This window comes from Streptomyces sp. NPDC058291, from assembly GCF_042880855.1.
In the GTDB taxonomy this organism is placed as follows: domain Bacteria; phylum Actinomycetota; class Actinomycetes; order Streptomycetales; family Streptomycetaceae; genus Streptomyces.
The window spans coordinates 1-56,149 of record NZ_JBHVYK010000030.1 but is presented as its reverse complement, the minus strand read 5'-3'; the positions used below and the strand labels follow the sequence as shown (position 1 = coordinate 56,149).

Annotated in this window: 50 protein-coding genes, 1 tRNA gene and 2 pseudogenes (1 of these 53 cut by a window edge); 24 read left to right on the top strand and 29 right to left on the bottom strand. The window is 72.4% G+C overall.

All coding sequences use genetic code 11. The features are described 5' to 3' along the window. Positions 1–57 carry the beginning of a peptidoglycan recognition protein gene (locus ACFVYK_RS17655; RefSeq protein WP_389774508.1) on the bottom strand. Its footprint begins 1,497 nt before the window's first position, so 57 of the gene's 1,554 nt are visible here — the first part of the coding sequence; the start codon lies at positions 55–57; its stop codon lies off the left edge, out of view. 140 nt (positions 58–197) lie between these two features. Between ACFVYK_RS17655 and ACFVYK_RS17650 the strand changes: the two genes are divergently transcribed. From ACFVYK_RS17650 to ACFVYK_RS17635, 4 genes are all read left to right on the top strand, one after another. Then, positions 198–956, top strand: coding sequence for a TIGR03089 family protein (locus ACFVYK_RS17650; RefSeq protein WP_389774505.1), 759 nt, complete (start codon positions 198–200; stop codon positions 954–956). A gap of 459 nt (positions 957–1,415) precedes the next feature. After that, on the top strand, positions 1,416–2,648 hold the full coding sequence (locus ACFVYK_RS17645) for an LCP family protein (protein ID WP_389774503.1): 1,233 nt from the start codon (positions 1,416–1,418) through the stop codon (positions 2,646–2,648). 240 nt (positions 2,649–2,888) lie between these two features. Continuing rightward, the gene (locus tag ACFVYK_RS17640) at positions 2,889–4,673 is read left to right on the top strand and encodes an LCP family protein (protein WP_389774501.1); all 1,785 of its coding nucleotides are present in this window, start codon (positions 2,889–2,891) and stop codon (positions 4,671–4,673) included. 80 nt (positions 4,674–4,753) lie between these two features. Further along, positions 4,754–6,403: an LCP family protein gene (locus ACFVYK_RS17635; protein ID WP_389774498.1), complete on the top strand. Its 1,650-nt coding sequence runs from the start codon at positions 4,754–4,756 to the stop codon at positions 6,401–6,403. A gap of 26 nt (positions 6,404–6,429) precedes the next feature. Here ACFVYK_RS17635 and ACFVYK_RS17630 read toward each other — a convergent pair whose 3' ends face one another. Continuing rightward, positions 6,430–7,461: a glycosyltransferase family 2 protein gene (locus tag ACFVYK_RS17630; RefSeq protein WP_389774495.1), complete on the bottom strand. Its 1,032-nt coding sequence runs from the start codon at positions 7,459–7,461 to the stop codon at positions 6,430–6,432. Positions 7,462–7,593: 132 nt separating this feature from the next. Between ACFVYK_RS17630 and ACFVYK_RS17625 the strand changes: the two genes are divergently transcribed. Both ACFVYK_RS17625 and ACFVYK_RS17620 read left to right on the top strand, forming a co-directional pair. Next, positions 7,594–9,066 (top strand): LCP family protein, encoded by a 1,473-nt coding sequence (locus ACFVYK_RS17625; protein WP_389774493.1) that lies wholly within the window; start codon positions 7,594–7,596, stop codon positions 9,064–9,066. Positions 9,067–9,193: 127 nt separating this feature from the next. Further along, positions 9,194–9,556, top strand: coding sequence for a four-helix bundle copper-binding protein (locus tag ACFVYK_RS17620; protein WP_389774491.1), 363 nt, complete (start codon positions 9,194–9,196; stop codon positions 9,554–9,556). A 65-nt stretch (positions 9,557–9,621) separates the two neighbouring features. Here ACFVYK_RS17620 and ACFVYK_RS17615 read toward each other — a convergent pair whose 3' ends face one another. Next, positions 9,622–10,902 (bottom strand): LCP family protein, encoded by a 1,281-nt coding sequence (locus ACFVYK_RS17615; protein WP_389774488.1) that lies wholly within the window; start codon positions 10,900–10,902, stop codon positions 9,622–9,624. Between the two features lie 120 nt (positions 10,903–11,022). Here ACFVYK_RS17615 and ACFVYK_RS17610 point away from each other — a divergent pair, with 120 nt between their 5' ends. Continuing rightward, on the top strand, positions 11,023–11,583 hold the full coding sequence (locus tag ACFVYK_RS17610) for an acyl-CoA thioesterase (RefSeq protein ID WP_389774485.1): 561 nt from the start codon (positions 11,023–11,025) through the stop codon (positions 11,581–11,583). Positions 11,584–11,761: 178 nt separating this feature from the next. Here ACFVYK_RS17610 and ACFVYK_RS17605 read toward each other — a convergent pair whose 3' ends face one another. Next, positions 11,762–12,919, bottom strand: coding sequence for an acyl-CoA dehydrogenase (locus tag ACFVYK_RS17605; RefSeq protein WP_389774483.1), 1,158 nt, complete (start codon positions 12,917–12,919; stop codon positions 11,762–11,764). Between the two features lie 201 nt (positions 12,920–13,120). Between ACFVYK_RS17605 and ACFVYK_RS17600 the strand changes: the two genes are divergently transcribed. Beyond that, complete coding sequence (locus tag ACFVYK_RS17600; protein WP_389774480.1) at positions 13,121–14,464, top strand: UDP-glucose dehydrogenase family protein; 1,344 nt, start codon at positions 13,121–13,123, stop codon at positions 14,462–14,464. A gap of 268 nt (positions 14,465–14,732) precedes the next feature. Here ACFVYK_RS17600 and ACFVYK_RS17595 read toward each other — a convergent pair. Next, positions 14,733–14,853 (bottom strand): annotated as a pseudogene (locus tag ACFVYK_RS17595) (CGNR zinc finger domain-containing protein); the annotation flags it as partial. Between the two features lie 129 nt (positions 14,854–14,982). On the opposite strand from ACFVYK_RS17595, the gene ACFVYK_RS17590 reads away from it, so the two are divergent. Next, positions 14,983–15,387 carry a VOC family protein gene (locus ACFVYK_RS17590; RefSeq protein WP_389774478.1) on the top strand — a complete coding sequence of 135 codons (405 nt, stop codon included), beginning with the start codon at positions 14,983–14,985 and terminating at the stop codon, positions 15,385–15,387. Positions 15,388–15,460: 73 nt separating this feature from the next. Here ACFVYK_RS17590 and ACFVYK_RS17585 read toward each other — a convergent pair whose 3' ends face one another. The 4 genes from ACFVYK_RS17585 to ACFVYK_RS17570 form a co-directional block, all read right to left on the bottom strand. Continuing rightward, positions 15,461–16,648: a dipeptidase gene (locus tag ACFVYK_RS17585; protein WP_389774476.1), complete on the bottom strand. Its 1,188-nt coding sequence runs from the start codon at positions 16,646–16,648 to the stop codon at positions 15,461–15,463. Between the two features lie 140 nt (positions 16,649–16,788). Next, a complete protein-coding gene (locus ACFVYK_RS17580; protein ID WP_389774474.1) occupies positions 16,789–17,976 on the bottom strand; it encodes a dipeptidase in 1,188 nt (395 codons plus the stop codon). Between the two features lie 7 nt (positions 17,977–17,983). Then, positions 17,984–18,481: a 5-(carboxyamino)imidazole ribonucleotide mutase gene (gene purE, locus ACFVYK_RS17575; RefSeq protein ID WP_389774558.1), complete on the bottom strand. Its 498-nt coding sequence runs from the start codon at positions 18,479–18,481 to the stop codon at positions 17,984–17,986. Positions 18,482–18,501: 20 nt separating this feature from the next. Then, positions 18,502–19,641 (bottom strand): 5-(carboxyamino)imidazole ribonucleotide synthase, encoded by a 1,140-nt coding sequence (locus tag ACFVYK_RS17570; RefSeq protein WP_389774472.1) that lies wholly within the window; start codon positions 19,639–19,641, stop codon positions 18,502–18,504. Between the two features lie 201 nt (positions 19,642–19,842). On the opposite strand from ACFVYK_RS17570, the gene ACFVYK_RS17565 reads away from it, so the two are divergent. Beyond that, complete coding sequence (locus tag ACFVYK_RS17565) at positions 19,843–20,358, top strand: GtrA family protein (protein ID WP_389774471.1); 516 nt, start codon at positions 19,843–19,845, stop codon at positions 20,356–20,358. Positions 20,359–20,415: 57 nt separating this feature from the next. Here ACFVYK_RS17565 and ACFVYK_RS17560 read toward each other — a convergent pair whose 3' ends face one another. Further along, a complete protein-coding gene (locus ACFVYK_RS17560) occupies positions 20,416–21,690 on the bottom strand; it encodes an ATP-binding protein (protein WP_389774469.1) in 1,275 nt (424 codons plus the stop codon). 135 nt (positions 21,691–21,825) lie between these two features. After that, on the bottom strand, positions 21,826–22,503 hold the full coding sequence (locus ACFVYK_RS17555; RefSeq protein WP_069768534.1) for a response regulator transcription factor: 678 nt from the start codon (positions 22,501–22,503) through the stop codon (positions 21,826–21,828). 522 nt (positions 22,504–23,025) lie between these two features. Here ACFVYK_RS17555 and ACFVYK_RS17550 point away from each other — a divergent pair. Beyond that, positions 23,026–24,522: an oligopeptide:H+ symporter gene (locus ACFVYK_RS17550; protein ID WP_389774467.1), complete on the top strand. Its 1,497-nt coding sequence runs from the start codon at positions 23,026–23,028 to the stop codon at positions 24,520–24,522. A 103-nt stretch (positions 24,523–24,625) separates the two neighbouring features. Here ACFVYK_RS17550 and ACFVYK_RS17545 read toward each other — a convergent pair whose 3' ends face one another. The 6 genes from ACFVYK_RS17545 to ACFVYK_RS17520 all read right to left on the bottom strand — a co-directional run bounded on the left by ACFVYK_RS17545 (position 24,626) and on the right by ACFVYK_RS17520 (position 30,711). Then, positions 24,626–25,894, bottom strand: a complete 1,269-nt coding sequence (locus ACFVYK_RS17545) for a hypothetical protein (RefSeq protein WP_389774556.1) — start codon at positions 25,892–25,894, stop codon at positions 24,626–24,628. 64 nt (positions 25,895–25,958) lie between these two features. Beyond that, positions 25,959–27,137 carry a hypothetical protein gene (locus ACFVYK_RS17540; RefSeq protein WP_389774464.1) on the bottom strand — a complete coding sequence of 393 codons (1,179 nt, stop codon included), beginning with the start codon at positions 27,135–27,137 and terminating at the stop codon, positions 25,959–25,961. Then, the gene (locus ACFVYK_RS17535) at positions 27,134–27,961 is read right to left on the bottom strand and encodes a hypothetical protein (protein ID WP_389774462.1); all 828 of its coding nucleotides are present in this window, start codon (positions 27,959–27,961) and stop codon (positions 27,134–27,136) included. The genes ACFVYK_RS17540 and ACFVYK_RS17535 overlap by 4 nt, the downstream gene beginning before the upstream one ends. 29 nt (positions 27,962–27,990) lie before the next feature. Next, complete coding sequence (locus ACFVYK_RS17530; protein ID WP_389774461.1) at positions 27,991–28,731, bottom strand: LPXTG cell wall anchor domain-containing protein; 741 nt, start codon at positions 28,729–28,731, stop codon at positions 27,991–27,993. Between the two features lie 817 nt (positions 28,732–29,548). Then, on the bottom strand, positions 29,549–30,112 hold the full coding sequence (locus tag ACFVYK_RS17525; RefSeq protein WP_389774458.1) for an ATP-binding protein: 564 nt from the start codon (positions 30,110–30,112) through the stop codon (positions 29,549–29,551). 203 nt (positions 30,113–30,315) lie between these two features. Continuing rightward, the gene (locus ACFVYK_RS17520; RefSeq protein ID WP_069768540.1) at positions 30,316–30,711 is read right to left on the bottom strand and encodes an STAS domain-containing protein; all 396 of its coding nucleotides are present in this window, start codon (positions 30,709–30,711) and stop codon (positions 30,316–30,318) included. A gap of 240 nt (positions 30,712–30,951) precedes the next feature. Here ACFVYK_RS17520 and ACFVYK_RS17515 point away from each other — a divergent pair, with 240 nt between their 5' ends. Beyond that, positions 30,952–31,887, top strand: a complete 936-nt coding sequence (locus tag ACFVYK_RS17515) for an RNA polymerase sigma factor SigF (protein WP_389774456.1) — start codon at positions 30,952–30,954, stop codon at positions 31,885–31,887. A gap of 129 nt (positions 31,888–32,016) precedes the next feature. Next, positions 32,017–32,364 (top strand): ricin-type beta-trefoil lectin domain protein, encoded by a 348-nt coding sequence (locus tag ACFVYK_RS17510; protein WP_389774454.1) that lies wholly within the window; start codon positions 32,017–32,019, stop codon positions 32,362–32,364. A 196-nt stretch (positions 32,365–32,560) separates the two neighbouring features. Here the strand turns inward: ACFVYK_RS17510 and hutI are convergent, their stop codons facing one another. From hutI to hutU, 4 genes are read right to left on the bottom strand one after another with little or no spacing between them, the layout of a single operon-like run. Beyond that, positions 32,561–33,766, bottom strand: a complete 1,206-nt coding sequence (hutI, locus tag ACFVYK_RS17505; RefSeq protein WP_389774451.1) for an imidazolonepropionase — start codon at positions 33,764–33,766, stop codon at positions 32,561–32,563. Between the two features lie 35 nt (positions 33,767–33,801). After that, the gene (locus ACFVYK_RS17500) at positions 33,802–35,148 is read right to left on the bottom strand and encodes a formimidoylglutamate deiminase (RefSeq protein WP_389774448.1); all 1,347 of its coding nucleotides are present in this window, start codon (positions 35,146–35,148) and stop codon (positions 33,802–33,804) included. Next, a complete protein-coding gene (locus tag ACFVYK_RS17495; protein ID WP_389774553.1) occupies positions 35,145–36,392 on the bottom strand; it encodes an allantoate amidohydrolase in 1,248 nt (415 codons plus the stop codon). Before ACFVYK_RS17495 ends, ACFVYK_RS17500 begins: the two co-directional genes overlap by 4 nt. 47 nt (positions 36,393–36,439) lie before the next feature. After that, positions 36,440–38,104 (bottom strand): urocanate hydratase, encoded by a 1,665-nt coding sequence (gene hutU, locus ACFVYK_RS17490; RefSeq protein WP_389774446.1) that lies wholly within the window; start codon positions 38,102–38,104, stop codon positions 36,440–36,442. Positions 38,105–38,518: 414 nt separating this feature from the next. Between hutU and ACFVYK_RS17485 the strand changes: the two genes are divergently transcribed. Genes ACFVYK_RS17485 through ACFVYK_RS17470 form a run of 4 tightly spaced genes read left to right on the top strand, consistent with a single transcriptional unit; the run spans position 38,519 to position 40,818 of the window. Next, positions 38,519–38,953 (top strand): hypothetical protein, encoded by a 435-nt coding sequence (locus ACFVYK_RS17485; protein WP_389774444.1) that lies wholly within the window; start codon positions 38,519–38,521, stop codon positions 38,951–38,953. Continuing rightward, on the top strand, positions 38,950–39,861 hold the full coding sequence (locus tag ACFVYK_RS17480; protein ID WP_389774442.1) for a transcriptional regulator: 912 nt from the start codon (positions 38,950–38,952) through the stop codon (positions 39,859–39,861). The genes ACFVYK_RS17485 and ACFVYK_RS17480 overlap by 4 nt, the downstream gene beginning before the upstream one ends. Before the next feature lie 34 nt (positions 39,862–39,895). Beyond that, complete coding sequence (locus ACFVYK_RS17475; RefSeq protein WP_389774439.1) at positions 39,896–40,423, top strand: roadblock/LC7 domain-containing protein; 528 nt, start codon at positions 39,896–39,898, stop codon at positions 40,421–40,423. Between the two features lie 20 nt (positions 40,424–40,443). Further along, positions 40,444–40,818: a hypothetical protein gene (locus ACFVYK_RS17470; RefSeq protein ID WP_385274487.1), complete on the top strand. Its 375-nt coding sequence runs from the start codon at positions 40,444–40,446 to the stop codon at positions 40,816–40,818. Positions 40,819–40,891: 73 nt separating this feature from the next. Here the strand turns inward: ACFVYK_RS17470 and ACFVYK_RS17465 are convergent, their stop codons facing one another. Together ACFVYK_RS17465 and ACFVYK_RS17460 are read right to left on the bottom strand one after the other, a co-directional pair. After that, positions 40,892–41,476: a hypothetical protein gene (locus ACFVYK_RS17465; RefSeq protein ID WP_389774438.1), complete on the bottom strand. Its 585-nt coding sequence runs from the start codon at positions 41,474–41,476 to the stop codon at positions 40,892–40,894. A gap of 136 nt (positions 41,477–41,612) precedes the next feature. Further along, on the bottom strand, positions 41,613–42,494 hold the full coding sequence (locus tag ACFVYK_RS17460) for a MurR/RpiR family transcriptional regulator (RefSeq protein WP_389774435.1): 882 nt from the start codon (positions 42,492–42,494) through the stop codon (positions 41,613–41,615). A 220-nt stretch (positions 42,495–42,714) separates the two neighbouring features. On the opposite strand from ACFVYK_RS17460, the gene ACFVYK_RS17455 reads away from it, so the two are divergent. Beyond that, complete coding sequence (locus ACFVYK_RS17455) at positions 42,715–43,146, top strand: hypothetical protein (protein WP_389774551.1); 432 nt, start codon at positions 42,715–42,717, stop codon at positions 43,144–43,146. Positions 43,147–43,161: 15 nt separating this feature from the next. Here the strand turns inward: ACFVYK_RS17455 and ACFVYK_RS17450 are convergent. Continuing rightward, positions 43,162–43,299, bottom strand: a pseudogene (locus ACFVYK_RS17450) (short-chain dehydrogenase); the annotation flags it as partial. Positions 43,300–43,744: 445 nt separating this feature from the next. Then, positions 43,745–45,133: a cystathionine beta-synthase gene (locus ACFVYK_RS17445; protein ID WP_389774432.1), complete on the bottom strand. Its 1,389-nt coding sequence runs from the start codon at positions 45,131–45,133 to the stop codon at positions 43,745–43,747. Between the two features lie 183 nt (positions 45,134–45,316). Between ACFVYK_RS17445 and ACFVYK_RS17440 the strand changes: the two genes are divergently transcribed. The 3 genes from ACFVYK_RS17440 (at position 45,317) to ACFVYK_RS17430 (ending at position 48,827) form a co-directional block, all read left to right on the top strand. Continuing rightward, complete coding sequence (locus tag ACFVYK_RS17440) at positions 45,317–46,348, top strand: SGNH/GDSL hydrolase family protein (RefSeq protein ID WP_389774549.1); 1,032 nt, start codon at positions 45,317–45,319, stop codon at positions 46,346–46,348. 155 nt (positions 46,349–46,503) lie between these two features. Then, complete coding sequence (locus tag ACFVYK_RS17435) at positions 46,504–47,724, top strand: acetyl-CoA C-acetyltransferase (protein WP_389774431.1); 1,221 nt, start codon at positions 46,504–46,506, stop codon at positions 47,722–47,724. Positions 47,725–48,026: 302 nt separating this feature from the next. Continuing rightward, a complete protein-coding gene (locus tag ACFVYK_RS17430; RefSeq protein WP_389774428.1) occupies positions 48,027–48,827 on the top strand; it encodes a hypothetical protein in 801 nt (266 codons plus the stop codon). A gap of 3 nt (positions 48,828–48,830) precedes the next feature. Here ACFVYK_RS17430 and ACFVYK_RS17425 read toward each other — a convergent pair whose 3' ends face one another. Continuing rightward, positions 48,831–49,142 carry a hypothetical protein gene (locus tag ACFVYK_RS17425; protein WP_389774425.1) on the bottom strand — a complete coding sequence of 104 codons (312 nt, stop codon included), beginning with the start codon at positions 49,140–49,142 and terminating at the stop codon, positions 48,831–48,833. 104 nt (positions 49,143–49,246) lie between these two features. Here ACFVYK_RS17425 and ACFVYK_RS17420 point away from each other — a divergent pair, with 104 nt between their 5' ends. Then, on the top strand, positions 49,247–49,474 hold the full coding sequence (locus ACFVYK_RS17420) for a DUF4287 domain-containing protein (RefSeq protein ID WP_389774423.1): 228 nt from the start codon (positions 49,247–49,249) through the stop codon (positions 49,472–49,474). A gap of 113 nt (positions 49,475–49,587) precedes the next feature. On the opposite strand, the gene ACFVYK_RS17415 is transcribed toward ACFVYK_RS17420, so the two are convergent. From ACFVYK_RS17415 to ACFVYK_RS17405, 3 genes are all read right to left on the bottom strand, one after another. Further along, a complete protein-coding gene (locus ACFVYK_RS17415) occupies positions 49,588–50,481 on the bottom strand; it encodes a Bax inhibitor-1/YccA family protein (RefSeq protein WP_389774420.1) in 894 nt (297 codons plus the stop codon). 211 nt (positions 50,482–50,692) lie between these two features. Continuing rightward, complete coding sequence (locus ACFVYK_RS17410; protein WP_389774418.1) at positions 50,693–51,868, bottom strand: 4-hydroxybenzoate 3-monooxygenase; 1,176 nt, start codon at positions 51,866–51,868, stop codon at positions 50,693–50,695. A 387-nt stretch (positions 51,869–52,255) separates the two neighbouring features. Then, positions 52,256–52,339: transfer RNA gene (locus tag ACFVYK_RS17405), tRNA-Leu, on the bottom strand. A 419-nt stretch (positions 52,340–52,758) separates the two neighbouring features. Here ACFVYK_RS17405 and ACFVYK_RS17400 point away from each other — a divergent pair. Both ACFVYK_RS17400 and ACFVYK_RS17395 read left to right on the top strand, forming a co-directional pair. Then, on the top strand, positions 52,759–53,529 hold the full coding sequence (locus tag ACFVYK_RS17400; protein WP_389774415.1) for an ABC transporter ATP-binding protein: 771 nt from the start codon (positions 52,759–52,761) through the stop codon (positions 53,527–53,529). Positions 53,530–53,584: 55 nt separating this feature from the next. Further along, positions 53,585–56,113, top strand: coding sequence for an ABC transporter permease (locus ACFVYK_RS17395; protein WP_389774412.1), 2,529 nt, complete (start codon positions 53,585–53,587; stop codon positions 56,111–56,113). Positions 56,114–56,149 lie beyond the last annotated feature (36 nt).

Sequence of the window (56,149 nt, the reverse complement as noted above, 5' to 3'; positions counted from 1 at the left end):
GAGGGCGAGAGCCGCCGCGCAGGTGACGCCGATCGAGGAAGCAAGCAATCCACGCATGCCAACGATCGTGGACATAGTCATACATATCTGTCCATCGGGGAATTGACGGGGCGTCGGCGTGCATTCCGCCGAACCGGTGGCTTCGCGAAGGCCCGGCGGCCGGTGCGACGGCCGGTGCGGCGCGTACGCTTCTGCGGGTGACTGCCACCGATCGCACCCCTGCCGACCTGCTGCGTTCCGCACTGTCCGCGGATCCCGCGCGCCCCCTGGTGACGTTCTACGACGACGCCACGGGCGAGCGGGTCGAATTGTCCGTGGCCACCTTCGCCAACTGGGTGGCCAAGACCGCGAACCTCCTCCAGGACGGGTTGTCCGCACAGCCGGGCGACCGGGTCGCGCTGCTGCTGCCCGCGCACTGGCAGACGGCGGTGTGGCTGCTGGCGTGTTCGTCGACGGGGGTCGTGGCGGACGTGGCCGGAGATCCGTCGCGGGCCGACTTCGTCGTGGCCGGGCCCGGGCGGTTCGAGGCGGGGCTGGCCTGCCGGGGCGAGCGGTACGCGCTGTCGCTGGCCCCGCTCGGGCGGCGGTTCGTGCCGGGCCCTCCGCAGGGGTACGACGACTACGCGGTGGACGTCCCGAGCTTCGGGGACCGGTTCGCGCCGTACGCCCCGGTGGATCCGGAGGAGCCCGCGCTGATCGTCGCCGGGGCCGAGTACACCGGCGCCGAGATCGTGGAGCGGGCGCGGGCCGAGGCCTCGGCACTGGGGCTGACCGGGCCCGACTCCCGGCTGTTGTCGGGGCTGCCGTACGACACCTGGGAGGGGCTGAGCGCCGGACTGTACGCGCCGCTGGCGAGCGGCGGCTCCGTGGTGCTGTGCCGGAACCTGGCGCAGGCCGACGAGGAGACCGTGGCTCGCCGGGTGGAGAGCGAACGGGTGACGGCGACGGCCCGGTAGCCGCCCGGGGGCTGATCGTGCGGGCGGTGACGCCACCCGGGGGGGTCCGTGCGGGCGGTGACGCCACCCGGGGGGGGCCGTGCGGGCGGGTGACGCCACCCGGGGGTCCGTGCGGGCGGTGACGCCGGGGGCCGCCCGGTTCGGCGGGCTGCTGCCGAGTCTCGCAGGGGCGGAATCCTCCCTCTGGCTCACCCTCGTCGGCTTCGTGCCCCTGGCAGCCCGGGGCGTCCCGGCGGGTCCTCTGCGCTCCCCCGTCTGACCTTCGGCGCGCACCCGGGAGACGCCGCCCCCGGTCCTGCCCGCCCCTCACCGACGGTCGTCGTCTCGAAGGCCTCACCCGTCCGGCCCTTCCCAGGCGTCTGCGCCGCCCCGCTCGCGCCATCGTCGTAGGAGCGGCTCGACGCGCTCGTGCGCCGAGGCGGGAGCGGGCCGGGCACGGCAGCGGGAGGGGGATCGGGCGTGACGCACAGCGCGGGGCGGGACGGCGGGCCCCTCGGGCCGGGGACGGGGGCGTCCGCCGACGGGCGGGGCCTCGCGCGACGGCGCCGGCGGCGGTGGGCGCGGTACGGGGCGGGGGCGGTGGCGGTGATCGTCCTGGGGGCCGGGGTGGCCGGGTGGGCGGTCTACGTGAAGCTCGACGGGAACATCACGCCCGACGAGGCGGCCGCGGCGGAGCTCGCGCGGTACGCGAAGGAGCGGCCGACGTCGTTGGTGAAGGGCGCGCAGAACGTCCTGCTGATCGGGTCGGACTCGCGGTCGGGGGACGGCAACGACGAGTACGGGCGCGACTCCGGGACCGAGCGGTCGGACACGACGATCCTGCTGCATCTGGCGGCCGGGCGGCGCAGCGCCACCGCCGTGTCCCTGCCGCGCGACCTGATGGTGGACGTGCCGGGGTGCCGGCGGCCGGACGGGACGCGCACCGAGCCGACGTTCGTGATGTTCAACTACGCCTTCCAGGCCGGGGGTTCGGCCTGCACGATCCGCACGGTGGAGAAGCTCACCGGGGTGCGGATCGACCATCACGTCGTCGTCGACTTCAGCGGGTTCAAGGACATGGTCGACGCCGTGGACGGGGTGCAGGTCTGCCTGTCGGAGCCGATCAGCGACAAGGCCGCCCGGCTGCGGCTGCCGGCCGGGAAGGTCACGCTCGACGGGGAACAGGCCCTCGGGTACGTGCGCGCCCGCAAGTCGCTCGGCAACGGCAGCGACACCGGCCGGATGGACCGCCAGCAGCGGTTCCTGGGGGCGCTCGTCAACAAGGTGCAGAGCAATGACGTCCTGCTGAACCCGGTGAAGCTGTATCCGGTGCTGGACGCGGCCACGTCGTCCCTGACCACCGACCCGGATCTCGCGAGTCTGCGCGGACTGTATGAACTTGTGCGCGACCTAGGGGACATTCCCACCGAACATGTGCAATTCCTGACCGTTCCACGGGAGTCGTACGTCTACAACGCCAATCGCGACCAGCTCGTGGAGCCCGAGGCGGAGAAACTGTTCGAGCGGCTGCGGACGGACACGCCGGTGGCGGTTTCTCAGGAAGTTCCCACGAAATCCCCCGCCGCGCGGCCGGGCGACTACGGGCCGTACCGGGCCCGCTCGGCGAACGACAAGGCTTTCCGGGCGGTTTCGCCCAGTCCGCCCGCTCCCACCTTCCGCGGCAACACCGCGGCCGGAGACGACTGCGGGTAAAGCGCTTGCCAAGCACAGCCCTACCGACGAACAGGAGTTCCAAGAAATAGGGCGAATTGCCCGGTTGTAGGGGCGTGGAATTTGTCACGGCCGTCGCTCGACGCTGAACTGGGCGGATAGTGTGAGCGATCCGGTGCACCCGGCCGCGAGGTCCTTCCTGGGGTCGCGCACCGTGTGACCGAGACCCGAGCGCCTTGGGGGAGAGGCGCCGCGTGGCCCCGACGGAGGATTCGGACAACCGTGGACGCGCAAAGCCGTGGGCGGGCGGAGAACATCGACCCCGCAGACCAGTGGGTACTCAACCCGAGCACCGGCGAATACGAACTGCGACTGAGTCCTTCCGCAGCGCAGTCGCCGGTGCCCGGACCCCGTAGATCCGGCTCCGGCAGGACCGGTGGCGGAGAGCGGGAGCCGGCGCGCGCACGCGCCGCGGATCCGGAGCGGCGCTCGCCGTCCTCGCCCACGAAGGCGACGGTGACGGCGGGCGCCGACGTGCCCGGTCCGCGCCGGCGACGCGGCGCGCCGCCGGAGGAACCGGCGAGCCGGCGCGGCCGGCGGCCGGTGCAGAAGAAGTCGCGGGCGAAGAAGATCCTGGTGTGGACCGGCGGGATCATGGCCTTCGTGGTCGTGGGCACGGCCGGCGCCGCCTACCTGTATCTGGAGCACCTCAACGACAACATCACGTCCGTCTCCGACGACGGCGCGAGCACCGGCGGGTTCAGCAAGGACAAGGCCATCAACCTGCTGGTGATCGGCACCGACAAGCGCACCGGCTCCGGCAACGAGGGCTACGGCGACTCCGGCAGCGTCGGCCACGCGGACACCACGATCCTGCTGCACGTCAGCAAGGACCGGACGAACGCCACCGCGCTCAGCATCCCGCGCGACCTGATCGTGGACGTCCCGGACTGCCAGACCGCGCAGGCGGACGGCACCACCAAGGTCATCAAGGGCACGGACGGCGTCCGCTTCAACACCAGCCTCGGACAGGACGACCGCACGCCGTCCTGCACCGTGCGCACGGTCACCGAGCTGACCGGGATCCAGGCGGACAACTTCATGGTCGCCGACTTCAACGCGGTGAAGACGCTGACCACCGCGGTGGGCGGGGTAGAGGTGTGCCTGGCCAAGGACATCGACGACGCCGACTCCCACCTGAAGCTGTCCAAGGGCACCCACCTGATCCAGGGCGAGCAGGCGCTGGCCTTCGTGCGCACCCGGCACTCGGTCGGCTTCGGCGGCGACCTGAGCCGGATCCAGATCCAGCAGCAGTTCCTCAGCGCCCTGATGCGCAAGCTGAAGTCGAACGACACGCTCTCCAGCCCCACCAAGATGATCAAGCTGGCGGAGGCGGGCACGAAGGCGTTGACCGTCGACTCCCAGCTCGACAGCATCAACAAGCTGAAGGACCTGGGGCTGGAACTGGGCAAGCTCGACATCAAGAACCTGACCTTCACCACCGTGCCGGTCGTCGACAACCCGGCCGAGAAGGTCAAGGCCACGGTCGTCCTCGACAACTCGGCGGCGCCCACCGTCTTCCAGATGATCAGGGACGACGTCTCGTTCACCGCGGTCAAGCAGCAGGCCGCGGCCTCGAAGAACGCGGCGGCCAAGGCGGCCGCGGCCCGCCTGAAGGGCGCTCAGTCCGCCGCCTCCGAGGTGCGGGTGCAGGTCATGAACGGCGGAGCGCCCCCCGGCAGCGCACAGGAGACTCTCAGCTGGTTGCAGAATGATGAGGGCGTGACGAAGTCCGAGAACGCCGGCAACGCGCCCGCGCCGCTGGCGAAGACGACCCTCGAGTACGCGCCCGACCAGGCCGCCCAGGCACGCAAGCTGGCCGCGGTCATGGGGCTGCCCGGGACCGCCCTCAAGCCGGGCAGGAGCGTGGAGAACGCGCAGGGTCTGCCGACCATGACCCTGACGCTGGGCAAGGACTTCAAGGGCGCCGGCGTTTCGCTCACGGCGGCGAAGGTGCCCGACACGGTACAGAAGTCCACAGCCGACAAGGTCCAGTGCGCCAAGTAGGTAACCCTTCGGGCCCGTCGTGCGTCTGACTGGACGCGGGACGGGCCCGTGTCAGGCGCACGGCGGGGAGGGGCAGGGCAATGACGGGGAGCAGCGGGGTGCGGGGGGAGGTTCCCACGGCCGAGGACACGACGTCATCGACCGAGCGGGAACAACGCGATCAGACCGCGGCCGAGGAGGGCGGCAGACGCGGCCGCGGACGCCGAAGCGGCCGGGCGGTCGGCCGGGAGACGGATCGCAGACGCAGACGTCGACGCGCGTTGCGCTGGTCGGCGACCGTGCTGGCGGTGGTGATACTCGGCGGCGCGGGGGCCGGATACCTCTACTACGAACACCTCAACGCGAACATCAGGCACGACGACCTGAACATCGGCGACGCCAAGGACCGGGCGGCCGGCACCCACGCCAACTCGGCCGGCCAGACGGCGCTGAACATCCTGCTGATCGGCTCGGACGCCCGTGACACCGCGGCCAACCAGAAGCTGGGCGGCGCCAAGTACGACTTCGGCGGTCCCCCGCTGGCGGACGTCCAGATGCTGCTGCACGTCTCGGCGGACCGCAGCAACATGTCGGTGGTGAGCATGCCGCGCGACACCCTGCTGGACATCCCCAAGTGCACCGACCCCGACGACGCGAAGACCTACCCGGCGGTGCGCGGCGAGATGACCAACGCCTCGCTCAGCCGTGGCGGCCCGGGCTGCACGGTGGCCACCTGGGAGAAGCTCACCGACATCCACATCGACCACTTCATGATGATCGACTTCTCCGGCGTCGTCTCGATGGCGGACGCGATCGGCGGCGTCCCGGTCTGCGTGGACGCCAACGTCCACTCGCACACCAGCGCCGGCAAGGGCTCCGGCCTGAAGCTGGAGAAGGGCACGCACTCCGTCAAGGGCGAGCAGGCCCTGCAGTGGCTGCGCACCCGCTACGGCTTCGAGGACGACACCGACCTCGCCCGCGCCAAGGCGCAGCACATGTACATGAACTCGATGGTCCGCGAGCTGCGCGCCAGCGCGAAGCTGACCAACCCCAACAAGCTGCGCAAACTCGCCGAGGCGGCCACGAAGGCCATCACCGTCGACGACGGCCTGGACACCATCGGCAAGATGTACGACCTGGCGGGCGAGCTGCAGAAGGTGCCCACCGACCGCATCACGATGACGACGATGCCCAACCGCTACCAGGGCGAACGGGTGGTGCCCACCGAGGACGCCGGGCAGCTGTTCCGTCTGGTGCGCGAGGACATCGCCCTGGACGGCAAGGACGCCGCCAAGGCCACCGCCTCCCCCGCGCCGACGGCGGTCGCCGACCCGGCGGCCGCGAACGACAGAATCGCGGTGCAGATCCACAACGGCACCTCCACGGACACCCGGGCCGCGGTCCGCGGCCGCGCGACGACGGTGGCGCAGGCGCTGGCCGGCAAGGGCTTCACCCAGGCCGTCGCGGACACCTCCGCGGCCACGGCCGTGGCGAAGACCGTGGTCAGCTACCCGAGCGACGACCTGCAGGGCGACGCCCTGGCGGTCGCCAAGGCTCTCGGCGTCCCGGCGGGCCAGGTGAAGAAGTCCACCGGCGTCTCCGGCGTCACGCTCGTCGTGGGCGCGGACTGGCGGTCGGGGACGACGTACAAGGCGCCGGTGAAGAACGACAGGACGCCCGACACGGCCGGCGCGATCAACGCCTCCGACACCAGCCAGTGCATGCACGTGGACCCGGACTACGTCTGGTAGTCCGGGTCCGGGGGGCCTCTCGGTGCTCAGTGCGCGTCGCTGAGCACCGCGGGCCGACGTGACGCGATGACCTTCCTGGCCAGCGCCTTCGGGCTGGTCAGGAAGCCGAACCCCCACGACATGTGCATGGTGGCGAGGGCCACGGGGATCTGCAGCCGTGCCTTCGCCGGGAGCCCCTTGCCGGCCGGCAGCGAGCCGGCGACGATCGCGGCGAGGTAGCCGGCCGGGATCAGGAAGCCGAGCGGGGTGAGCACGGCGCCCACCACGATGCCGGCGGCTATCGCGCACACCGCGGTGGGCGGGGCGAGGTAGCGCAGGTTGATGGAGCCCTCGTGGTAGCGGGCGACGACGTGCCGCCAACGGCCGTAGTCCTTGTACTGCTTGGCGAGCGCCCTGACGCTGGGGCGCGGCCGGTAGGACACCTTCAGCTCGGGCGAGAACCAGATCAGCCCGCCGGCCTCCCTGATCCGGAAGTTCAGCTCCCAGTCCTGGGCCCGGATGAACTCCTCGTTGTAGCCGCCCTGTTGCTCCAGCGCCGCCCGCCGGAAGACGCCGAGGTACACGGTTTCGGCCGGGCCGGCCTGTCCTCCCGTGTGGAAGGCGGCGTTGCCGACCCCGATCTTCGAGGTCATGGCCGCGGCGACCGCGTGCTCCCAGTCGTTCTCGCCCTCGGCGTGCATGATGCCGCCGACGTTCTGCGCGCCGGTCTCCTCCAGGAGCCGCACGGCGGTGGCGATGTAGTTCGGCGAGAGCATGCCGTGCCCGTCGACGCGGACGACGACCGGATGGCGTGAGGCCTTGATCGCGGCGTTGAGCGCGGCGGGCGTGCGCCCGGTGGGATTGGGGACCGTGTGCACGCGCGGGTCTTCGGCTACGAGCTGGGCCGCGATCTCGTCCGTGCGGTCCGTGGACGGACCGATGGCGATCACGACCTCCATCTCGCCGGCGTACTCCTGCGCGAGGATCGCTTGGACGGCTCCGCGCAGATGCCGCTCCTCGTTGAGGACGGGCATGATGACGGACACTGCGGGGAGCCGCACGTCGGGCTTGGCGTTCATAGGGGGCTCACGTTACCGCGAACGGGGGACACGGCCCGCCCCGCCGGGTGCGCTGCACCGGTCGGCAGATCGTATGGGCCTACCGTTCCAACGGCTGCCACGCCCTACGGCCGCCGCCCGGAGGTGCCCCGTATGCCCGTCACGCCGTCCCGGTTCCCGCGCCGCCCCCACCGGCGGCGCCGTCCGCCGCGTCCCCCCGCCCGACGCGCACGCCCCCGCTGGGCCGTGCGGGCGGCGAGCACGCTGTCCGTGGTGCTCCTGGCCGCCGCCGGCATCGGTCACTCGGTGATCAGCAGCCTCGACGCGGACATCGCCCGGGTCGACCCCTTCAAGGACATGAAGAACCGGCCGAGGGCCGGCCACGGCATGAACGTCCTGCTGGTCGGCACCGACGGCCGCGACCGGATCACGCCGCAGGAACGCCGCCGGTACCGCCTGGGCGGAGCTCCCTGCCACTGCACCGACACGATCATGATCGTGCACATCTCGGAGGACCGGGAGCGGGCCAGCGTGGTCAGCCTCCCGCGCGACTCGTACGCGCTGACGCCCCCGCACACCGACCAGGTGACCGGCAAGGAGCACGGCGGCCACCCGATCAGGCTCAACGCGGCGTACGCGGAGGGCGGTCCGCAGCTCACGGTCCGCACGGTGGAGAACATGACGCACGTGAAGATCGACCACTATCTGGAGGTCGACTTCACCAGTTTCATGAAGACGGTGGACGTCCTCGGCGGGGTGCCGATCTGCACGGCGCTGCCCCTGAAGGACGCGTACACGGGCCTGGACCTGGCGCCGGGCCGGCACACCCTCCAGGGCGGCGAGGCGCTGCAGTACGTGCGCTCCCGGCACGCGGACGCCTCCTCCGACCTGGGCAGGATGAAGCGCCAGCAGCGCTTCCTGGCGGCCCTGGTGGACCGGGCGACCTCCTCCGGGGTCCTGCTGAACCCGCTGCGGTTCCGGGACGTGACCCGAGCGGTGCTCGGCTCGGTGCGGGCCGACCGCGGCTTCGGCGCCGACGAACTGCTCGACCTCGGGCGGGCCATGCGCTCCTTCTCGCCCGCCTCCTCCGAGTTCGCGACCGTGCCCATCGGCCGGATGGGATTCCTGGTGAGGGGCATCGGCTCGACGCTGCAGTGGGACCCGGCGAAGTCCGCGCGCCTGTTCGCGTCCCTGCGCGACGACGAGCCCCTCGCGGTGACGGCCCGGGCGATCAGCCGCCGGGTCGTACGGGTGCCGGTGGCCCCGCAGCAGATCCGGGTGCAGGTCGAGAACGGCACCCGCACGCCGGGGCTCGGCCGGCGGGTGGACGCGGCGCTGGCGGCGGTGGGCTTTCGCACGACCCGGCAGCCGGTCGCCGCGACCGGTCCTGTCGCCCGGCGCACGGTCGTCGCCTACGACCCCCGCTGGGACCGTTCCGCGAAATCCCTCGCGGCCGCCCTGCCGGGCAGCGAACTGCGCGCCGTCAAGGGGCTCGGGCCGACCCTGAAGGTGACCGCGGGCGCGGACTTCCGGCAGGTGCGCACGGTGCGGGCGGCGGAGGCGGAACAGGGCGAGTTCGGGGTCGTCCGGGGCGACGAGGTGGGGTGCGCCCAGGAGAGCCCGTGAGGGGCGCTCGGTGCGGGAGACCGCTCTGATGGCGCGCGGCGCCCGGAGGGCGTAGGACAGGAGAGCGGGCGCTGCCGGGAGCAGCCCGGCTGCCTCCCCCGCACTCCCAGGATCCTCAGGAGGAGCCATGACCCAGCCCGGAACGATGACCCCGATGAGCCGGCAGATGCAGGACTGCGTCGAGGCGTGCATGTCCTGCCACAGCCTGTGCGAGGAGACCATGAGCTCCTGCCTGCAGATGGGCGGCCAGGCCCAGATGCAGATCATGCGCGCGCTCATGGACTGCTCCGAGACGACCCGCATGTGCGCCGACATGATGATGCGGCGCTCGCCCATGTCGGCCGAGATGTGCGCCCTGTGCGCCCAGGCCTGCGACATGTGCGCCGAGGCGTGTACGGCCATGCCGGACGATCCCCAGATGATGCGCTGCGCCGAGTCCTGTCGCCGCTGCGCCGAGATGTGCCGCACGATGGCGGGCGCCACCATGTGACCGTCGCCGACAACGCGTTCAGGGGCGCCCCCCGAGGACGCCCCTGGACTGTGCCCGCGCCGGCCTCAGCCGCCGGAGACGGTGACCTTCTCGTCGTTGTTCAGCTCGTTCACCAGCTGCTTCACCTTCGCCTTGTCCCAGACGAGGTTGCCGCCGCTGGAGCCCGAGATCGGCATGTTCAGCGAGGTGCCGTCACCGCCGTTGACGCCCTTCATCGCGAAGAACATGGACCCCAGGTCGTACAGGCCCATGTCCTTGTCGACGATCAGCGTGTCCAGTCCGGCGCTCAGCGTCGGGTACAGCTTGAAGGGGTTCAGGACCGTGCCGGGAGTCGCCACCTCGTGGGCGAGGGCGGCGAGGAACTTCTGCTGGTTCTTGGTCCGCTGCAGGTCGGACGCGGCGAACGCGTGCCGGGTGCGGACGAAGGCCAGCGCCTCCTCGCCGTTCAGCTTCTGCTTGCCCGCCTGGAAGTCGGCGCCCGAGTACTTGTCCTTGAAGGCCTTGTCGATGGTGATCTCGACGCCGCCCACCGCGTCCACGATGCTCGCGAAGCCGGCGAAACCGATCTCCACGTAGTGGTCGATGCGCAGGCCGGTGTTGAACTCGATGGTGCGCACGAGCAGCTCCGGGCCGTCCGTCGCGTACGCGGCGTTCAGCTTCACGTGCCGTCCGGTGCCCTTGAAGGTCTTGCCGGACTCGGAGCCGACGAACGTCGGGAGCTCCACGTCCGAGTCGCGCGGCAGCGAGACCAGCGTGTCTCCGTTGGAACCGACGTGCAGGATCATCATCGAGTCCGTGCGCTTGCCCTCGGCGGAGCCGGTGTGCAGCTTCTTCTTCTCCTCGGCGGACATGCCCTCGCGGCTGTCCGAGCCGACGATCAGGTAGTTCGTCCCGTCGCCGCCCTCGGGCCGGTCGATGACCTTCGACAGGTCGACCTCGCGCTTGAGCTTGCCGTCGGCCCAGAAGTACGTGCCGACGGTCGTGACGACCAGCACCGTGACGAGCGAGATCGCCGTCCACTTGATGCGGCGGCGCCAGTTCGGCGCGGGACGCGGGGCGCGGGCGTCGAAGTCGCCGGGCCCGCCGGAGTCGCCGCCGCCCCCGTAGACCTGGCCCGAGCTGTAACCGCTGTCGTAACCGGTCTGCTGGGCGTTGGTGTAGTCGCCGGACCCCTGGCCGTTGACGTACGACGGCTGCGGCGGGACGCCGGCTCCCTGCGGCGGGGCCGTCGGGCCACGGCGGACCTGCCGCATGACGCGCGCGCTCTCGGGCTCTGCGCCGGCGCTGCCGCTGCCGTACCGGTTGCCGCGGTCCCTGTCGGACCATCCCTCGGGCCAATCGTTCATGCGGACCAGTGTGCAGGGCAGGGCAGTGTGCCGTACAAGGGTCGTCGGAGAATCAGGGCCGCGCTGTTGCCAAGCTGACACAAAGTCCCGGGTTGTCCCCCTCGGCATAAGGTGGAGGACATGACAGACCAGGTCACCGCGGCGGACTCGGGCAGCAGCTCGGACATCCCGGGCAAGCCCACGTCCGCGTCCCGCACCACCCTCAGCCACATCATGACCCACGCCGACACCAACCTGCTGGGGACGGTGCACGGCGGGGTGATCATGAAACTCGTCGACGACGCGGCGGGCGCGGTGGCCGGCCGGCACTCCGGCGGGCCCGCGGTCACCGCGTCCATGGACGAGATGGCGTTCCTGGAACCGGTCCGCGTCGGTGACCTCGTCCATGTGAAGGCCCAGGTCAACTGGACCGGCCGGACCTCGATGGAGGTCGGGGTGCGGGTGCTGGCCGAACGCTGGAACGAGTCCGCCCCGGCGACCCAGGTCGGCTCGGCCTACCTGGTCTTCGCCGCCGTCGACGCCGACGGCAAGCCCCGCGCGGTCCCGCCGGTCCTCCCGGAGACCGAACGCGACGAACGCCGCTACCAGGAGGCCCAGATCCGCCGCACCCACCGCCTGGCCCGACGCCGGGCGATCATGGAGCTGCGCGAGCGCCGGGTGGCCGAGGGCTTCGAGGACTGAGCCGGACATCTTGGCGGGGCGGACGTCATGGCGGGGCGGACGTCGTAGCGGGGCGGAGCGCCTCGGTCGTCCGCGACGGCGAAGGCCCCCGGCAGCTCGCCGGGGGCCGGGCCGGCCGGGTCGGTCGGCGGCCGCGCGCTCGATCTGCGCGACCGCGTCCGACCTGCGCGAAGGACCGCTAGGGAAGGTTCCTGGCCATCACGATCCGCTGGACTTGGTTCGTGCCCTCATAAATCTGGGTGATCTTGGCGTCGCGCATCATCCGCTCGACCGGGTAGTCGCGGGTGTAGCCGTAGCCGCCGAGGAGCTGGACGGCGTCCGTGGTGACCTCCATCGCCACGTCCGAGGCGAAGCACTTGGCGGCCGCGCCCTGGAAGGTGAGGTCGGAGTCCAGGCGCTCGGACTTGGCCGCCGCCGCGTACGTGAGCTGGCGGGCCGCCTCGATCTTCATGGCCATGTCGGCGAGCATGAACTGGATGCCCTGGAAGTCGGCGATCGGCTTGCCGAACTGCTTGCGCTCCTGGACGTAGCCCTTGGCGTAGTCGAAGGCGCCCTGGGCGACCCCGAGAGCCTGCGCGGCGATCGTGATGCGGGTGTGGTCCAGGGTCTTCATGGCGGTCGCGAAGCCCGTGCCCTCCTCGCCGATCATGCGGTCGGCCGGGATGCGCACGTTGTCGAAGTAGACCTCGCGGGTCGGGGAGCCCTTGATGCCGAGCTTCTTCTCCGGGGCGCCGAAGGAGACGCCCGGGTCGGACTTCTCGACGACGAAGGCGGAGATGCCCTTGCTGCGCTTCGTCGGGTCCGTCACGGCCATGACCGTGTAGTACTCGCTGACGCCGGCGTTGGTGATCCAGCGCTTCACACCGTTGAGTATCCAGTGGTCGCCGTCGCGGACCGCCTTCGTCTTCATGCCGGCCGCGTCGGAGCCCGCGTCCGGCTCGGAGAGGGCGTAGGAGAACATCGCGTCGCCCTTGGCCAGCGGCGAGAGGTACTTCTTCTTCAGGTCGTCGGAGCCGGAGAGGATCACCGGGAGCGAGCCCAGCTTGTTCACCGCGGGGATCAGGGAGGAGGACACGCAGACGCGGGCCACCTCCTCGATCACGATGACCGTCGCGAGGGCGTCGGCGCCCGCGCCGCCGTACTCCTCGGGGACGTGCACGGCGTGCAGGTCGCTCGCCACCAGCGCGTCCAGCGCCTCCTGCGGGAAGCGTGAGTCCTCGTCCACCGCCGCGGCGAACGGCGCGATCTTCGCCTCGGACAGTGAGCGGATGGCGTCGCGGAGCATGTCGTGCTCCTCGGACGGGCGGTACAGGTCGAAGTCAGCCGATCCGGCCAAGATGTCCACACTCCAAAGACGCTGCGTTTACCGACGCTAATTACCGTTAAGTAACTCGAATTTTAAGGGTCTGCCGATGCCCGTAGTACGTGAGCTTGGCGACAAGGGATCTCCACCGGGGTGATCTGCCCGGTGAGGGGCGTCGGCACGCCCCGACTATGCTCGGGCGCGCAGCGACGGCAACCCCCACCAGGAGCATCCATGGCCCTCAAGATCACCGTGATCGGCACCGGCTATCTCGGCGCCACGCACGCCGCGGCCATGGCCGAACTGGGCTTCGAGGTGCTCGCGCTCGACGTCGTGCGCGAGAAGATCGAGATGCTCGAACGCGGTGAGACCCCCATGTACGAGCCGGGGCTGGAGGAGCTGCTGCGCCGCCACGTGGCCGGGTTCGAGGGATCCAGCGGGCGGTTGCGGTTCACCCAGGACTGGGCCGAGGTGGGAGCCTTCGGCGACGTCCACTTCGTCTGCGTCAACACGCCCCAGAAGCACGGCGAGTACGCCTGCGACATGTCGTACGTCGAGTCCGCCGTCGCCTCCCTCGCCCCGCACCTGACGCGGCCCGCCCTCGTGGTCGGCAAGTCGACCGTGCCGGTGGGCTCGGCCGACCGGCTGGCCCGCACGATCGCCGGCCTCGCGCCCGCGGGCGAGGACGCCGAGCTGGCCTGGAACCCGGAGTTCCTGCGGGAGGGCTTCGCGGTGCAGGACACGCTGCACCCGGACCGGATCGTCGTCGGGGTGCGCAGCGAGCGGGCCGAGGCGCTGCTGCGGCAGGTGTACGAGACGCCCGTCGGGGAGGGCACCCCGTTCGTCGTCACGGACTTCCCCACGGCCGAGCTGGTGAAGACGTCCGCCAACTCCTTCCTCGCCACCAAGATCTCCTTCATCAACGCCATGGCGGAGGTCTGCGAGGCCGCCGACGGCGACGTCGCCAAACTGGCCGAGGCCATCGGCTACGACGACCGGATCGGAAGGAAGTTCCTGCGGGCGGGGATCGGGTTCGGCGGCGGCTGTCTGCCCAAGGACATCCGCGCGTTCATGGCCCGGGCCGGCGAGCTGGGGGCCGACCAGGCGCTGACCTTCCTGCGCGAGATCGACTCGATCAACATGCGCCAGCGCGGGCGGATGGTCGAGCTGGCGCGGCAGGAGCTGGGAGGCGGTTCCTTCCTGGGCCAGCGGATCGCCGTGCTGGGCGCCACCTTCAAGCCCGACTCGGACGACGTCCGCGACTCGCCCGCGCTCAACGTCGCCGGGCAGATCCATCTGCAGGGCGGCCAGGTCACCGTGTACGACCCGAAGGGCATGGAGAACGCCCGCCGGCTCTTCCCGACCCTGGGTTACGCCGACTCGGCGCTCGACGCCGTGCGGGGCGCGGACGCCGTGCTGCATCTCACCGAGTGGCGCGAGTTCCGCGATCTCGACCCGGCGGCGCTCGGCGAGGTCGCGACGACCCGGCTGATCCTGGACGGACGCAACGCGCTGGACCCGGAGCTGTGGCGCAAGGCGGGGTGGACCTACCGGGCCATGGGCCGGCCGACCGCGTAGCGGCCGCGGACGACACGACCGCGCACGACGCCGGACGGGACGACGCGGGACTGGACGACGCGGGGCTGGACGACGCCGGACGGGACGACACCTTCGAACGACGCCGGACGGCACGACGCCGGACGGGACGACACGGCTTCGAACGACGCGGGACGGGACGACGCCGGACGGCCGGACGGGACGACGCCGGTTCGGCCGAGGCTCAGTCGGCCGAACCGGCGTCTTGCTGCATTCTGCACCACCGAGCTGTGCCCCGGCCGGTGAACTCCTTCGCCCGGTACCGACGCATCTCGGCGCGCGCCCCGCACACCTGCGTAGAGCACCGGCGGCCCCGGCCGACCGGGGCCGCCGCCGTAGTAGGCCCACTGGCAGGTCACGGCCTCGCAGGCCGACGCGGAGGACCGTTCACGGGGTCGGCGTGTGTACGCCGACCCTGCTGGGCACCCGTTCTGCCTGTGCCGCCGCCGAGACCCACGCGGCGGCCGACGCCCGCTTCACGTCCTGCTCAGGAGGGTTCCATGCCGCCCGTCGCCCGCTTCCGCTCCGTCGTGCTCGACTGTCCCGATCCGCGCGCGCTCGCCGCGTTCTACGCGGCGGTCCTGGGCGGCACGCCCGAGGCCGAGGACGGGGCGGACGACTGGTACGTGCTGCACGTGCCCGGCGGTCCCCGCATCGCCTTCCAGCAGGTGGAGGACTACACCCCGCCGGAGTGGCCGCGCGCGGACCGCAACCCGCAGCAGTTCCACCTCGACCTCGACGCCGGCGCCACCTGGGAGGAGCTGGACGAGGCCCACGAGCGGGTGCTGAAGCTCGGCGCACGTCCGCTGGACCTGGAAGACCGCGAGACGAAGGACTTCCAGGTGTACGCCGACCCGGCGGGCCACCCGTTCTGCCTGTGCCGCGTCGAGCAGCCCCTGTCCTGAGCGCGAGGTCCGGCGGGCCGGTCCCGGCCGCGGATCGCCCCGGCCCGCCGGCCCCGCGCGCGCCCAGCGGGTTCTAGTCGGCCGTCGCGTCCAGGTCGGTGATGCGTGCCGTCGACGGCTTGCGGCGTTCTCGTGCCGCGCGCGCCGCGAAGTCGGCCGAGCGCAGGACGCGCTGCACGTTGCCCCAGGTCAGCAGGGCGACGTCGGTCTCCGGCCAGCCGCGGGTGAGCAGCTCGGCGACCAGGTGCGGGTAACCGGGCGCGGCGCCGGGGACGTACGCGTCGCCGGCGCGGCTGCCCGGGTCCTGGGCGCCGGGGTCGTGGGCGCCGGACAGGCCGACGCATTCGGGGCCGGCCAGCGCGCGGACGTGGTCGAGGTGGTCGGCGACGTCCTGCACGGTCGGCCCGGTCCGCTCGGCCGACAACGGCACCAGGCACAGCCCCTTGGCGGCCCCCAGCTCGGCCAGCAGGGCGTCGGACAGGTTGTCGCGGTGGGCGCGCAGGGCGCGGGCACCGGAGCGGGTGCACAGGACCGGCGTCTTGGAGAGCGCGAGGGCGCGGCCGATCGTGGCGTCGGAGGCGCCGGAGAGATCGGCGAGCACGCCGATCCGGTTCATCTCCCGCACGACCTCCTCGCCGAACCGGGTCAGCCCCGCCTCGCCCGCCCACGAGGCACCGGCCAGGGTGAGGACGCGCAGCCCGAGGGAGTGCAGCACGCGCAGGATGCCCAGCGAGTCGTCGAGCGCGGCGGCGTCGGCCGGGCCCAGGACGACGGCGACCCGGCCGCAGTTGCGGGCGTCGATGACGTGCCCGGCGCTGCGGGCCAGCCGCAGGCCCTCGGGATGCTCGGCGATCACCGAACGGACGAGGTCCAGCTGTTCCAGGGTGGCGCCGACGGCCCGGTCGCCCGCGAGCGCCTCGGGCAGGTGCAGCGACCACAGCAGCGCGGCCACATGGTCCTCGCGCAGCCGGAGCACGTCGGTCTCGACGCCGCTCTCACCGAGCCGCAGGTCGTACCAGGGCAGGTCCCGCAGCGCCCAGGGCAGGCCGCTGTGGCCGTCGACGACGGGGTGCGCGGCGAGGAGCGCCCGGGCGCGCTCCAGCGGGCCGCTCTCCGGCTCGCTCCGCTGCCCGCCGTGCGGCCCGCGCGGGCTCCTGTCGGCCCTCGGAGGCGGTTGCGGGGCGAAGGGGGCTGTCTGCGCCCGGTCCTGGAGCTCGCCGGCCTCGGGGAGGGCGTTCAGTTCGTCCTGGAGGTCGGCCATGACGGTCTCCGTACGTCGGTCAGCAGTACGGTCACCGTCGCACGGCGGGCGACGCGCTTCCTGGTGGACGGGGCGTTCGGGGGTATGCGGACGGGCGGACCGGTCGCACCGGCCCGCCCGTCCGCCCCGGTCGGCGGGGGTCAGCCGTCCAGCGACTCGATCGTCGCGTGGGAGGCCGCGCGCGTCGCCTGCAGGTCGCGGGCCACGCCCTCGGCCGCGCCCAGCACCCGCACGGCGTTCTTCCAGGTCAGCTTGGCGAGATCGGTCCTCGACCAACCGCGGTCCAGCAGCTCCGCGATCAGGTGGGGGTAGCCGGAGACGTCGTCCAGGCCCGCGGGGGTGAAGGCCGTGCCGTCGTAGTCGCCGCCGATGCCGAGGCAGTCGACGCCGGCGACCTCGCGCATGTGGTCGAGGTGGTCGGCGACCGTGGCGACGGTGGCGACCGGGCGGGGGCGGGTCTCCTCGAAGGCCCGGTGCACCTTCATCGCCTCGGGGGTGGTGTCGAGGTGGTGGAAGCCGTGGGCGCGCATGTTGTCGTCGGCCGCGGCCGTCCAGTCGACCGCGGCCTGGAGGACGAACTTCGGCACGAACGTCACCATCGCCATGCCGCCGTTGGCGGGCAGGCGCTCCAGGACGTCGTCGGGGATGTTGCGGGGGTGGTCGCACACCGCGCGGGCGGAGGAGTGGGAGAAGATCACCGGCGCGCTCGTGGCGTCGAGCGCGTCACGCATGGTGGTCGCCGCCACGTGCGAGAGGTCGACCAGCATGCCCTCGCGGTTCATCTCCCGCACGACCGCGCGGCCGAACGCGGTCAGCCCGCCGGCCCTCGGCTCGTCGGTGGCGGAGTCCGCCCAGTCGACGTTGTCGTTGTGGGTGAGCGTCATGTACCGCACGCCGAGCGCGTACAGGCCGCGCAGGACGCCGAGGGAGTTGGCGATGGAGTGGCCGCCCTCCGCGCCCATGAGCGAGGCGATACGGCCCTGCGCGCGGGCCGCCTCCATGTCGGCGGCCGTCAGCGCCGCGCGCAGATCGCCCGGGTGGCGGTCGATGAGCCGCCGTACGCAGTCGATCTGCTCCAGCGTCGCCGGGACCGGGTCGGGCAGGTCGGCGCGCACGTACACGGACCAGTACTGCGCGCCGACGCCGCCCGCCCGCAGCCGGGGGATGTCGGTGTGCAGGTGGGCGTGCTGGTCGGCGGCCACGTCACGGGCGTCGAGGTCGTAGCGGACCTGCTCGCGCAGCGCCCAGGGCAGGTCGTTGTGGCCGTCGACGACCGGGAACTCGCGCAGGAGTTCGCGGGCCGCGTCCAGCGAGGTCGGCTCCGTCACTTCGCCGTCACTTCCCGAAGCCGAAGCCGTTCGAGCCCTCGGCCTTGGCCCGCAGGCGCTTGCCCTTCTCGGTGGCCTGGTCGTTCAGCTCCTGCTGGAACTCGCGCATCCGGGCGAGCAGGTCCTCGTCGTGGGCGGCGAGGATGCGGGCGGCCAGCAGGCCGGCGTTGCGCGCGCCGCCGACCGAGACCGTGGCGACGGGGACGCCGGCCGGCATCTGCACGATGGACAGCAGGCTGTCCAGGCCGTCCAGGTGCTTCAGCGGGACGGGCACGCCGATCACCGGCAGCGGGGTCACGGAGGCGAGCATGCCGGGCAGGTGGGCCGCGCCGCCGGCGCCCGCGATGATCGCCTTGAGCCCGCGTTCGGCCGCCTGCTCGCCGTACGCGATCATCTCGCGCGGCATGCGGTGCGCCGAGACGACGTCGACCTCGTACGCGATCTCGAACTCGTCGAGGGCCTGGGCGGCGGCCTCCATGACGGGCCAGTCGGAGTCCGACCCCATGACGATGCCTACGACTGGGCTCATTCGGTGATCGTGCCTCTCAGGTATCCGGCTGCGTGACGTGCGCGTTCGAGGACGTCGTTCAGGTCGTCGCCGTAGGTGTTGACGTGACCGACCTTGCGGCCGGGCTTCACGTCCTTGCCGTACATGTGGATCTTCAGCTGGGGGTCGCGGGCCATGCAGTGCAGGTACGCCGAGTACATGTCCGGGAAGTCGCCGCCGAGGACGTTGACCATGACCGTCCAGGGGGCGCGCGGGCGCGGGTCGCCGAGCGGGAGGTCCAGGACGGCGCGGACGTGGTTGGCGAACTGCGAGGTGATCGCGCCGTCCATCGACCAGTGGCCCGAGTTGTGCGGGCGCATGGCCAGCTCGTTGACGAGGACGCGGCCGTCGCGGGTCTGGAACAGCTCGACGGCGAGGTGGCCGACGACGTCGAGTTCCTTGGCGATGGTCAGGGCCAGCTGCTCGGCCCGGAGCGCCAGGGTCTCGTCGAGGCCGGGGGCGGGGGCGATCACCGTGTCGCAGACGCCGCCGACCTGCCGGGACTCGACGACCGGGTAGGCGACCGCCTGGCCGTGCGGGGAGCGCACGACGTTGGCGGCGAGCTCGCGGACGTAGTCGACCTTCTCCTCGGCGAGGACGGGGACGCCCGCGCGGAAGGGGTCCTCGGCCTCCTCCGCGGAGTCGACGACCCAGACGCCCTTGCCGTCGTAGCCGCCGCGGACGGTCTTCAGGACGACCGGGAAGCCGTCGCCCTCCGCGGCGAACGCGGCGACGTCCGCCGGATCGCTGACGATCCGGTGCCGTGGGCACGGCACGCCGAGCGCGTCGAGGCGGGCCCGCATCACGCCCTTGTCCTGGGCGTGCACGAGCGCGTCCGGGCCGGGGCGCACGGGGATGCCGTCCGCCTCCAGCGCCCGGAGGTGCTCGGTGGGCACGTGTTCGTGATCGAAGGTGATCACATCGCACCCGCGCGCGAACTCGCGCAGCGTGTCGAGGTCGCGGTAGTCGCCGATGACGACATCGCTCACGACCTGCGCCGCGGAATCCTGTGGGGTGTCACTGAGGAGCTTGAACCTGATGCCGAGCGGGATGCCCGCCTCGTGTGTCATACGAGCGAGCTGCCCCCCGCCGACCATGCCGACTACCGGGAACGTCACGCCCCCAGGGTATCGGCCACGCCGCCCCGGCCGAATCCCGCGCCCGTCACCGGTCGTTTTCCGGGGCCGTACCCGCTGTTTTCCCCGCCTCGGTCCCTCCTTGGCGCCGACCCGTGAGCCGGACCGCAGGAAACCGGGAAGAGTGGTGGTTAGCATGGCTGGGTTGACGTAACCGAATCCCGGACGGGGGCCTGTACGACCATGGCACATGGTTCCTCGGGGCTGAAGAGGCTCGTCCGCGAGCTGGCCAGGTTCGGAGCCGTGGGCGCAGCCGGCCTGCTGGTGAACCTGGGCGTGTTCAACGTCGTCCGGCACCTCACCGACCTGCAGGTGGTGCGCGCCAGCGTCATCGCCACGGTCGTGGCGATCGTCTTCAACTACGTGGGGTTCCGGTACTTCACCTACCGTGACCGCGAGAAGAGCGGGCGCACCCGGGAACTGACGCTGTTCCTGCTGTTCAGCGTGGTGGGCCTGGTGATCGAGAACGGGCTGCTGTACGCGGCGACCTACTGGTTCGGCTGGGACAGCCCGCTGCAGAGCAACGTCTTCAAGTTCGTCGGCATCGGCGTCGCGACCCTGTTCCGGTTCTGGTCGTACCGCACCTGGGTGTTCCGGACGCTGCCGGTGCCGGAGGCCGGGGCCGACGCCGAGGCGTTCCTGACGGTGGCCGAGCAGTCCCGGCGGCCGGAGCCCCAGACCACGCAGCGCGTGAGCTGACCCTCTCCTCCCACCGGGCCCTTGGCTGTCTTGGGCCCCTGCGGCCCCGCCCGGGCCTCACCGGACCGTGGGCTCCTCGTCCTGCGTCGTGCGCTTCTGCGGCGCCGTGCGGGACAGGAACAGGCCGAAGACCGGGGGCTGGGCCTGGAGCATCTCCAGTCGGCCGCCGTCCGCCTCCGCCAGGTCGCGGGCCACCGCCAGCCCGATGCCCGTGGAGTTGCGGCCGCTGATGGTCCGCTCGAAGATGCGGGCCCCGAGGTCGGCGGGGACGCCGGGACCCTCGTCCGTCACCTCGACCACGGCCTGGTTGCCGGTGACGCGGGTGCGCAGCGCGACCGTGCCGCCGCCGTGCATCAGCGAGTTCTCGATCAGGGCGGCCAGCACCTGGGCGACCGCGCCGGGCGTGCCCACAGCGCGCAGATGCCGTTTCCCGGAGCTGACGATGGCCCGGCCCACGCCCCGGTAGGCGGGACGCCACTCGGCGAGCTGCTGCTGGATGACCTCGTCGAGGTCGAAGGTGACCGCCGAGCCGGTGCGCGGGTCCCGGGCGTTGGTCAGCAGGCGCTCCACGACGTCCGTCAGCCGCTCGACCTGTGTCAGCGCGATGGTCGCCTCCTCCTTCACCGTGTCCGGGTCGTCGGTGAGGGTGATCTCCTCCAGGCGCATGGACAGGGCCGTCAGGGGCGTGCGCAGCTGGTGGGAGGCGTCCGCCGCCAGCCGGCGTTCGGCGGTGAGCATGCGCGCGATGCGCTCCGCGGAGGAGTCGAGGACGTCGGCCACCCGGTCGAGCTCGGGGACGGCGTACCGCTTGTGGCGGGGGCGCGGGTCGCCCGAGCCCAGGCGCTCCGCGGTCTCCGCCAGGTCGGTGAGGGGCGAGGCGAGGCGGTTGGCCTGGCGGATGGCCAGCAGCACCGCCGCGATCACCGCGAGCAGCGCCACCAGGGCGATGATCAACAGGGTGCGGCCGACCTCGCGGGTCACCGTGGAGCGCGGCTCCTGGACCAGGACGGTCTCGCCCTCCTCGCCCCGGGCCGTCGACCTGATGACGTCGCCCTCGGGCCGGCGGCCGACCTCGATGACCGGCCGGCCGGGGATCCGGATCTCGGCGTAACGGTCCTGCGTGACCTGGTCGCGCAGTATCTCGGAGGTGACGTCCTCCGCGCCGACCAGGCGGCTGTCCACGATGCTGGCCAGCCGCAGCGCCTCGGAGTCCACCCGTTCCTGGGCGCTGTTGCTGATCGTGCGCGTCTCGACGATGACGAGGGACACCCCGAACACGGCGATGACGACGAGCACGACGGCGAGGGTGGACTGAATCAGACGGCGACGCACTGAGCCCTCCGGGGCGGTGACTTATTCCAGGCGGGTTCTGGCAGCCCCCTCAGGGGCGCGGGGAACTGCGCGAGAAGCCCCACCGGCCCGCACCCGACGACGTACGCGCACGGCCGGCCGGCCCCGGGGGGTCGTTCAGCTTTTCTCGAAGCGGAAGCCCACTCCGCGCACCGTGGCGATGTAGCGGGGGTTGGCCGCGTCGTCGCCGAGTTTCTTGCGCAGCCAGGAGATGTGCATGTCGAGGGTCTTGGTCGACGACCACCAGGTGGTGTCCCAGACCTCGCGCATCAGCTGGTCGCGGGTGACGACCCGGCCCGCGTCGCGCACCAGGACCCGCAGCAGGTCGAACTCCTTGGCGGTGAGCTGGAGTTCCTCGTCGCCCATCCACGCGCGGTGCGACTCGACGTCGATGCGCACGCCGTGCGTGGCGGGCGGCTGCTGCGGTTCCGACGCGCCGCGCCGCAGCAGGGCCCGGACCCGGGCCAGCAGCTCGGCCAGCCGGAACGGCTTGGTGACGTAGTCGTCGGCGCCCGCGTCCAGGCCGACGACGGTGTCCACCTCGTCGGCGCGCGCGGTCAGGATGAGGATCGGGATGGCGTGCCCCTCGGAGCGCAGCCGGCGGGCCACCTCCAGGCCGTCCATGCCGGGCAGGCCGAGGTCCAGGACGACCAGGTCGACGCCGCCCTGCATTCCGGCGTCGAGTGCGGTGGGGCCGTCCTCGCGCACCTCGACCTCGTAGCCTTCCCTGCGCAGTGCGCGGGCCAGCGGCTCCGAGATGGACGCGTCGTCCTCGGCGAGCAGTACACGGGTCATGAGCTGATGGTAGTCCGCGCGGGCAGGGGCAGAAGTGTGATCGCCGGCGCTGTTTCTTACCCAGGGACATGCCGGACAGCAGGGACGCGGGGCGGGGGACACCGCACGGCCGATCTTGGTACGGACCTACGGTCGAGGGATGACAGGATGGTGGAGACCTTCAAAACGCCGCCAGGGTTCCATGATCACCTGTGATCCGCGTCTCAAGTCCTTCCATATCCGGCGTTGTGCTGCCGTATGGTGAAAGAACGCCTGTAGTACACAGGGACCTTTGGCGGTCCGCTTGACGCCGAGGGTCTCTTTTGTGTGCGGGCCGGTTCGCCCCGGCCCCGAAGGAATGACCTGTGGCCGGGCCCCCGACGCGAGGGGGCGTGGATCCCGGTGACCGCCGTCCACCGCTTCGAGACCCGGAGCGGACTCCCCCCGGGCGTAGGGGCGGACGAGGCGGTCCGCCGGTGCCGGCCGCCCCCCACCGGGCGCGCACCGCGTGAGCGCAGCGCGTCCCGAGCAGCAAGGAACGACATGGCGTCCAGCCTGACGAAGGACTCGGTCCGCCCGGGCACCCCCGGCTCCGGGAAGACCTTCTTCGGCCACCCCCGCGGACTGGCCACCCTCTTCATGACCGAGATGTGGGAGCGGTTCTCCTACTACGGCATGAGGGCCCTGCTTCCGCTGTACCTGGTCGCCCCCGGCGGCCTGCACCTCAGCGCCGCGACGGCGACCGCGATCTACTCGGTCTACCTGTCGCTCGTGTACCTGCTCGCCCTGCCCGGCGGCTGGTTCGCGGACCGCGTGCTCGGCCCCCGCAAGACCGTCGCCGTCGCCGGCGCGATCATCATGCTCGGCCATCTGACCCTCGCGCTGCCGAACGCCGGCACGTTCTTCGCGGGCCTCGGACTGGTCGCCATCGGCTCCGGTCTGCTCAAGGCCAACATCTCCACGATGGTCGGCCACCTCTACGACGGCCCCGACGACCCGCGCCGGGACGGCGGCTTCACGCTGTTCTACATCGGCATCAACCTGGGCGCGTTCGCCGCTCCGCTGGTCATCGGCACCCTCGGCGAGAACGTGAACTGGCACCTGGGCTTCGCGCTCGCCGCGCTCGGCATGGGTCTGGGCCTGGCACAGTTCCTGCTCGGCAGCCGTCACCTGAGCTCGCGCTCGGACGTGGTCCCCACGCCGCTGTCCGCGCAGGAGAAGGCGGCCACGCTGCGCAAGGCCGCGTTCTGGGCGACCGTCGCGATCGTCTTCTACGCCGTCGTGGGCGTCTCCGGCGTCTACACGCTGAACTGGCTGCTGGTCCCGATCACGGTGGCCGGCCTGATCATCCCGGTCCTGGTCATCGCCCGCATGAAGCGGGACAAGGAGCTGGACCGCGCCGAGCAGTCCAAGCTGACGGCGTACATCTGGTTCTTCGTCGCCGCGGCCGTGTTCTGGATGATCTACGACCAGGGCGGCTCGACGCTGTCCCTGTTCGCCGAGTCGTCGGCGAAGAACACCGTCCTCGGCTGGGAATTCCCGGTCTCCTGGTACCAGTCGGTCAACCCGGTCCTGATCATGGCGCTGGCCCCGCTCTTCGCCTGGGCCTGGCTGGCGCTGGCCCGGCGCGGCAAGGAGCCGAGCACCGCGGTGAAGTTCGCGACGGGCCTCGTGCTGGTCGGCGCGTCCTTCTTCCTCTTCCTGGCCCCGCTGTCGATCGCCGAGGGCGGTCACAAGGCGGCCGCGCTGTGGCTGGCGGCGATCTACTTCGTGCAGACCGTCGGCGAGCTCACCCTCTCCCCGGTCGGCCTGTCGGTCACCACCAAGATGGCTCCCGCGAAGTACGCCTCGCAGATGATGGGCGTCTGGTTCCTGGCCGTCACCGCCGGTGACGCCACGACCGGTCTGCTGTCCATCGCCGGCGTCGATCTCAACAAGACGGGGATCGTGGCCCTGGAGGCCGTGCTCGCCGTCCTCGCCGGAGTAGCGGTGTGGATGTACCGCAAGAAGGTCAAGGAACTCATGGGCAGCGTCAACTGACGTCCGCCACGGCAGGTGAGGGCCGGCGCACCCGGGTGGGTGCGCCGGCCCTCACCCGTCTCCGGCTTCGGCCGCGCGTCGGGGCCGTGGACGGGTCAGCGGGTCAGCGGGTCCTCCGGCCCGGCAGGAACGTGAACACCGCCCCGCCCAGCAGCACCGCGGTGCCCGACACCAGGCCCAGGGCCTTCAGCGCGCCGTGGTCCCCGGAGCCCGTCTCCGCGAGGCCGCCGCCTCCGGTGGCGCCGCCGCCGGACGACGAGGACGACGAACCGCTGCCGCCCGACGCGCCGCCCGCCTGCTCCTCGGTGGTCAGCGTCAGCGAGACCGCCGTGCTGTCCGGGGTGCAGGTGGTGGTCGTGCCCAGGGCCTCGATGACGAGGACGCCCGGCGAGAGCGTGGACGCACCGGTCGCGCCGGGCTTGTACACGCCGGTCAGATCGGGGATCTGGATCGGGGCGCCCTGCTTGACCGGAGCGGAGTTGGCCGGCCCCGTCACCTTCACCGCGCCCTTGTCCGAGCCGCCCAGGGTCACCTGCATCGACGGCTTCACGGAACCGGCCGGGATGTCGATCGGGCTGTTCATGACCGACTTCTTGAACTGCACGGTCAGGGCGTAACTCCCGCCGTTCCGCCTGGCGTTGATCTGCACCGGGGAGGTGGCCTTCTTCTCGCCGATGGGCGACTGGCAGGTGTAGGGAACGTCGACGACCTTGCCGGTGAAGTCCGTCCGCCCGGAGCCGCCGCCGGTCGCGGACGGGCTCGGGACGGACGACGGCGACGCGGACGGCGTCCCGGACCCGCCGGGCGTGCCCGAGGGAGTCGACGACCCGCTCGGCGAGGGGCTGCCGCTCGACGAGCCCGAACTTCCGCCGCCGGCCGTCACCGTGATGGTCGCCGAGGGCTGGACGGCCTCCGTCGGCGCGCACCTGGTGTCCGTCGACAGCGCGTTGACGACGTACGCGTCCGGCGTCAGCGTCACCTGTCCGGCCGTGGTCAGCTTCAGCGATCCCTTCATGTCGGACAGCGTCATCGCGCCGCCCTTGGGGATCGCCGGGTTCTCGCGCGGTCCCTGCATCGCGATGTCGGCGCTCTGCGCGCCGGCCGCCTTGAGGGTGCCGGACGGCTGGACGGAGTTCGCCGGCAGATCGATGATGTCGGGGTTCTTCGACGCGGCCTGCGTGAACTTCCAGACGACGTCGACGGTGTCGCCGACCTTCGCCGTGGCCGGCGCCGTGATCTCCACCTTCGTCGTGCCGACGACGTCCGGCAGGCCGATGCCCGAGGGCGGCACGCACTTGGTGGCGTAGGACACCTCGGCGGCCTGCGCCTGACCGGCGCTCGCGCCCAGCAGGACGGCCGCCCCGGTGAGCAGGACGGCGGCGCCCGCGGCCGCCGCCCGCCTGCGCGCGGGGGCTCGCTCGGGTGGCTTGGCTCTCTCACTCACGTGGATCCCTTCCTGCCGGAGTCGTGGGGTTGAGGGGAGTCGTCGGGTTGAGGGGAGTCGTCGGACTCGTGGGACCCGGCGCACTCGTCGGCCGGTCTTCCTGCGGTGCGGTGGGCCGTGCCGCGGGGCCCGGACCGGTGTCCTGGGTGAACCACGGCAGGCTCGGGCTCGGGGCGGGGGGCGCGGCCCGCGGGGTGCGGGCGGCCCGCGGGGTGCGGGCGGCCGCGCCCCGCCCGCGCCGGGACGGCCACGAGGCGTGGGGGGCGCGGGAGCCGCGGGAGGGCCGCCGGGCCGGATGGCGCGGACGCACCCGGTCCACCACCGCCAGCCCGACGCGGAACAGCGCCGCCGGCACGACCAGGCAGAGCAGGATCCAGAACAGGGTCACGCCCCACGGGCGTCCCACGCCCCACGGCTGCTCGGCGAGGACCTTCCCGCCGTACTTCAGGGAGACCGTGTAGTCGCCGTGGGCGCCCGCGGCCAGTTCGACGGGCAGTTCCACGCGGGCCTTCGCACCGGGGTCGATCGTGCCCCGCCACTGCCGCTCGTCCCACTGCGGGGCGAACACCCCGTGCGCGGCGCCGACCTCGAACACCGGGTCCTTCACGGCCGCCGTGCCGACGTTGCCGACGGTGAACGCCAGGGTGCGGGCGGGCGGCGCGCCGAACCAGGTCAGCAGGCCCGAGGAGCCGTCGAGCCGGGTGTCGGTGAGCACGGACAGACGTCCGCCGCCCGTCTGCGCGGGCAGCGGTTCGACCGGGTGCCCGGCCACCTGGAACGCCGCGTCGGCCTGCGCCTTCGCGCCGGTGGCGGTGGCCACGTGCACGACACAGGGGCAGGGCGCCGGCGGCTCGGTCACCGGCAGCGCCCGGCTGAAGCGGCCGTCGGCGTCGGTGGTGACCGCCCGCCCGTCGGCGTTGGCGCAGGAGTTGGTGCCGCCGATCACCCCCCGGGCCGGCGTGGCCTGCCCGCAGACCAGCAGCATCAGCAGCGTGCGCGGCCGCCAGCCGCTGCCGCTCACGGTGATCGAGCCGCCCGTGCCCGCCTGCGCCGCCGACAGCTTCACCGCCGGTCGGCCGGCGGCCGCGGCCGGGGCGGCCGACGGGACCAGGAACAGCAGCAGGAGGAGCAGGACCGGCGCCGCCGCCGTGATCCGCAGTTCGCCTCTCATGTCAGCGCTCCCCTCGGCTCGGCTTCGGTGGCGGCCGGCCGGAGCCGACGTCGTCGTACGAACACGGCCGCGGCCGCGGCCGACAGGGCGCCGGCCGCCGTGGCCGCCACGGCGACCCGCGGCACGAACCGCGCGGACGCCCGCCCGGTGGCCCGTGCCGCGCCGGGCGCGGTGACCGTCAACCGCACGGTGACGGCGTCCAGGGCCGGACGGTCGGGCCAGGGCTCGTGCAGCGCGAGGCGACTGCCCGGGGGCAGGCGCACGGGCAGGTCACGCGGGGCGCGGTCCAGGACGGCGCCCAGCACGCCGTCCGCGTGCACGGCGAGCCGCGGGACGAGGACCGTGGTGCCGCGGTTGACCAGCTCGTAGGTGATGCGGTCGCCGCGCACGGCCACGTGCTCGACGGTCAGCGCGGCCAGCCGCGGCCCGACGACCCGGACCAGCAGCCGGACGTCGCTCTCCCGTCCCGCGGAGTCCCGCACGACGATCCGGCCGCCCCGGTCGCCGGGCCGGGCGTCCACCGGGACCGTCACCGTGAAGGGCACCTCGGCCCGGGTGCGGGCGGAGATGTCGAGGACGGGTTCGGCGAAGGCGGCCCGCAGACCGGCGCCGGTGACGCGCAGCCTCACGGAGAGCGGCCCGGTCCCCCGGTTGGTCACGGCGACCGCGTCCCGCAGCGCCGTTCCGGGCGTGCCCTCGGCATAGAACGACGGCCGGCCCCCTCCGGAGGGCGACGCCGACCAGCCGGCCGGGCCGGCGGCCGGCGCGCCGGCGAGCAGCAGCGGCAGGGACAGCAGCAGGACGCGGACGGTGGCGTACGGCATCGGGGGCTCCAGCGCTCCTCCGGGGGCGGTCAGCGGCGGGCGCGGGCCGGCTGGTCGCGCCTGGTCAGCCACAGGGCGCCCGCCGCGCCCGCGAGCAGCACGGTGCCGCCGAGGGTGCCGAGGGCGATCGCGGAGTCCTCGGGGCCGGTCTGCGGGAGCTGCCCGCCGGAGCCGCCGCCGCTCGTGCTCCCGCCGCTCGTGCTGCCGCCGCTCGCACCTCCGCCGCTCGTGCCCCCGCCGCCGCTCGCGCTGCCGCCACCCGGTGCGCTCACGTCGAGGGTGAGGGAGGGGCCGGGGCTGTTGGAGGGCGTGCAGGTGGTCGTGGTGCCGAGCGCCTTGATGGTCAGCACGCCGGCCGTGAAGGTGACCTTGCCGCTCTTCTCAGGCGTGTACGTCCCGCTCAGATCGTTGATCTTGATGGGGGTGTTCTCGGGGATCGCGGCCTGGTTGGCCGGGCCCGTGACGTTCAGGGTGCCGCTGTCGGCTCCGCCCAGCTTGATGGTGGCGCTCGGCTTCATGGAGCCCGCGCCGAGTTCGACGGGGCTGGAGGAGACGCCCTTCTGCCAGGACATCGTGATCTTGTAGCCGTCGCCGCTCCTGACGCCCTTGATGTCGATCGGCGAGACGGCGCTCTTGTCTCCGATGGGCGTCTTGCAGCCGTAGTTGACGTTGACGACCTCGGCCATGGCCGCCGGGGCGGCCGTCAGCACCGCCGAGCCGGCCAGGGCCGCGGCCGTCGCGAGCACGGCGGTTCGCTTCCGGTTCGACACGGTCCCGTCCCCTCACTCCCACCGCCCCGCCTTACTGACGAGGCATCAGATTGAGCCGTCAAGGTACGCCCGAGGCGATGAGGAGGGAAGAGAAGGTACGGGCCGGACTTCTGACGATCCGGCGGGCGGATCGGGCCGCCCCGCGCCGAACCGAAAACCGCCCACCACCCCGCACGAGAAGAACACCGACAGCCCCGGGGGCGGCGCCCCAGGGCCGGCGTCGGCGCCGCACAGCCGGGGACCGGCCACCGACCACCGCCACCGCCACCGGCGAGGACACGACAGCGACCGGGAACGAGAGACCCGGGGGAACGCCGGCGACCGCCCGCCGACGGCCGGACCGGTCAGGCCCGGGCGGGCGCCCCGGACGAAGGAGTCGCAGCCGCAGCCGGGACAGCCAGGTCGCAACCGCAGCCCACAGCCGCGGCGCGGTCGGGCCGGGACCTCAACCGGCACGGTCAAGCCGGAACCGGAGTCGGGACGGTCAGCCCGGGACCCGCACCAGCACAGTCAGGCCAGGACCCGAGCCGGGACGGTCAGCCCAGGACCCGCACCGGCACGGTCAGCCCGAGACCCGAACCGGGACAGCGGAACCGGGACGGTCGAGCCGAGACCCGAACCGGGACGGTCGAGCCGGGACGGTCGAGCCGAGACCCGAACCGGCACGGTCGAGCCGGGACCTCAACCGGCACGGTCAGCCTGGGACCGAACCGGCACGGTCAGCCCGGGGTCGGGGACCGTCGGGCTCAGGACCTGGCCGGGGGCGAACGGTCGGGCTCAGGACCTGGCCGGGGGCGGCATGTCCGCGTGGGGGTGGTCAGGCCGGGGCGGCGCCGAGTTCGGCCCAGACCGTCTTGCCGGTGACGCCCTGCGTCCGCATGACGCCCCAGTCGAGGCAGAGGCGCTGGACGATGAACATGCCGTGTCCGCCGGGGCGGCCCGCGCGGTGCGGGGTGCGCGGCGCCGGCTGGCCCGTGCCGCGGTCGGAGACCTCGACGCGGATCACCTTGTTGTCGCAGGACAGGACCATCGCGTCGGGCCCCTCGGCGTGCAGGCACGCGTTGGTGACCAGCTCGGAGACGACGAGCAGCACGTCCTCGGCGGCGGCCCGCCGGTCGGCGGTGGCGGCCGGCAGCCAGCCCCACGCGTACAGCGCCTGGCGGGCGAAGTCGCGGGCGAGCGGGACGACGCCGCTGGCGTCGTCGAAGCTCAGCCGGCGCACCTGAGGGCCGCCCGGCGACCCGGGCGCCACGGCAGCCGTGCCCCCGCCGGGCGTCCCGGCCCCCCGAGCGTCCCCCTGGGACGCCGCGGAAGCGCCGCTGGGCTCCGGGCTGGGCTCCGGGCCGCGGTCGCCCGGCGAGTAAGGCCGGGTGGTGCTCATCAGCGCTTCACCTCACCGATTCCCCGATTGACCGGTTCACCATTCAAGAGTCGGATCTCTGCAGAGTCGTGCGTGGCCGGACGGCGTTCGCGTCGGCGTCGCCGCCGACATGTGCGGGTCCAGGATGTCTCCTGCCCTGCGTGGCGGGCGGGACACCCCCGTTCTCGCCCGTGTCGTGGTCGACGCCGGGCGGACGGCGGAACTCAGCCGTCCTCGTCCTGTCCGTCGCGCTCGTCGGCCAGCGCCGCCTCGACCGTGTCGTGCACGGTGAACACGGCGTCCGCGCCGGTGATCTCGAAGACCCTGGCCACGACGGGGAGCATCCCCGCCAGATGGACCGCGCCGCCGGCCGCCTCCGCCTTGAGGCGGGCTCCGAGCAGCACGTTGAGCCCGGTGGAGTCGCAGAACTCCAGGCGTGTGCAGTCGACCACCAGGCGACTGCGACCTCTGGCGAGGCAGGCTTCGAGTGGCTCGCGCAACAGATCGGCGGTGTGGTGATCCAACTCACCCGCCGGGGTCACGACGGCACTGGGGCCCTCTTCCCGCACCTCGACCAGAAGCCGGCCCGACTGTGCGCTGCCGACCGTCCCGCGGTCCATGCCGTCTCTTCTCCTGGGGTCGCGAACTGCTTTCTGACGCCCTCGAACACTACGCCCTCGACCCGCACCTCAACACCCGAACAATCGCACACAAACAGACATAAGCGGACGAAGTGCACTTGCGATCGGTCAAGTAAAGCAGGTAGGCCTAGTACGAACACGCAGACCGACACGGCCGGCTTTGGAGGCGCCGCACACCGTAGTGCGCTCAGTGGCTTCGGCAGCCCTACGCCGAGAACGATGGAGGACATCATGTCACCCCGGCTCGACGCACCGCATACCCGCGGAGCGACGTCGACACCCCCTCCGGTCCAAGAACATCTGGAACCCATCGCCCAGAACGCGGCGCCGGACGTCGACCCCACCGACGCCCTCGCCGGACTCCCGGAGATCCCCCCGTTCGACGAGGTCGGATCCGTCGACGCGCGGGCTCTGTCCAAGACCCTCTTCGCACGGCTCGAGTCCCTCGAAGAGGGCACCCACGACTACTCGTACGTACGCAACACCCTCGTCGAGCTCAACCTCGCGCTGGTCAAGTTCGCCGCCTCCCGGTTCCGCTCCCGCAGCGAGCCCATGGAGGACATCATCCAGGTCGGCACCATCGGCCTGATCAAGGCGATCGACCGCTTCGAACTCTCGCGAGGGGTCGAGTTCCCGACCTTCGCGATGCCCACCATCATCGGCGAGATCAAGCGCTTCTTCCGGGACACGTCGTGGTCGGTGCGCGTCCCGCGCCGCCTCCAGGAGCTCCGGCTCGACCTGGCCAAGGCGGGCGACGAACTGGCCCAGAAGCTCGACCGCGCACCCACGGTCGCGGAACTGGCCGAGCGTCTCGGCCGCTCCGACGACGAGATCGTCGAGGGCATGGCCGCGTCCAACGCCTACACCGCGTCCTCGCTGGACGCGCAGCCGCAGGACGACGACGCGGAGGGCGCCCTCGCCCATCGCATCGGCTACGAGGACAACAGCCTCGAAGGCATCGAGTACATCGAGTCGCTGAAGCCCCTGATCGCCGAACTCGCCCCGCGCGACCGGCAGATCCTCTCCCTGCGCTTCGTCGCCGGTCTGACCCAGTCGGAGATCGGCGAGGAACTCGGCATCTCGCAGATGCACGTGTCGCGGTTGCTGTCGCGCACGCTGGTGCGGCTGCGCAAGGCGCTGACGGTCGAGGAGTAGGACCGCCCGGAAGACGGCCGCCGCCCGCGGCCGGTCTTTCGCGTCCGGGCCGTCGAGCGCGCTCGATCGCCCGGACGCGGACGTCGGCCTGCCCCTTCGTCCGCACGCCTCTTCCGCCGCTGTCTGGAGGTGGCCGGCGACCTCGACAACGGCACGGACGTCGTCACCGTGCCGTGCTCCGCCTCCCCGAGCCAGCGCTGGCGGGTCGACTCCGCGCGCGGGGTGCTCCAGTCGTACGCCGATCCCGACTTCTGCCTGGACAGCCGTGGCGCGGTCGACCACGGCGTCGGCGTCTGGAGCTGCGACCCGGTGACCGGATCCAACGGCCGGAACCTGACGTTCAGCGTGGACGACGACGGCAGGATCCGGCCGGCGATCGCACTCCTGTCGGCCCTGACGGCGGACGACGCCGGCTCCCTGTCGTTCGAACTGCTCGACGAGGCCGCGCACCAGGTGTGGCGGGCCGGGGCGGCCTGAGCCGTGCCTCGGGCCGGGCCGCCGGAGCCGTGCCGTTCTCGTCGTGGTCTGTCACCGGCTGGGGCCGATCGGCGGCGGACCGGGGACGCGCCCCCGCCGAGCCCACCCCGCGCCGAGACGGCCGCCGAGACCGCCGCCCGGATTGCGGCGCGACCGCGGCCGGGCTCTTCGCGGGCGGCCCGCGGGCGTCGCGCCCTCAGACCACGCGCACGCCTCTGCGCCACACGCCGGACACCAGCGGCACGCCCGGGCGGTAGGCCAGGTGGACGTGGCTCGGGGCGTCCAGCAGGGTCAGGTCGGCGTAGGCGCCGGGGGTCAGCCGGCCCACGTCGGTGCGGCGCAGGGCCGCCGCCCCGCCCGCCGTGGCCGACCACACCGCCTCGTCCGGGGTCATGCCCATGTCCCGCACGGCGAGCGCGACGCAGAACGGCACGGACGACGTGAAGGACGAACCGGGGTTGCAGTCCGTGGAGAGGGCGACGGTGACGCCCGCGTCCAGCAGCCGACGGGCGTCCGGCCACTCGGCGCGGGTGGAGAACTCGGCGCCCGGCAGCAGCGTGGCGACCGTGTCGCCGCTCGCCAGCGCGTCCACGTCCGCGTCCGTGAGGTGGGTGCAGTGGTCTGCGCTGGCCGCGTCCAGTTCGACCGCCAGCTGCACGCCGGGGCCGTAGGACAGCTGGTTGGCGTGGATGCGGGGGTGCAGTCCCTTCGCCTTGCCCGCGGTCAGGATCGCGCGGGCCTGGTCGCCGTCGAAGGCGCCCTTCTCGCAGAAGACGTCGATCCAGCGGGCGTGCGGGGCGCAGGCGTCGAGCATCTCGCCGGTGACCAGGGCCACGTACGCGGCGGGGTCGTCCGCGTGCTCGGGGGCGACGATGTGGGCGCCGAGGTAGGTGACCTCGTCGGTGTGGGCGGCGGCCAGGCGCAGGGCGCGTGCCTCGTCGGCGACCGTCAGGCCGTAGCCCGACTTGGTCTCCAAGGTGGTGGTGCCCTGGCTGAGGGCCTCGCTCAGATACCGGGTGAGGTTCGCCTCCAGTTCCGCGTCGCTCGCCGCCCGGGTGGCCGCCACCGTGGTGCGGATGCCGCCCGCCGTGTAACCGCGGCCCGACATGCGGGCGTTGAACTCCTCGGTGCGGTCGCCCGCGAACACCAGGTGGGAGTGGGAGTCGACGAAGCCGGGGAGCACCGACCGGCCGCCGGCGTCGACCCGGTTGTCAGTGGCGGGTGCTTTGCTTGATTCACCGGTCCAGACGACACGGTCGCCGTCGACGACGACGGCCGCGTCCCGGATCAGTCCGAGAGGCGAACCTCCCCCATCGAATTTGCTCGACCGGGAGGACCCCCATCCGAGGGAGGGATCGTTGGTGACCAGCGTGGCGATGTCGGTGATGACGGTGCTGCTCATGGCGTCCTCGTGGGTGGCGGGGCTGGGGGCGGTGGTCAGCCGCGCAGGGCGTCGACGGCCTGCGCGAGGGCCTGCGGCACGTCCGGCACGAGCGCGTGCGCCCCGTCGCGCACGATGTGCCGTCCGCCCACGATCGTGTGCCGTACGTCCGCCGCGCTCGCGGCGAATACGGCCGTCTCGGCGCCGAGCCTGGGCAGCGGCCCCGCTGTCCTGACCGAGTCGAGCGCGATGGTCGTGAGGTCGGCGAGGGCGCCTTCCTCGATCGTTCCCGCCTCCTGCCAGCCGAGGGCGGCGTGGCCGTCGGCGGACGCGGCGCGCAGCAGCGCGGCCGCGGTCCAGTGACCGCGGGTGCGGGTGCGCAGCCGCTCGTCGAGCTCCATCGCGCGTGCCTCTTCGAGCAGGTCGACGACGGCGTGGCTGTCGGAGCCGAGACAGAGCGGGGAGCCCTCGTTCTGCAGGGCTACCGCGGGCCCGATGCCGTCGGCGAGGTCGCGTTCGGTCGTGGGGCACATGCAGGTGCCGGTGCCGCTGCCGCCGATGAGGGAGACGTCCTCGGCGGTGAGGTGGGTGTTGTGGACGCCGGTGGTGCGCGGTCCGAGCACGCCGTGCAGGGCGAGCAGCTGGGTCGGGGTGCATCCGTGGGCTTCCCGGCAGGCGTCGTTCTCGGCGGTCTGCTCGGACAGGTGCACATGCAGCGGGGCCCGCCGCTCCTCGGCCCAGCGGGCGACGGTCTCCAACTGGCCGGCGGGCACGGCCCGTACGGAGTGGATCGCCGCCCCGATCCGCGCGTGGTCCCGTTCCTTGAGAACTGAACAGCGTTCGGCCCAGGCGTCGGCGGTCCCGTCGGAGAAGCGGAGCTGGTGGGCGGTGGGCGGCTGTCCGAAGCCGGCGGACAGGTAGGCGGTGTCGAGGAGGGTGATGCGGATGCCGGCCTCGGCGGCCGCCGCGATCAGGGCTTCGCCCATGGCGTTGGGGTCGGCGTAGCGGGCGCCGCCGGGGGCGTGGTGCACGTAGTGGAACTCGCCGACGGAGGTGACGCCGGCCAGCGCCATCTCGGCGTACACGGCGCGGGCGAGCGCGTGGTACGTCTCCGGGGTCAGCTTGTCGGCGACCGAGTACATGACCTCGCGCCAGGTCCAGAAGGTGCCGGAGCCGACCTGGACGGTCCCGCGCAGGGCGCGGTGGAAGGCGTGCGAGTGGGCGTTCGCCAGCCCCGGCAGGGTCAGGCCGCGCAGGATCTCGGCGCCGGGGGGCGGGGCGGGCACGTCCGTGCGGACGGCCGTGATCCGGCCGTCCGCGACCTCGACGGCGACTCCCGGCTCGACGTGGGTGTCGAGCCAGGCGTGCTCCAGCCAGTACGTCCGCGTGGGGGAGTGCGTCACCTGCAGGCCAGCCCTTCCAGTACGTCGGCGAGTGCGAGCACCCCGGCCACGCAGTCGTCCTCGGCGGCGAACTCGGCCGGGGAGTGCGAGACGCCCGTGGGGTTGCGCACGAACAGCATGGCGGTCGGGATGCTTCCGGAGAGGATCCCGGCGTCGTGTCCCGCGCCGGTGCCGAGCACGGGGACCCGCAGACCGGTCCCGCCCGGGCCCACGCCCGGGCCCAAGCCCGTGTCCCCGCCCGTGTCGGCGCCCAGGATGCGGGCCAGTTCGTCGCGCAGGGCGTGGTCGAACTCGACCACGGGCGTGAACGACTCACGGACCACGGCCAGGTCGATGCCGTGGGCCTCGGCGTACTCGCGGGCGGCCTTCTCGACGCCCCCCACCACCTGGTCCAGGGCGGCCTGGTCGGCGGCGCGGGAGTCGAGCCAGCCGCGCACCAGGGAGGGGATGGCGTTGACGCCGTTCGGCTCGACGGAGATCTTGCCGAAGGTGGCGACGGCGCCCGCGAGTTCCGCCTCGCGGCGGGCGGCGAGGACCGTCTCGGCGTACGACAGCATGGGGTCGCGCCGGTCCACGAGGCGGGTGGTGCCGGCGTGGTTGGCCTCGCCGAGGAAGTCGAAGCGCCAGCGCCCGTGCGGCCAGATGGCGCTCGCGAGGCCGACCCGTTCGCCGCTGAGGTCCAGCGCGCGCCCCTGTTCGACGTGCAGCTCGACGAACGCGCCGATGCGGCCGAGCCGCTGCGGATCGGCGCCGAGGGCGTCGGGGTCGTGCCCGGCGGCCTCCATGGCCTGCGGCAGGGTGATGCCGTCGCCGTCGGTGAGCCGGTGCGCCTGCTCGACGGTGAGGCGCCCGGCGGTGAGCCGCGACCCGACGCACGCGAGCCCGAACCGGGCGCCCTCCTCGTCACCGAAGTTGACGAGGGCGAGCGGTTTGCGCGGCGTCGCCCCCCGGGCGCGCAGTTCGTCCAGGGCGGCGAACGAGGACACGACCCCGAGGGGCCCGTCGAAGGCGCCGCCGTCGGGCACGGAGTCGAGGTGCGACCCCGTGACGACGGCGTCCCCGGCGGTCGGGTCCCCGAGCCACGCCCACTGGTTGCCGTTGCGGTCGACCTCGTACGTCAGTCCCCGCGTCTCGGCCTGCTGCCGGAACCAGGCCCGGCAGTCGGCGTCGGCGGCGGTCCAGGCGTAGCGGCGGTAGCCGCCGGAGCCGGGGTGGCGTCCGACGGGAGCCAGCTCGCGCCACATCTCCTGGAAGGACGTGCCGGCCCCGGCCGGACGGCCGACGTCGGTCGTCACTGCTCGTCACCCTCGCGCATCGGCACTCGCACGCCCCGCTCGTCGGCGACCGACTCCGCGATGTCGTACCCCGCGTCGACGTGCCGGATGACGCCCATGCCGGGGTCGTTGGTCAGCACCCGGCGGATCTTCTCACCGGCGAGGCGCGTGCCGTCCGCCACCGAGACCTGGCCGGCGTGGATGGAGCGGCCCATGCCGACGCCGCCGCCGTGGTGGATCGACACCCAGGACGCCCCGGACGCCACGTTGACCATGGCGTTCAGCAGCGGCCAGTCGGCGATCGCGTCGGAGCCGTCGAGCATGGCCTCGGTCTCGCGGTACGGGGAGGCGACGGAACCGGAGTCGAGGTGGTCGCGCCCGATGACCAGCGGGGCCGCGAGTTCACCCGACGCCACCATGTCGTTGAACCGCTCGCCGGCCCGGTCGCGTTCGCCGTAGCCCAGCCAGCAGATGCGGGCGGGCAGGCCCTGGAAGTGGACGCGCTCGCCGGCCAGCTTGATCCAGCGGGCGAGGGACTCGTTCTCCGGGAAGAGGTCGAGCATCGCCTTGTCGGTCTTGGCGATGTCGGCCGGGTCGCCGGACAGGGCCGCCCAGCGGAAGGGGCCCTTGCCCTCGCAGAACAGCGGGCGGATATAGGCGGGGACGAAGCCGGGGAAGGCGAACGCCCGGTCGTACCCGGCGAGCTGGGCCTCCCCGCGGATGGAGTTGCCGTAGTCGAAGACCTCGGCGCCCGCGTCCATGAAGCCGACCATCGCCTCGACGTGCCGCGCCATCGACTCGCGGGACCGGGTGGCGAAGCCGGCCGGGTCCTTGGCGGCGGCGTCGGCCATGTCCTCGAAGGCGGTCCCCGTCGGCAGGTAGGACAGCGGGTCGTGGGCGGACGTCTGGTCGGTGACGATGTCGATGGGCGCGCCCATCGCGAGCAGCTGCGGGACGAGTTCGGCGGCGTTGCCGAGAACGCCGATGGAGAGCGGCTTGCGCTGGTCACGGGCCTCCACGGCCAGCCGGAGCGCGTGGTCGAGGTCGTCGGCCCTGACGTCGAGGTAGCGGTGCTCGATGCGGCGGTCGATGGCGCGCGGGTCGCAGTCGACGCAGATCACGACGCCGTCGTTCATCGTCACGGCGAGCGGCTGGGCGCCGCCCATGCCGCCGAGGCCGGCCGTGAGGGTGACGGTCCCGGCGAGGGTGCCGCCGAACTTCTTCGCGGCGACGGCGGCGAAGGTCTCGTAGGTGCCCTGGAGGATGCCCTGGGTGCCGATGTAGATCCAGGAACCGGCGGTCATCTGGCCGTACATGGTCAGGCCCAGCTGTTCCAGCCGGCGGAACTCCTCCCAGTTGGCCCAGTCGCCGACGAGGTTGGAGTTGGCGATGAGGACGCGCGGGGCCCACTCGTGGGTCTGCATGACGCCGACCGGGCGGCCGGACTGGACGAGCATGGTCTCGTCCTGCTTGAGCGTCCTGAGGGTGCGGACCATGGCGTCGAAGGAGCGCCAGTCGCGGGCGGCCTTGCCGGTGCCGCCGTAGACGACGAGCTTGTCGGGGTGCTCGGCGACCTCGGGGTCGAGGTTGTTCTGCAGCATCCGCAGGGCGGCCTCCTGCTGCCATCCCAGGGCGCTCAGTTCCGTACCGCGCGGCGCTCGTACGGGGCGGGGTCCTGACATGGTCGGCCTCCTTGCGGATGGGTGATCCCGGCGGATTTTGCTGTTGTTATTCACATCCTGGCCCGCTGAATAGAGCTAGTCAATACACGGGCGCGACGACCTGCGACCCCGCGGCCGAGGAGGGCGGTAACGGGATCGGAAGGCACGGGCGGGGAAGGGGAGGAGCGCAGCCAGGGGGCGCACGCGGTCGCGCCCACCACTCCGCCGGAACACGCGCGCCGTTGACGCGGGCCGGTCAGCAGGTGTTGAAGAGACCCATGGGGCGTCAACTCGCCCCGAAACGAGGTCAGTCGACCCACCTTAGTCACGCGGTCGCATGTTCCGCTGGAAAATGCCAGAAGACTCACTCCTCGCACCTACGTTGCGTAGCTTCTTCATCACTCAGCCGAACAGCAGGCGGGAGGGGAGCCAACGGTGCCCGGAATCGACGAGTGTCTACTGGAGGCCATGCGGCTGCCCGGCGCCCGGGGCGCGGCGCTGGTCGACTGGACGAGCGGGCTCGCTCTGGGCTCGGTCGGGGAGTTCCCGGGCGGCGACCACGAGGCGGCGGCCGCCGAGGCCGCCGAGGTCGCCCGGCTCACGGCCGAGCAACGGGCGTTCACGCCCGACGGCTACGCCCCCCAGGAGGGCGCCGACGCGGCGGCCGGGCCGGGCGGGGCGGCCGGCGTCGACCCACCGGTCGAGGACCTGATCATCAGCAACCGGGACAGCTACCACGTGCTGCGCTTCGTGCCGACGTCCTTCGACAGCAGCGTGTTCCTGCACGTGTGGCTGGCCCGTCCCGACGGCAACCTGGCGCTGGCCCGGATCCGGCTGGGCGAGATGGCCACACGGCTGGTGCTGGGATGACCGCGGTGAGAACGCCCCCGCAGGGGACGACCCCGCCCCGGCTGCCCGTGCGGGAGAAGTCCGGCGCCCGCGAGCGCGGCGGCGCGCTGTCGCCGATGCTGACCCGGCTCGCCGCCGAGCGGGCGACGGGCGTCCTGGAGCGCGAGCGCGGCTCGCTGTATCTCGCCGAGGGCCGCGTGGTGCACGCCGAGAGCCCGCTCGCCCCGGGCCTCGACGTGCTCCTCCTGGCCCACGGCACCCTCGCCCCCGCCGTCTGGCAGGACGCCGTGGACCGGGCCGACGAGGAGCGCGGCGCCGCCCGTCTGCTGCTCGACGCCGGCCGTGTCCCGCGCGGCGCGCTGGAGCTGTGCCATCTCGAGGCGGTCTACGACGCGGCGTACTTCGCGCTCACCCCCAGCAGCACCCCGGGACACTTCCGCTACGGCGCCGGCCACTGGCTGGGCGCCCTGCGGCCGGTCCCGGTCGACGCGGTCGAGCGCGAGACGCTGCGCCGGCGCGACATGCTGGACCGACTGTGGCCGGACCCGCTGACCGACGGGGCCCCGCTGCGCCGCTCCGACGCCGTCGCCGCGCCGGCGCCGACGGCCAGGCAGAGCGCGGTGCTGGCCCTGGCGGACGGCGTGCGCACCGCCCCGGACATCGCCCGCGAGCTGGGCCGGCAGGCCTTCCACACGCTGGTGGACGCGCGTCGGCTGGCGGCGGCCGGACTGCTGACCGCCCTCTTCCCGCCGCCGCGCACCCACTCGGCCCCGGTCGCCGCCGCCCCCGGGCTCCCGCCCCGCCACGCGCTCGCCGGGGGCGCCGGGACGGCCGCGGCCGAGGCCCCGCCGGGCATCACCCTGCCCCGCGTCAACGACCCCGACATCACCCTGCTGAAGAGGCTCAGGGATGCGCTGGAGGCCCTTTGAACGGCAGCGACCGCGTGCCGAGAGGAGCGAGCTGATGGCCTCGGCGCCCGAGATACTCGACGAACTGCGGCGGCTGCGGGCCCGGGTGCCCCAGCTGACCGGCGCCCTCGCGGCCGGCGTGGACGGCCTCGTCCTCGCCCACGACACGCCCGGCGTGGAGCCGGAGGTGGTGGCCGCGCTGACCGCCGCCGCGCTCGGCGTCGCGGTGCGCATGGCGGACACCACCGGCCAGGGCGACTTCCGCGAGCTGCTCGTGCGCGGCCGGTACGGCTACGTCGCCACGTACGCGGCCGGCGAGTCCGCCGTACTGACCCTGCTCGCGCAGGACCGCGTCAACGTCGGCCGGCTCCACCTGGAGGGCCGCCGAGCCGGGGCCCGCGTCGGAGAACTCGTGGACGCCCGGGAGGCGGCGGCGCGGCAGGCGCGGCCCGCCCCCGCGGAAGCGCCGCCCAAGCCCCCCGTCAAGCCGCCGGTGCGCACACCGGCCAAACCCCCGACCGTACGCACCAGAACGGCGCGCGGCCCGGCCACTGCCAACGCGCGCACCACCACGGAAAGCTGACAGGAACCGAGGAGCACGTCATGGCCAACACCGAAACCACGCTGAAAGAGTGCCTCGCCTCCATCGAGGGGGCGACCGGAGTGGCACTCGTCGACTACACCAGCGGCATGGCGCTGGGCACGATGGGCGGCAGCAAGACGTTCGACCTGAACGTCGCCGCCGCCGGCAACACCGACGTGGTGCGCGCCAAGATGCGCACCATGGAGCATCTCGGGCTCAAGGGCCAGATCGAGGACATCCTGATCACACTGAACGACCAGTACCACCTGATCCGGCTGATCAGCGGGCGCGGCGGCAACGGCCTCTTCATGTACCTGGTCCTGGACGCCAAGCGGGCCAACCTGGCGATGGCCCGCCACCAGCTGAAGAGGATCGAGGAGGACCTGGAGGTCTAGGCGGGGCGGCCGACCCCGCCCCGCCCAGCCCTGCCTGGACCCGAACCCCAACTCGAACTCGAACTCGAACCCGTCAGACCAGCGCCGCGGTGCGGCGGCGGGCCCCGCCCGGGGCCGCGTCGCCCGCCGCGACGCCGGTGCTGCGGTACGCCTTGACGGCCTGGCCGGCCGGGCGTCCGCCACGCCGGTCCAGCCAGTCGACGCGCACCCACAGCAGCGCGTCGTCGTCCCGCTCGCGGCGCCCGAGCCAGGCGGCCTTCCACCACAGCCCGGCCCCACAGCCGGCGAGCAGCATGCCGCCGGCCGCCGGAACCGCGAAGGCGCTGCCCAGCGCCGCCAGGAAGGCGAGCAACAGCCACCAGCGGTGACCGCGCCGCCAGACGCGGACGGTCACCGCCCGGTCCTGGAGCACGTCGTGCTTGCCGGCCCGGACGGCTCCACGCCCCAGTTCGGTGAACCGGCGCCGACCGCGCCACCCCGTCACCGCCAGGGCCACGATGAACAGCGCGGCCCCGGCCGAAACCCCGATCCGCCGTCCGGTGAGACCCGGCGCCAGGACGCCGACTCCCGCCGCGAACACCCCGCACCACCACAACGGCGCGGCTCCGGCCCGTACGACGACGGCCACCCGAGCCAACCCCTGTCCTCCGCGTGCCACGTCCGCCTCCTCGTCACTCAGGCACAGTCTCGTGACCGCGCAGACTAGTGAGCGAACGTGAGACGAGTCTGAGAGCGCGCCGCCCGGCCGGGCGCGGGGGCGTCCATGCGGACGGGCCTACGGGCGCACGGCGAGGTCACTCCACGAACAGTCCGCGCGACGCCGCCCGGGCGTCGAACTCCTCCAGCCGGGCCTGCGCGTCGGGCAGGTCGTCGCACATCGCCTCCAGCAGCACCCGCCCGAGCAGCATCGGCGCGCACGCCGTGTCGAAGGCGAGGCCGGTGCCGACGGCCGCCGGCAGCAGCAGGTCGGAGACCTTGGCGACCGGCGCGAACGCGGAGTCGGCGACCGTCACCACGCTCAGCCCGGCCTCGCGCGCGTAGGCGAGGGTGTCGACGACCTCGCGCGGGTGCCGGGGCAGCGCGAAGCAGAGCAGGGCGGAGGCGCCGGCCCGGACGGCGGCGTCGATGCGGTCGTGGATCATCGTGCCGCCCTCGTGCAGCAGCCGTACGTCCGGATGGACCTTGGCGGCGAAGTACGCGAAGCCGTACGCCTGGGAGGCGGCGGCCCGCAGGCCGAGCACGGGCAGCGGGCGCGAGGCCGCCAGCAGCCGGCCCGCCCGCCGCACCGGACGGGGATCGGCGAGCAGTTCGGCGAGGTGCCGCAGATTCGCGATCTCGGCCTCGACGGCCTGCTGGTACTCGTTGTACGCGACCGCCCCCGCGGGCTGTTCGGCGGGAGCGACCTCGCGCAGGTGCCTGCGCAGCGCGGGGTAGCCGTCGAAGCCGAGGGCGACCGCGAAACGGGTCACGGACGGCTGGCTGACCCCGGCGAGCTCGGCCAGTTCCACGCTGGACAGGAACGGCACGTCGGCGGCGCGCCGCACCATGCTGTGCGCGATGCGCCGCTGGGTCGGCGTCAGCCGGTGCCCCTCGAAGAGCGTCTGCAACCGGACGGCGGGACTGTCCGCCGCCGCCGGGCGGGGTGTGTCCCCACCGAACTCCGTCTCCGCGCTCAATGCCCCGCTCCCCCTGAAGATGTCGCCCTCGATGCCGGACCGCGCCGAACCGTACCGAACCGTCGGCGATCCATTCACCTACCGAGAACTCTGCATGACGTCATACAGCCGGGCAAGGGGTGCCGGCCGTGGACCCCACCGGGGACAGGGGGGTTAGCCCCAGTGCCCCAGGGGTCGCGGCTCCCTAACCTTGGTGTTCATGACGGGATGGGAGACGGCCATGGACGCGCGGGACACGGACCTGAAGAAGGAGCTCGACGCCACGCTGCAGACGCGCAGGGAGCTGGGCGAGGAGTACGAGTCCGCGCTGGTGGACTCGTTCCTGGAGAAGGTCGACCAGCGCATCGACGGCGCCGTGGAGCGCCGGGTGCGCCGGCAGCTCGCGGAGCAGCAGATGGTGGCGGCGCGCAGCTCCCGCGCACCCAAGCCCACCGACTCCTGGGGCGACCGCTTCGGCTTCGGCGTCGTCTCGCTGATCCTGGCGATCCCGTTGTCGGGGATCGGCGGAGCCTTCGGCAACCTGACGGGGGTGATCGCCACCTGGGTCGGCATCGTCGGCGTGAACTGTGTGCAGGCCGCCCGCGTCAACCCCGAGCTGTTCACCGGTCGGCGCCGCCGCTCCGCCGCCAAGGACGACGACTGGCGGGAGTGAGCCGGCCGCACGGGCTCAGGCCTGCCGGGTCGGCAGCACCATGATCTGCCGCAGGTTGACGTGCCGGGGGCGGCTGGTCGCGTAGGCGACGACGTCGGCGATCTCCGCCGACGACAGCGCGCCTATGGCGCCGAACATGCCGGACTGCCCGGACCTGGCCGCGGTCGTGACGACGCCTCGGGGCCTGTCCGGTGGACAGGCCCCGAGGGCGGAAGCTTGCGCGGGGACCGCCGCACCCCCGTTGCCGGGGGGCGGGACGACGGCGGTCCCCGCGAGGGACGCGGGCCGGGTCAGGCCGGGCTTACGCGTCCGTGGCGTCGGTGGAGGTCCGGGAGCCGCTCCGGAGGTCCGTGACGCCGTTTCGGTGCCGGTGGTGCGGGGAGCCTCCCCCCGTGCGTAACGCCTGGGAGGCACTCCCATCCGCCCTGCCGACATCCCCAAATATGCCGGACGCGTGTTAACCGGGTGCTGCGTGCACATGACGTGCTCGTACCACTTCCGCGAAGTCCGCCCGTTCGGTGGGGAAACGGAAGTTCAGCGCCCGAGGGGGCCGTTCACCGCAGGTTTCCCCGAGATCGCGGCCCCCGTCGCCCCGACGTCACTTCCCGCCCTTGGCCAGGAAGGCCAGCAGGTCCTGGCGGCTGACCACCCCGGTGGGCTTGCCCTCGACGAGGACGATCGCCGCGTCCGCGGTGCCGAGCACGGACATCAGGTCGCCGACCGGCTCGCCGGAGCCGACCTGCGGCAGCGGCGCGGACATGTGCTTCTCCAGCGGGTCGTCGAGAGAGGCCCGCTGGTTGAACAGGGCGTCCAGCAGCTCCCGCTCCACGACCGACCCGACGACCTCGGCGGCCATGACGTCCGGGTGCCCGGCGCCCGGCTTCACGATGGGCATCTGGGAGACGCCGTACTCACGCAGCACCTCGATGGCCTGGCCGACGGTCTCGTCCGGGTGCATGTGGACCAGGGAGGGGATGGCGCCGTGCACCTTGTCGCTGAGGACGTCGGCGACGCGGGCGCTGGTGCCCTCGTTCTCCAGGAAGCCGTAGTCCGCCATCCACTCGTCGTTGAAGATCTTGCTGAGGTAGCCGCGGCCGCTGTCGGGCAGCAGGACCACGACCACGTCGTCCGGGCCGAGCCGCTCGGCGACCCGCAGCGCGGCGACGACGGCCATCCCGCAGGAGCCGCCCACCAGCAGGCCCTCCTCCTTCGCGAGCCGCCGGGTCATCTGGAAGGAGTCCTTGTCGGACACCGGGACGATCTCGTCGGCGACGGTGCGGTCGTAGGCGGTCGGCCAGAAGTCCTCGCCGACGCCCTCGACCAGGTACGGCCGCCCGGACCCGCCGGAGTACACGGACCCCTCGGGGTCGGCGCCGACGACCTGCACCCGGCCGTCACTGGCGTCCTTCAGGTAGCGGCCGGTCCCGGAGATGGTGCCGCCGGTGCCGACGCCGGTGACGAAGTGGGTGATCCGCCCCTCCGTCTGCTCCCACAGCTCAGGGCCGGTGGAGTGGTAGTGGGACAGCGGGTTGTTCGGGTTGGAGTACTGGTCCGGCTTCCACGCGCCCGGCGTCTCGCGCACCAGCCGGTCGGAGACGTTGTAGTAGGAGTCCGGGTGCTCGGGGTCCACGGCGGTCGGGCAGACCACGACCTCGGCGCCGTACGCCCGCAGCACGTTGATCTTGTCGGTGCTCACCTTGTCGGGGCACACGAAGATGCACTTGTACCCCTTCTGCTGCGCCACGATGGCCAGCCCGACGCCCGTGTTGCCGCTGGTGGGCTCGACGATCGTGCCGCCCGGCTGCAGCTCTCCGCTCTTCTCGGCGGCCTCGATCATGCGCAGGGCGATGCGGTCCTTCACGGAGCCGCCCGGGTTGAAGTACTCCACCTTGGCCAGGACGGTCGCCCGGATGCCCTTGGTCACGCTGTTGAGCTTCACCAGCGGGGTGTTGCCGACGAGGCTGATCATCGAGTCGTGGAATTGCACCGTTGTCTCCGGTTGCTTGCAAAAACTGTGGTCGTAGTGGTCCCGCCAGGGTACGGGCACCGCCACGGGCGGGGACGGCGTCCCCGCCCGCCGGTTCACTCGCCGTCGAGATTGGGCGACGGTGCGTACGGGGCAAGGAGTGGGTGTACGGACACGAGGAGGTGGCGTCGAGGCATGACGAGCATGACGAGCATGTCGAGGGCGAGAGTGGCCCGGCGTATCGCGGCCGGCGCGGCCTACGGCGGCGGCGGCATCGGGCTGGCCGGGGCGGCGGTGGCCGGGCTGGTGCTGGCGGAGGTGCATCTGGCCCGCCGCCAGGTGAACAACGGGGCGCACCCGCACGTCCCGCACGCGGACGGCCGCTACGGCACCGCGTACGACGTCCCCGGGCCCGGCAAGGAGCCCCTGCGGCTGACGATGCTGGGCGACTCCACGGCCGCGGGCCAGGGCGTCAACCGCTCCGGGCAGACCCCGGGCGCCCTGTTGGCCTCCGGCCTGGCGGCGGTCGCGGAGCGGCCCGTGGAGCTGCGCAACGTGGCGCTTCCCGGCGCCCAGTCCGACGACCTCGACCGGCAGGTCGCGCTGGTGCTGCAGGACTCCGATCGGGTGCCCGACGTCTGCGTGATCATGATCGGCGCGAACGACGTGACGCACCGCATGCCGCCCACCCGCTCGGTGCGTCACCTGGCGTCGGCGGTGCGGCGGCTGCGCACGGCCGGCGCGGAGGTCGTCGTCGGCACCTGCCCGGACCTGGGCACGATCGAGCCGGTCCAGCAGCCGCTGCGCTGGCTGGCCCGCCGGGCCTCGCGCCAGTTGGCGGCGGCCCAGACGATCGGCGCCGTCGAGCAGGGCGGGCGCACGGTGTCCCTGGGCGACCTGCTGGGCCCCGAGTTCGAGGCGAACCCTCGCGAGCTGTTCGGCCCCGACCACTACCACCCGTCGGCGGAGGGCTATGCGACGGCGGCGATGGCCGTCCTGCCCACGGTCTGCGCGACACTCGGACTGTGGCCGGCCGAGGAGGAGCGGCCGGACGCCGCCCGCCGCGAGGGCTTCCTGCCGGTGGCCCGGGCGGCGGCGGAGGCGGCCTCGGAGCCCGGCACGGAGGTGACGGCGGCGATGCCGACCGGACCGCGCGGCCCCTGGGCCCTGTTGAAGCGCCGTCGGCGGCGCCGGGTCACGGAGCCGGAACGAGCACCCGCAACCCCGTCCCCCTGAACCGCGGCCACGCGCCCACCGCGCCCGCCGAACCCGGCCAAGCAAGCGCTTAGTAAATTGCGGCCAGGGTCACACCGCCATGCCCGTGACCCAGGCCATACGTGCGGGTAACTTCCCAAGCAGCCGTACCCGCACCTCGTCCTCCAGGAGCCGTGATGCCCGAAGCAGTCATCGTCTCGACCGCCCGCTCGCCCATCGGCCGCGCCTTCAAGGGCTCCCTGAAGGACCTGCGCCCGGACGACCTCACCGCCACGATCGTCCAGGCCGCCCTGGCCAAGATTCCCGAGCTGGACCCGAGGGACATCGACGACCTGATGCTCGGCTGCGGCCTGCCCGGCGGCGAGCAGGGCAACAACCTGGGCCGCATCGTGGCCGTGCAGATGGGGATGGACCACCTCCCCGGCTGCACGGTGACCCGTTACTGTTCCTCGTCCCTGCAGACCAGCCGCATGGCCCTGCACGCGATCAAGGCCGGCGAGGGCGACGTCTTCATCTCGGCGGGCGTCGAGATGGTCTCCCGGTTCGTCAAGGGCAACTCCGACAGCCTGCCGGACACGCACAACCCGTTCTTCGCCGAGGCGGAGGCCCGCACCGCGGCCGTCGCCGAGCAGGAGGGCACCACCTGGCACGACCCGCGCGAGGACGGCCTCGTCCCCGACGCCTACATCGCCATGGGCCAGACCGCCGAGAACCTCGCCCGCGTCAAGGGTGTGACCCGGCAGGACATGGACGAGTTCGGCGTCCGCTCGCAGAACCTCGCCGAGGAAGCCATCAAGAACGGTTTCTGGGAGCGCGAGATCACCCCGGTGACGCTTCCCGACGGCACGGTCGTCAGCAAGGACGACGGCCCGCGCGCCGGCGTCACCCTGGAGGGCGTCCAGGGCCTGAAGCCGGTCTTCCGCCCCGACGGCATGGTCACCGCCGCCAACTGCTGCCCGCTGAACGACGGCGCGGCCGCCCTGGTCGTCATGAGCGACACCAAGGCCCGCGAGCTCGGCCTGACCCCGCTCGCCCGCATCGTGTCGACGGGCGTGTCCGGCCTGTCCCCCGAGATCATGGGCCTCGGCCCGGTCGAGGCGAGCAACCAGGCGCTGCGCCGGGCCGGCCTCACCATCGACGACATCGACCTGGTCGAGATCAACGAGGCGTTCGCCGCCCAGGTGATCCCCTCCTACCGCGACCTCGGCATCGACCTCGACAAGCTGAACGTCAACGGCGGCGCCATCGCCGTCGGCCACCCCTTCGGCATGACGGGCGCCCGGATCACCGGCACGCTCATCAACTCCCTCCGGTTCCACGACAAGCAGTTCGGCCTGGAGACGATGTGCGTGGGCGGCGGCCAGGGCATGGCGATGGTCGTCGAGCGCCTGAGCTGACCATCCGCGCGTGACGCGAGGGCCTGACGGGGCCTCTGCGTAACCGGTCGAGCACCGGACGTCACGTTTCGGCCCGGAGTCCGGAAAGCACCTGGACTCCGGGCCGTTTTGTGATCCAATCTCCCCCAGGATGTGACCTATCTCCCTCCCCGGAGGGATTTACCCAGCTCAGCGCCTTTCGGATGCAAACCCCAGGCCGAAAGTCCTGTCCGTTTCGTGACGTTACGCACTGACAGCTGGATAGTCCGCCCTTCAAGCTGATGTAGGAAGTCGGGGGTCGACTTTGAACCGGGAGTACGTCAGTGAGCGCCATGCCGATCGCGTTGCTGGTCACCACGGCCGCCACGGGCGCCGTGGGCGTCGCCGTCCTGCGCACCCTCTTGCAGTTGCGCCGACAAGTGGCCGCCCTGCACGCCGAGCTCGCCAGGAACGCCGAGAGCGCCGAGAGCGCGGCCGCGCACCTGCGCGGCTTCGTCCCGGCGGCCCGCACCACCGCCGACGCGGCCGAGATACGCGCCGCGGTCGCCGAGGCGCTGGCCGAGGAGCGGGAGCGGGAGCTGGCCGAGGCGCGCGCCTTCTGGGCCGCCCAGGAGGCCCGTGACGCCTCCGACGCGCCGTCCCTGCTGGGACTGCCGGACAGCGAGCTTTTCCTGCCCCGGCAGGCCGACTTCATGGGCCTGGAGCCGGTGGCCGAGCAGACCGCGGACGCCGACGACTTCGGCGGCGAGTCCGCGGAACTGGCCGCGGCCCGCCGACGGCACCCGTCCCACCCCGACTTCGTGCCGGTACAGTCACCGATCGTGAACGACCATGAGCGCACGGTGGCCACCCTGGAGGAACTGGCGTCCTCCCAGGTCGAGCTGACCGACGTGCGCCCGGGCCCGCTGGGCACCCTCGACGTCTACGTCTTCGCCGACGGCACCACGCTGTGCATGACCCCGGGCCACCGTGAGACGGCGGAACGCCTCGCCGCGGCCCTCACCGCGGGCGAGACCCCGTTCCTGCTGGGCGGTTCGGGCGTCTCCGGCGCGTACACCCTGACGTTCCAGTGCGGCGCGGACAACGTCTACATCCTGGCGGACCGGGTCATAGCGAGCCTGTGAGGCTCACACGCCGGCCCGCTTCTGCGCCTGCGCCACCAGTTCCACCGCTTCCTCGACCTGGCCCTCGTCCGTGAGCACGAGGGCCAGGTCGTGCGCGGCGACGGTGATCTGGTCGGCGGCGGCGAACATCCCGGCGTCGGGCATCTCCCGCGGCTGCGTGCCGGGCTCCTCGAGGAGCTGGGTCCGCCGGGCCAACTCCCTGGCCAGCGCCAGCGCCTCGGCGGCCGCGCCTCGTTGCAGCCGGCTCTGCGGGGCGGCGCGCAGACGGTCGGCGAAGTGATCCACCGCACGGGTCAGGGACGTCGTATCAGCCACGCCGCGAGACTACGCGTCGCACCGGGACTGTTGCCAACGAGCGGACACTCAGGCACGGTGACCTGAAGGACCGGCTTACATCCCCTTTGCAACCGGAGGCGCCGATGTCCCATGTCCTCTCCGAGGAGACCCACCGCAACATACTGGCCCGCATCCCCCATTGCACCGGTCGTGAAGTCTCCGACTGGCTGCGCACCGTCGACGAAGGCCCCGCTCTCCGCTTCGAGGAGAAGGTCAGCTGGCTGCGCGCCGAGCACGACCTCGCGTACGGCCACGCCAAGGCGATCATCCACGAGCACGAGCTGAGGAGGGCCGCGCGCAAACTGCTCTAGCGCGCACGTGACACCCGTACCCGCGCCGGCCACGGCGAAGGGCCCCGGGATCGTAATCCCGGGGCCCTTCGTCAGTCCGTGCTCCGGCGGCGCGCCGCCGGTCGGGCCGTCGCTCAGTCGCTGTTCAGGATCGACAGGAGCCGCAGGAACTCCATGTAGATCCACACCAGCGTCATCGTGAGGCCGAAGGCTGCGAGCCAGGCCTCCTCGCGCGGGGCGCCGTAGGCCACGCCGTCCTCGACCTGCTTGAAGTCCAGGGCGAGGAAGCACGCGCCGAGGATGACGCCGATGACGCCGAAGACGATGCCGAGGGCGCCGCTGCGGAAGCCGAGGCCGTCACCGCCGCCGAAGACGGCGAACAGCAGGTTCACGGCCATCAGCAGCACGAAGCCGAGCGCTGCGGCCATCACGAAGCCGTAGAAGCGGCGGTTGACGCGGATCCAGCCGGCCTTGTACGCCACGAGCACGCCGGCGAAGACCGCCATGGTGCCGAGCACGGCCTGGGCGACCACGCCGTCCGCGATGTACGTGGACACCGCGCTGGAGATCACGCCGAGGAAGACGCCCTCCAGGGCGGCGTACGACAGGATCAGCGCGGGGACCGGGCGTCGCTTGAAGGACTGGACCAGCGCCAGCACCATGGCGACCAGACCGGCGCCGACGGCGATGCCGTACGACTTGTTGAGGTTGGCCTCGTCGACCGGCAGCAGCAGCCACGACAGGATCGCCGTGACGACCACGGCGCCGAGCGTGGTCGCGGTGCGCGCGACGACGTCGTCCATGGTCATCCGGCCGGTGGCGGCCGGGGCCTGCGGCGGGGCGCCGTACTGCAGGTCCTGCTGGGCGTAGGGGTTCTGCGCGTACGGGTTGCCGGCCTGCTGGGCGTAGGGGTTGCCCGGCTGGGTGCCGACTGCGGGTCCCCCGGCCTGCGGCGCGGCGTTGAAGCCCGCGTAGCCGTTGTCGCGGCTGAACCCACGTCGCGAGAAGACCGGGTTTCTGCTCCTCATTGCACTCCTCCATGGCCGCACTGCGCGGCCTTGGCTCAAGGGTAATAGGTAGGCAAAGGATTGACCCTAGTGCTTGGGGAGGATCTTTCCCTCTTCCTGTCGCGCAACACGCTACGCCCGGTAGCGATTCCCGACACGGACCGCCCCGGATCATGACCAAGCCGCGACAAGCCCGGTATCCCACGGAGACCGGACGAACCCCACTGTTCGATCAATCGAACGGGAACCCGGTGTAGCCCTCGGCCAGATCGGTCTCGGCGGCCCGCGAGGAGGCGATCCGCTCCAGCCGCGCGAGCTGGATCCGCTCGTCGAAGGGGGTGGCGTCGGGCTCCGTGTGCAACAGGGTCGTCATGTCGTACGAGAACCGCTCGGCCTGCCACACGCGCCGCAGACAGGTCTCGGAGTAGGCGTCCAGCAGGGCGGACGAGCCCGTCTCCCGCTGGTGCGTCAGGGCCCGCGCGAAGGTGACGACGTCCCCGACGGCGAGGTTGAGCCCCTTCGCTCCCGTAGGGGGCACGATGTGGGCCGCGTCCCCGGCGAGGAAGAGCCGGCCGTGCCGCATGGGCTCGTGGACGTAGGAGCGCATGGGGGTGACCGACTTCTGGGTGATCGGCCCGCGCTCCAGCGTCCAGTCGTCGTCGGTCTCCAGGCGGCGGGCGAGCTCGTCCCAGATCTCCTCGTCCTTCCACGCGCGCGCGTTGGTGCCCTCGGCCACCTGGAGGTAGAGCCGGGAGACGGACGGCGAGCGCATGGAGAGCAGAGCGAAGCCGCGCTCGTGGCGGGCGTAGACGAGTTCGTCGTGCGAGGGCGGCACGTCGGCGAGGATCCCGAGCCAGCCGAACGGGTAGGTCCGTTCGCGGACTCGGGTCGACGCGGCCGGGATCGCCGAGCGCGCGACGCCCCAGAAGCCGTCGCAGCCCACGACGTAGTCGCACTCCAGGACGTCCTCGACGCCTCCGCGCCGGAAGCGCACCCGCGGGCGGTCGGTCCCGGCGTCCTCCACGGCCAGCGCCTCCGCCTCGAAGAGCAGCGGGCCGCCCTGCGCGAGCTGGAGGGCGACGAGGTCCTTGCACACCTCGGTCTGGGCGTAGACCATCACCGACCGGCCGCCGGTGAGGGCGGGGAAGTCCACGCGGTGGCGCCGCCCGGCGAAGCGCAGCTCGATGCCGTCGTGGCGCAGCCCCAGCCGGTCCATGCGCTCGGCGGCGCCGACCGCGCGCAGGACGTCCACCGTGCCCTGCTCCAGGATCCCGGCGCGCTGGCGCTGCTCGACGTAGTCCCGGTCGCGGCTCTCCAGCACGACGGAGTCGATGCCGGCGGTGTGGAGCAGCCGGGCGAGGAGGAGGCCGGCCGGGCCGGCGCCGACGATGCCGACGGTCGTGCGCATCGGGCGTCCCTTCAGGCGATGTTCGCACAGTGAAGTTTTCTTCACTGACGCTCGCCGCGAGTGTGCGCCCGCTTGCGGGCGGTGTCAACGGTCGGGACGCGGGGCCGGGAACCGGGATGCGAGTCTGGGGGCCGGGTCTGGGGGCCGGGTCTGGGGGCCGGGTCTGGGGGCGGGTCAGAGGAGCGACGAGCGGGGAACGGCGGTCTGCGCACGGTCACCGGCCCAGCCCCTCGGCCACCCAGCGGCCCAACCACCCACCGGCCCAACCACCCGCCGGCTCAGCGGCTCACCGGCTCAGCCACCCACACGGCTCAGCGGCTCAGCGGCTCAGCGGCTCAGCGGTCAAAGTCTCGATGGAGGGTGCAGCGATCGCCGAGACGTCGGAAGTGCCCAGAGCCGGACTTGAACCGGCACGCCCACGAAGGGGCAGCGAGGTTTAAGCTCGCCGTGTCTGCATTCCACCATCTGGGCAGGCCGAGGGCTCCGCTTGAGCTACCGACCCTATCGGGATCCGCCCCCCGGACAGCGGCCGATCCGACCCGATGTTGTCTTATTTTATTGAGGTCTGAGGGAGCATCAGCACCCAGAACTCGCCATCCGCACTTGCCAGTAGCGTCCCCTGCGGCACCCGCACGTGTATGCGGAATGACGGAATTTCACCGTTCGAACGAGGTTGCTCCACCGGTTCTTGACGGATCGCCGGCACACGGACGGGCACGGAGCGCGGAGAAGGCGGGGGTCATCCCCAGGTATGACCCGGCGGCCCGGGGTCCGTCCGGAGTCTGCCCCCAGAACCGGAACAGCGGCTGACTACACGGCGGCGGACGGCCGGGACGATGGTTCACGTCCCCCCAGGAACACACCGTCGTCCCGACAGGAGCACCTCTTCCGTGACCACCAGCCCCCTCGCCGACCGGACCACCACAGCAGCCGCCCGTGCCACGGACCTGTCGAAGATCTACGGACAGGGCGAGACCCAGGTGGTCGCCCTGGACCGGGTCTCGGTCGAGTTCCGGCAGGCCGAGTTCACCGCGATCATGGGCCCCTCCGGCTCCGGCAAGTCGACGCTGATGCACTGCGTGGCGGGCCTGGACACCTTCTCCTCCGGGTCCGTGCGCATCGGCGACACCGAGCTCGGCACCCTGAAGGACAAACAGCTCACCAAGTTGCGCCGGGACAAGATCGGGTTCATCTTCCAGGCGTTCAACCTGCTGCCGACGCTGACGGCGCTGGAGAACATCACCCTCCCGATGGACATCGCGGGCCGCAAGCCGGACAAGGAGTGGCTGGACAGGGTCATCCGGATGGTGGGGCTCGCCGACCGGCTGAGCCACCGGCCCTCGCAGCTCTCCGGCGGACAGCAGCAGCGCGTCGCCGTCGCCCGCGCCCTGGCCTCGCGGCCGGACATCGTCTTCGGCGACGAGCCGACCGGCAACCTCGACTCGCGCGCCGGCGCCGAGGTGCTGGGCTTCCTGCGCAACTCCGTGCGGGAGCTGGGCCAGACGGTCGTGATGGTGACCCATGACCCGGTGGCCGCCGCCTACGCGGACCGGGTGATCTTCCTCGCGGACGGGCGGATCGTCGACGAGGTGTACGGGCCGACGGCCGAGTCGGTGCTGGACCGCATGAAGCGGTTCGACGCCAAGGGCCGCACCAGCTGATCCCGTACCGGGACCGACCGCTCGCCCGCGAGCAGGACTGAGAAGACGACACCCCATGTTCCGTACCGCCTTGCGCAACGTACTCGCGCACAAGGCCCGGCTCCTGATGACCGTGCTCGCCGTGATGCTCGGCGTGGCCTTCGTGTCGGGGACCCTGGTCTTCACCAACACCCTCTCCGACGCCCTGCAGAAGAGCTCCGCCAAGGGCTTCGACCAGGTCGACGTCGCCGTCACCGCCGAGTCCCAGCCGGACGTCGGCGACCGCATCGTCAAGACGCCCGAACTGAACCAGGCCCTGCTGGAGCGCAGCGCGAAGGCGCCGGGCGCCGCGTCCGCCGTCGGCGTCGTCAACGGCTTCACCGCCATGGCCGACAAGGACGGCAAGCTCATCGGCGGCGGCTTCCAGTCGCAGGGCGGCAACTACTGGGGGTCGAAGGACCCCCGGTACCCGATCGTCTCCGGGCGCGCCCCGAGCGGGGTGAACGAGGTCCTCGTCGACGCGAAGACCGCCGAGCGGGCCGGGTACGAGGTCGGCGACACCGTGCGGATCTCCGTCGACGGCCCCGTCCTCACCCCGAAGATCACCGGCGTCTTCACCACGGACGACGGCAACGTCGCCGCCGGCGGCAGCCTCGCCCTGTTCGACACGGCGAGCGCGCAGAAGCTCTTCGGCAAGCCCGGCGTCTACGACGAGATCGACGTCAAGGCGGCCGCCGGGACCTCGCAGAGCGCGCTGAAGTCCGCCCTGGACGCCGCCCTGCCGAAGGGCCAGGTGGAGACCACCACGGGCCGGCAGCTCGCCGACGACCAGGCGCAGACGATCTCCGCCTCGATGAGCGGGCTGAAGCAGGGCCTGCTGGTGTTCGCCGGCATCGCGCTGTTCGTGGGCACCTTCATCATCGCCAACACCTTCACCATGCTGGTCGCCCAGCGCACCAGGGAACTCGCGCTGCTGCGGGCCGTGGGCGCCTCGCGCCGGCAGGTGACCCGCTCGGTGCTGATCGAAGCGCTGGTGGTCGGCACGGTCGCCGGCGTGACCGGCCTGGTCGCCGGCGTCGGCATCGGGGCCGGGCTGCGCTCGCTGCTGGGCACGCTGGGGGCGACCGTCCCCGACGGGCCGCTCGTCGTCTCGCCCGGCACGGTCGCCACGGCCCTCCTCGTCGGCGTCGTCATCACCATGCTGGCGGCCTGGCTGCCCGGCCGTCGGGCCGCGAAGATCCCGCCGGTCGCCGCGATGAGCAGCGTGCACGCCACGGCGTCCACCAAGTCGCTGGTGCTGCGCAACACGCTGGGCGCGCTGTTCTCGGCGGCGGGCGTCGCGGTGGTCCTGACCGCGACGACGATGGACGGCTCCGACGGCCAGGCCCCGATGGGCATCGGCGCGGTCCTGCTGATCCTCGGCGTGTTCATCCTGACCCCCCTGCTGTCCCGCCCGCTGATCGCGGCCACCGCGCCCGTGCTGCGCGTCTTCGGGGTCTCCGGCAAGCTGGCCCGCCAGAACTCGGTGCGCAACCCGCGCCGCACGGCCGCCACCGCGTCCGCGCTGATGATCGGGCTGACCCTGATCACCGGCATGACCGTGATGGCGGGCAGCCTGCAGAGGTCGATCGACAAGATGGCGTCCTCCGCGATCAAGGCGGACTACGTGGTGTCGATGGCCAACGGCAACGAGCTCTCCCCGGACGTCGACGACAAGCTCCGGTCCGTCGCCGGGGTGACCGCCACCAGCCCGATGCGCAACGCGCCCGCCCGCGTCGACGGGACGACCGAGTACCTCACCGGCGTCACCGGCTCCGCCTTCGGCGAGCTCACCGACCTCACGGTCGAGGACGGCGCCTTCGCGGTGGGCGGCTCCCGGGTCGTCGTCGACGACGACACCGCCACATCGCATCACTGGAGGGCCGGCTCCGCCTTCACGGTGCACTACGAGGACGGCGCGAAGCAGCGGCTGACGGTCGCCGGCGTCTACCAGGGCAACGAGCTGATCCAGGGCGTCATCGTCGACAACGCGGCCCTCACCCCGCATGTGGCGGACCCGGCCGACATGCAGGTCATGGTCAAGACGTCGGGCGGGGCCTCGGACGCCACGGCGGACCGGCTGGAGAAGGCGCTCGGCTCCAACCCGGCCGTCAAGGTCCAGAGCAAGGAGGACCTCTCCCGGGAGATCGCCAAGACGTTCACGCTGGTGCTGAACATGCTCTACGGGCTGCTCGCGATGGCCGTGATCGTCGCCGTCCTCGGCGTCATCAACACCCTGGCGATGTCCGTCTTCGAGCGCTCCCAGGAGATCGGCATGCTGCGCGCCATCGGTCTGGACCGGCGTTCGGTGAAGCGGATGGTCCGGCTGGAGTCCCTGGTGATCTCGCTGTTCGGCGGGGTGCTCGGCATCGGGCTGGGCGTGTTCTTCGGCTGGGCGGCCGGCGAGCTGCTCGGCACGAAGATGCCCACCTACGAACTCGTGCTGCCCTGGGGCCGGATGGTCCTCTTCCTGGCGCTGGCCGCCGGGGTGGGCATCCTGGCGGCGCTGTGGCCGGCCCGCCGGGCGTCGCGGCTGAACATGCTGGCGGCGATCAAGTCGGAGTAGCCGCAGGCCGGTCGGCACGAGCGCGGGGCCCCACGC

Bases quoted from the DNA above. Each gene is read 5' to 3' on its own strand.
- ACFVYK_RS17470 (WP_385274487.1), top strand. From the start codon at position 40,444: ATGGCCAACACCGAAACCACGCTGAAAGAGTGCCTCGCCTCCATCGAG.
- ACFVYK_RS17610 (WP_389774485.1), top strand. From the start codon at position 11,023: ATGACAGACCAGGTCACCGCGGCGGACTCGGGCAGCAGCTCGGACATC.
- ACFVYK_RS17395 (WP_389774412.1), top strand. From the start codon at position 53,585: ATGTTCCGTACCGCCTTGCGCAACGTACTCGCGCACAAGGCCCGGCTC.
- ACFVYK_RS17515 (WP_389774456.1), top strand. From the start codon at position 30,952: ATGGAGGACATCATGTCACCCCGGCTCGACGCACCGCATACCCGCGGA.
- ACFVYK_RS17420 (WP_389774423.1), top strand. From the start codon at position 49,247: ATGTCCCATGTCCTCTCCGAGGAGACCCACCGCAACATACTGGCCCGC.
- ACFVYK_RS17625 (WP_389774493.1), top strand. From the start codon at position 7,594: ATGCCCGTCACGCCGTCCCGGTTCCCGCGCCGCCCCCACCGGCGGCGC.
- ACFVYK_RS17495 (WP_389774553.1), bottom strand. From the start codon at position 36,392: ATGTGGCGCGAGCTGGCTCCCGTCGGACGCCACCCCGGCTCCGGCGGC.
- ACFVYK_RS17630 (WP_389774495.1), bottom strand. From the start codon at position 7,461: ATGAACGCCAAGCCCGACGTGCGGCTCCCCGCAGTGTCCGTCATCATG.
- ACFVYK_RS17555 (WP_069768534.1), bottom strand. From the start codon at position 22,503: ATGACCCGTGTACTGCTCGCCGAGGACGACGCGTCCATCTCGGAGCCG.
- ACFVYK_RS17525 (WP_389774458.1), bottom strand. From the start codon at position 30,112: ATGAGCACCACCCGGCCTTACTCGCCGGGCGACCGCGGCCCGGAGCCC.
- ACFVYK_RS17455 (WP_389774551.1), top strand. From the start codon at position 42,715: ATGGACGCGCGGGACACGGACCTGAAGAAGGAGCTCGACGCCACGCTG.
- ACFVYK_RS17550 (WP_389774467.1), top strand. From the start codon at position 23,026: ATGGCGTCCAGCCTGACGAAGGACTCGGTCCGCCCGGGCACCCCCGGC.
- ACFVYK_RS17585 (WP_389774476.1), bottom strand. From the start codon at position 16,648: ATGGCCGACCTCCAGGACGAACTGAACGCCCTCCCCGAGGCCGGCGAG.
- ACFVYK_RS17620 (WP_389774491.1), top strand. From the start codon at position 9,194: ATGACCCAGCCCGGAACGATGACCCCGATGAGCCGGCAGATGCAGGAC.
- ACFVYK_RS17520 (WP_069768540.1), bottom strand. From the start codon at position 30,711: ATGGACCGCGGGACGGTCGGCAGCGCACAGTCGGGCCGGCTTCTGGTC.
- ACFVYK_RS17480 (WP_389774442.1), top strand. From the start codon at position 38,950: ATGACCGCGGTGAGAACGCCCCCGCAGGGGACGACCCCGCCCCGGCTG.
- ACFVYK_RS17565 (WP_389774471.1), top strand. From the start codon at position 19,843: ATGGCACATGGTTCCTCGGGGCTGAAGAGGCTCGTCCGCGAGCTGGCC.
- ACFVYK_RS17635 (WP_389774498.1), top strand. From the start codon at position 4,754: ATGACGGGGAGCAGCGGGGTGCGGGGGGAGGTTCCCACGGCCGAGGAC.
- ACFVYK_RS17600 (WP_389774480.1), top strand. From the start codon at position 13,121: ATGGCCCTCAAGATCACCGTGATCGGCACCGGCTATCTCGGCGCCACG.
- ACFVYK_RS17440 (WP_389774549.1), top strand. From the start codon at position 45,317: ATGACGAGCATGTCGAGGGCGAGAGTGGCCCGGCGTATCGCGGCCGGC.
- ACFVYK_RS17535 (WP_389774462.1), bottom strand. From the start codon at position 27,961: ATGCCGTACGCCACCGTCCGCGTCCTGCTGCTGTCCCTGCCGCTGCTG.
- ACFVYK_RS17590 (WP_389774478.1), top strand. From the start codon at position 14,983: ATGCCGCCCGTCGCCCGCTTCCGCTCCGTCGTGCTCGACTGTCCCGAT.
- hutI (WP_389774451.1), bottom strand. From the start codon at position 33,766: ATGAGCAGCACCGTCATCACCGACATCGCCACGCTGGTCACCAACGAT.
- ACFVYK_RS17415 (WP_389774420.1), bottom strand. From the start codon at position 50,481: ATGAGGAGCAGAAACCCGGTCTTCTCGCGACGTGGGTTCAGCCGCGAC.
- ACFVYK_RS17410 (WP_389774418.1), bottom strand. From the start codon at position 51,868: ATGCGCACGACCGTCGGCATCGTCGGCGCCGGCCCGGCCGGCCTCCTC.
- ACFVYK_RS17435 (WP_389774431.1), top strand. From the start codon at position 46,504: ATGCCCGAAGCAGTCATCGTCTCGACCGCCCGCTCGCCCATCGGCCGC.
- ACFVYK_RS17540 (WP_389774464.1), bottom strand. From the start codon at position 27,137: ATGAGAGGCGAACTGCGGATCACGGCGGCGGCGCCGGTCCTGCTCCTC.
- hutU (WP_389774446.1), bottom strand. From the start codon at position 38,104: ATGTCAGGACCCCGCCCCGTACGAGCGCCGCGCGGTACGGAACTGAGC.
- purE (WP_389774558.1), bottom strand. From the start codon at position 18,481: ATGGGGTCGGACTCCGACTGGCCCGTCATGGAGGCCGCCGCCCAGGCC.
- ACFVYK_RS17475 (WP_389774439.1), top strand. From the start codon at position 39,896: ATGGCCTCGGCGCCCGAGATACTCGACGAACTGCGGCGGCTGCGGGCC.
- ACFVYK_RS17615 (WP_389774488.1), bottom strand. From the start codon at position 10,902: ATGAACGATTGGCCCGAGGGATGGTCCGACAGGGACCGCGGCAACCGG.